Source organism: Nocardia sp. NPDC003726, from assembly GCF_053586955.1.
In genome coordinates this window covers 57,095-113,408 of sequence record NZ_JBSFNF010000009.1, presented here as the reverse complement: position 1 = coordinate 113,408, position 56,314 = coordinate 57,095, and the positions used below count along the sequence as shown (strand labels likewise).

The window sequence follows — 56,314 nt, the reverse complement described above, 5'->3', positions numbered from 1 at the left end:
ATCGCCGCGGTGCGGCTGTTCCAGCGCCCGCAGCACCCACAGCCAGTCGGTGGCGCTTTCGGTCGCGAAGACGCTGACCCCGCCCGCGAGCACGGAGGCGACGCCGACGCGATCCAGCGCGGCGCGCACCACGTCGATCTGCGAGCGGGTGCGCACCAGCACCGCGATGTCGCCGGGCCCGATCTGCCTGCGCGCCGGGTCGCTCACTCGGAGCGAATCCCCCTCGGCGGCAACCATTTCCGCTTTACCGTCCAGCAGAACACCGGATTCCAGCAGGCGCACGATGTCGGCGGCGAGATCGTCGGCGACCTTCGCCCGCATGCGGCCGACGGCGGGGAAGCCGGACTTGTTCAGCGGCCCCGCTCCCGTGCGCGGCAGGCACCGGATCCGCAGCGGCGTGACGAGTTCGCCGGGTCCGGACAACCGCGACCACGGCCTGGTCGGGGCGACCGGATAGACGCGGATCTGCTCGTGCCCCAAGGCCGCCGCGCCGTGCAGGTGGTCCAGCGCGGCGAGCAGCCCCGCGTCGCTGCGCCAGTTGGTGGTGAGTTCTCTGCGGACGTCGGCGTGCGCGACCGCGTCCAGGTAACTGAGCACCTCCGCGCCGCGGAAGGCGTAGATCGCCTGTTTGGGATCGCCGACCAGCACCAAGGTGGCATACCCGTGGAACGACCTGCGCAGGATGTCCCATTGCAGCGGGTCGGTGTCCTGGAACTCGTCCACCAGCGCGACGCGGTAGCGCGCCCGGATCCGCAGGCACGCGCGCGGGCCGTGCTCCGGGTCGGCGAGCACGTCGTGCAGCAGCACCAGCAGGTCGTCGAAGTCGCGCAGCCCGGCCAGCCGCTTGCGGCGCTCGGTCTCCGCGCGGACGGCCTGCGCGAACGCCACCCGCTCGCCCGCCTCGCCGTCGGGCGCCAGCGCCGCGTGCCGGTCGCGCACCGCGGCCAGCGCGAGCGCGCGGGCCTCCTTCACCGAGAACGGCGGTTGCGATCGCGCGTAACGGTGCAGATACAGATCGTCGACGACGGTGCCGACCAGGTCGTCGACGGTTTCCACCAGCCGGGTGCCGGGGTCGTGTTCGCCCGCGAGACCGAGTTCGTCGAGCATGCGCTGGCAGAAGCTGTGCGTGGTGGCGATGGTGCCCGCGTCGAAATCCGACAGGGCGGCCAGCAACCGTCGCCGCCGCGACCGGACCTCGTCTTCGTCGGCCTGCGCGAGATGGCGGACCAGTTCGTCGGCGTGCGCTCGGGCCGCGCCGGGATCGGCCAATCCGGCTGCGACGGCGACGAATCGGTCCCGCGTGCGCTCCCGCAGTTCCTGCGTCGCCGCGCGGCTGAACGTCACCAGCAGCAATTGGGACACCTCGATCCCCGCCTCGGCGACATAGCGCACGGCCAGACCGACGATGGCGTGCGTCTTGCCGGTGCCCGCGCTGGCCTCCAGCACGGTCGTGCCGGTGGGCAGCGGCCCGTACGGTTCGAACGCGTCGGCGTCGAAAGCGCCCGCAGGGAAGGAGGTTTCCTGCACGGTCATGCGTGCCTCCCTCCTGTGCGGCCGGTGGTCCCGCGCTCCGCGGTCGCCCGGGTGTCCGGCCACGCCGGACGGTGCTCCCGAAGCGACTGTCCGAGCCGATATTCTGCCGCGCGCGCCGCCGCGCCCCGGCGACCGACACGCGCCGCGGCGCTGTGTCGCGCGCGTTCGCACCGGAACCCACCCCGGATGCGCTCCGAACGGGCCTGCTCGCGCTCGATCACGGCTGACCCTGGCTTTCCGCGGCCAGCAACGGCGTCCACATGCGCCGGGCCAGCGCGCCGAAGCGGGTGCTCTCGCCGGGTTCCCCCGCCGGGGCGGGCGCGGCCATGAGGTCGTCGAGCCGGGGCGCCGGACCCCAGATGTAGCGCAGATGGCGGTCGGTGTGATCGCCGAAAGGCCCGGGGCCGTTGGGCCCTCCGTTGAATTCGCGTTCCGCCGCCGCGATCGCGTCCTCGGTGTTCGCGCCGCGGAAACGGCGTTCGGCGTAGACCGCGGTGGCGGTGGGCGCGACGGGAAGCGGTTCGGTGAGACCCGCGTCGCGCAACGCGACCAGCTGGCGCAGGATCTCCATGGCGGCGGGCGCGTCGGGTGGGGTGAGCTCGCAGCGCCAGGCGGGACGCCCGAACTGGCCGCGGCCGGTGCTCACCGCCCGCCAGGGGCGGTCCTCGGTGACGGTCAGCGCCAGCAGCGAGACCCACGCCCCGATCCGGTGTTTGGGGGCCAGCCGGGAGAAGGTGGTGCGAACCAGGGTGTCCCCGCGCACCTCGGGCACGGTTCCGGTGAGCCGCCGCCCGTTCCCGAGGTCGACCGCGATGTCCACCGCGCGCGCCGGGCCCGTGTAGTCCGCCTGCGCGGCGCGCACCAACCGGTCCACGGTGTGTTCGACCTCGTCGAGCACGGCGGCGCCGAATCCGAACGGCGGCAGCGTGCCGCGCCGCCACTCCGCCGCCCGAAGCCCGGCCGGGTCGGCGCCGGTGAGGCGGGCCGCGAGCAGGCGTTCGCCCAGCTCCCACTTGGCCAGGCCGTCGAGTTCGATGGGCAGCCGGTCGGCGATGTCCTCGTCGTGCTCCGGGACCCGCAGACCGAGCCGCTGCCACAGGAACGCGCGCACCGGGTGCTCGGCGAACGAGATCAGATCGGCCAGCGCGACGTCCGCCGTCTGCGCGGCGGGCAGCGGCGCGGCCAGGAATGCGGGCCGCGGACGCACCGGTCCGTCGGCCGCGTGCGCGCCGGCCAGTGCCACGGTGTCGAAGCTGAACGGATGTTCGGCCCGGAAGTTGCGGCGATCGAAGGATTGCAGCGGATGCCGCGTCACCACCGCGCGCATCGCCTCGGCGCCGACGTGGGCCCGCAGCGCGTCCAGCAACTCGGCCACCGGAATCGCGGGCGGGCGGTGTGCGCCGCTGACCGGGTCGGCGCCGGTGTGGAAGACCAACAGCGTGTCCCCGGCCGCGAGCACCGCGTCCAGCAGCAGTTGCCGGTCCTCGCTGCGCGGATCGCGTTCGCCGAGCAGCGGTTCGCGGGCGAGCACATCGTCTCCGTCCGCGACGCTCGCGCGCGGGAACATCTCGTCGTCGAGCCCGAGCAGCACCACCACGCGGTGCGGCACCGACCGCATCGGCACCATCGTGCAGACGGTGAGCTCGCCGGTGCGGAAGTTGGCCCGCGTCGGCCGCGCCGCCAGCCGCGAACGCAGCAGCACACCGACGTCGGCCAGCCGCAACGACACATCGCCCGCGTGGTCGGTGGCGGCGGCGAGTTCCTGCCTGGCCTCGGTGCGCACCCACGCCTGCGCCTCGGGCACGTCGGTCAGCAGGTCCAGTGCCCGGCCGAGCACCGCCGCCCATTCGTGCGCGGGCCGGGGGCCGCGCAGGTCGCGCAGGCACACCGCGAGCCGATCGATGAACTCCGCGAAACGCCCGGCCAGATCGACGTCGTTGCTGTCCACGTCGTCCAGAGGCAGCGCAAGATCCAGCCAGTCCTCGGCGGTCTCCCCCGCCGTGACCCCTAGCAGGATCCGGTCCACCGCGCTGTTCAGCGTGTTCTGCGCGAAATCGGCGAGCCCGAAGGCTTGGCGCTGGCGCTGCCCGATGCCCCATCTGGCCCCGGATTCCGCCGCCCACTCGCGCAGTCGCTCGATGTCCTCGTCGTCGAATCCGCACCGGCGCCGGACGGTTTCGGCGGCGGCGAGATCGAGCACCTGGGTCACCGTCACCCGTCCGTCGGCCAGCTCGAGCAGCACCGCGATGACCGCGAGCAGCGGATTGGTCACCCCGCGCCCCCGGTCGGCAAGGCGCACCCGCAGCAGATGCGCCGGGTGCTCCGGATCGCTCTGCGCTTCCGGCGATCCCGGCGTGCGCTGCCCGAAGGCCGCGCGCACCAGCGGCGCGTACGCCTCCACCTCCGGACACATGATCAGCACGTCACGCGGCTGCAACGTCTCGTCGGCCGCGAACAACCCCAGCAGGCATTCCCGCAGCACCTCCACCTGCCGCGCCGGGCCGTGGCACGCGTGCACCTGCACGGTGCCGTCGGCGCGGGCCGCACCCGGCGCGGGCGGCCACCGGTCGTCCCGGATACCGCGTTGCAGCGCGCGCAGCAATGTCGCGGGCGAATCGTCCTCCGTCGCGATGTCGCCGGACGCGGCGCGCGGATGGTAGGTGTCGGAGCCGACGGCGGCGGACGCGGCCAACCGCTGCTGCAACTCCCGGACGTCGCGAGCCAGCCCCGCCGAGAGCGGATGCTCGACCGCCGTGGCGCTGCGATCCTCGGCGCGCGACCGGGCAGCGGGCAGCTCGCTCAGAGCCGACCAGAGGACCGGACTCGGATGCACGAGCCACACGTGGACCTCGCGCCCAGCGGCCAGCGCCGACAGCACCGCGAGCTGGTCGCTGGGCAGCCGGGTCACGCCGAACAGCGACAGCCGCGGCGGCAGCGCGACCAGATCGGGCCGTGCGCGCAGCCGCGCGCAGGCGGCGTCGAGCCGTTCGGCCGGGCTCGGCGTCCCGATCTCGGCGCGCAGCCTACGCCACAGCATCGGCTGCCAGAGCAGGTCGTCGGGAATCGGGGCGCCCGCGCCGTCGGTGTCCCGGCCCGCAGCCCACTCGGTGATCAGGGCGGGACGCTGCGCGGCGTAACTGTCGAACAGCGCGGCGAGCTGAGCGGCGGTCGCATAACGCCGTCCGGCGCGGTGCTCGCCGCCCGCGGCGTCCCGCGCGCCGAGATGCCTGGCGAGTACAGCGCACCACGGCTCGGACAGCGAGGCGTCGATCACCCGCAGCAGCGTCCACACCGCCCGTTCCTGCGCCCACGGATCCTCCGCCTGCGCCACCCCGCTCGCCGCGGCCAGGGCCTCGGCGACGAGCGCCGCGGGAGAGGGGAAGGCGATGTTCGCGCACACGCCGTCGGCCGCGCCGCCCGCGCCGAGTACCCCCGACAGCGTCTGGGCCAGCCAGCGCTCCACGCCTTTCGCCGGCACCGCGACCACCTCGGCGGCGAACGGGTCGTCCTGCGGCGACGCCAGCACCCCGGCGAGCGCGCGGGCAAGGACGTCGGCGCGCTCGGCACGGTGGATGTGCAGCGGCATCTGCGCCCTCTCGATCGCCGGTGTCCGGCAGCACCTGCCTCGGACTTCGTGCACGTTTATACGCGCAGCGACCGACGCGCAACTGCACCGCCCCATCCTGAGGTCAGTGAAATGGACCACACCAGAACGGATTACTCCGCCGTGTCACGCCGGAACCGTCACGGCGATGTGCGACAGTGCTGCACCGGGGAGGAGAGTTTGCACCGGGGCGGAACGAGAGAGCTGCACCGAAAGGCTGGTTCGCGTTCATGGATGCGATGGTGATTCCCCTGGTCCCGAGAGGCGGATTCACGGTCCGCCGGATCGGTGACCGCTGGGAGCTGATCAACTCGCGCCACTACGGTCGCACCGTCGTCCTGCATTCCTGGCCACGGGAACGCCACACCGAGGCCTTCGAGCACTGCTACCGGCTCAACGGACGCACCGTCGAGGAACTGCGCGCGGCCTTCCGCTGACCCGCCTGGCCGGGGGCGATGAGCGAAATCCGCTGCGGCGCAAGGGGCGGAAACGGGCATAGCACACCCCGGATGCGAGCTCAAGACGTGCGTCCGGACTCGTGATGTGCGATCGTGGTCCCTCGTGCGTTACCCGTCCCCCGCCACCCGGGCCGTTCCCCGCGTGGCCGCTTCCGCCTGTGTCCTCGCCGCAGCGGCGATCATCGCCCCGAGCCTGCCCACCGCGCTCCCGATCGCGGGCGCGGCGCCGCTCGCGCACACCCAAGGCTGCCTGCCCGGTTTCGACTGCGATCTGAGCAGCCGCATCGCGAAGGCCGACGCCTACCTCAACAGCCGTCCCGGTGTCACCGGCTACGTCCTGCGCGACCGGGTGTCGGGCGGCGTCTACGCCAACGCCAACGCCGAGAACGCGGTCTGGACCGCCTCCACCATCAAGCTCGCGATCGCCGCGGACCTGCTCAACCGGGCGCGGGTCGGCGCCATCAACCTGACGCCCGAGGACCGCGGCCTGATGGAGGGAATGCTCGCGACCTCGAACGACGGCGCCGCCGACCTGCTGTGGACGAAGTACGCAGGCATCGACCGGATGGCGTTCAACAACGCCTTCCGCGCCAACGGGATGACCTCGCTGGTCCCGCAGCCGACCAACACCGCGCTGTTCCCGGACTGGTCGTTCCAGAAGTGCACCGCCGCCGACCTCGACCGCCTGATGGACCACGTCCTCAACCACATGCACCCCGACGACCGCAACTACCTCGTCGACCGGATGCGCGCGGTGGACTCCAACCAGCACTGGGGCGTCTGGGGCGCGGGCGCGAGCATGCGTCCCGGCCTGAAGAACGGCTGGTCGGCCGAGCAGGGCGGCTGGGTGGTCAACTCGGTGGGCTTCGCGGGACCGGGCGAGCGCTACACCCTGGCCATCATGAGTTCGCTGGGTGACGCGGGCGGCTACACCGAAGGCGCCGAGACCGACACCAAGCTCGCGGAGATCCTGCTCGCGGGCCGCTGACCGCACGGCCGCTCAGGCGGCCGCGCGCCTGCGCAACGTCATCGGCGCACCGTCCCTGGGGAAGGGGATCGTGGTGAATCCCCAGGGCATGCGGTATTTCTCGGGGATCCGCCACTCGTATTCACGCACCAGTGCCGCGGTCACCGTCTTCACCTCGAACGTGCCGAAGTGCATTCCGATGCACTTGTGCGCGCCCGCCCCGAACGGCATCCAGGCGAGGCGGTGCGATTTGTCCTCGCGCCGCTGTTCGCCGAATCGCTCCGGATCGAAGCGCTCTGGGTGGGTCCACAGTTCGGGCAGCAGGTGGTTCACCTGGTAGGCCAGGTCCACCGGGGCGCCGGCCGGAATGTAGTGGCCCGCGATCTCGGTGTCGCGCACGGCACGGCGCGACAGTCCGGGAACCGGCGGCATCAGCCGCAGGCTTTCGCGGACCACCAGGTCCAGGTCGCGCAGCGTTTCCAGGTCCGCGATGGCGGGCGGGGCGTCGCCGAGGCGGGCGTCCATGTCGAGCACTTCGGCGCGCACTCGCTGTTGCCACTCCGGGTGCTTGCCCAGGTAGTAGGCGACGGCCGTCGCGGTCGTCGTGGTGGTGTCGTGCGCCGCCATGATCAGGAAGATCATGTGGTTGACCACGTCCGCGTCCCCGAAGACTCCGCCGTCCTCGCTGCGCGCGTGGCACAACCCGGAGAAGAAGTCAGCCGTCTCGACGCGGCGTTTGTCCGGAAGCATCGCGGTGAAGTAGTCCTCGAGCACTCTCCTGCCGCGCAGCCCGGCGCGCCAGTTGCCGCCAGGCACCGGATGCCGGATGATCGCCAGCCCCGCGTGCGTGCAGTCGACGAACGCGTCGATCAGTTGCCTGCGCCGGGGGCCGACGTCGGCGGCCATGAACGTCTCGCCCGCGATCTCGAGGGTCAATTCCTTGATCGTCGGATACAGCCGCACCGTGCGTTCGGCGTCGCGCTCCGGCGGCACCCAGTGTGCGATGGTGTCGCGTACCACCGGTGTCAGCGCCGCCAAGTGGGCTTCCAGCCGGTCTCTGGTGAACGCCTGCTGCATGATCTTGCGGTGGAATTTGTGCTCGTCGAATTCCAGCAGCAGCAGGCCGCGCCGGAAGAACCGGCCGATGAAATAGTCCCAGCCCTGGCCGAAGTCGCGGCGCCGGTGCCCGAGCACTTCTTCGAGCGCCTCCGGTCCCGCGACCAGCACCCGGTCGACGCCCAGCGAGGTGTTCAGCGAGACGGGTCCGTACCTGCGGTAGCGCTCCATCATCTCCGCTGGGCCCCAGCGCATGTAGTGCAACGCCCGGCCCAGGTAGGGCAGCCCGGCATCGCCGCGCACCGGGACGGTGCCGCTGCCCAGCGGCGGGGTGGCCAGCACCTGGCGCCGTTCCGGCAGCAATCCCAGCGCCCGGTCGATCAGATGGCCGTGCGGTACCTCGATCAGCGCGATGTTCTCCGATTCGGCCTGCACGCTGGGCTTCCGGCCGATCGCACGGTCACCGGCGACCATGGCAATCCTCCCTGAGCGACAGTTACCATCGTAGGCTCCCGACCTCGTCCACCCGGCCGGTTCGCTCGGGTCGATCCTCCCCTACCCGGCCCGGCGGCGGTGCGACTTCGCACCGCAACACGCCAGGAACGGGGATCTCGCCGTGACGGTGCCCGGCGCGGCGGCTACGGTTTAGCTGTCAGGAATCGCCGCCGGGGACGACCCCCAAGGTCCATCGAGGAGCAGGACGATGAGCACTCAGACTGTCGAGAACGGCCGGCACCGGGTGGTGGTGATCGGCTCGGGCTTCGGCGGCCTGTTCGGCACCAAGCACCTCAAGCGCGCCGATGTCGACGTCACGCTGATCTCGAAGACCTCGACCCATCTGTTCCAGCCGCTGCTCTACCAGGTCGCCACCGGCATCCTTTCGGTCGGCGAGATCGCGCCGGCCACCCGGCTGGTGCTGCGCAAGCAGAAGAACGCGCAGGTGCTGCTCGGTGAGGTCACCGACATCGACCTGACCGCCAACACGGTGACCTCCCGCCTGCTCGACCAGGACACGGTCACCCCGTTCGACAGCCTGATCGTCGCGACCGGCGCGCAGCAGTCCTATTTCGGCAACGACCGCTTCGCCACCTACGCGCCGGGCATGAAGACCATCGACGACGCGCTGGAGCTACGCGGCCGCATTCTCGGCGCCTTCGAGCAGGCCGAACTCGCGACCACCCAGGAGGAGCGCGACCGGTTGCTCACCTTCGTCATCGTCGGCGCGGGCCCGACCGGCGTGGAGCTGGCCGGGCAGATCGCCGAGCTGTCCGACCGCACGCTGGAGGGCACCTTCCACAACATCGATCCGCGCGACGCCAGGGTCGTGCTCATCGAGGGCGCGGGCGCGGTGCTCGGCCCCATGGGTCCCAAGCTCGGCGGCAAGGCCCAACGGCGCCTGGAGAAGATGGGCGTGGAGATCCAGCTCAACGCCATGGTGATCGATGTCGACGCGTTCGGCGTCACGGTGAAGGACTCCGACGGCACGGTCCGCCGCATCGAGTCGGCGTGCAAGGTGTGGTCGGCGGGCGTGCAGGCCAGCCCGCTGGGCAAGCTGATCGCCGACCAGTCCGACGGCACCGAGGTCGACCGCGCGGGCCGGGTCGTGGTCGAGCCGGACCTGACCATCAAAGGCCACCCGAACGTCTTCGTGGTCGGCGACCTGATGTCGGTGCCGAACGTACCGGGGCAGGCGCAGGGCGCCATCCAGGGCGCGACCTATGCCGCCCGGCAGATCAAAGCCGGGCTGAAAGGCCAGACGCCGCAGGAGCGCAAGCCGTTCAAGTACTTCAACAAGGGCAGCATGGCCACGATCTCGCGGTTCAGCGCCGTGTGCCAGGTGGGCAAGCTGGAGTTCGGCGGGTTCATCGCGTGGCTGGCCTGGCTGGCGCTGCACCTGTACTACCTGGTCGGCTACCGCAGCCGGATCGTCACCGTGATCCAGTGGTTCGTCACCTTCCTCGGCCGCAGCCGCGGGCAGATGGCCGCCACCGAGCAGTGGGTGTTCGCCCGATTGGCCCTGGAGGCGATCAGCAACGGCGACGACGAAGACGCCGAACAACTCGCCGCCGCCCTCGGCGCGTCCACCAACAGCAGGGTCGCGGTGGACAAGGCGCACACCGACGCGAAAGCGGGCTGATCGCGCCGTCGTCGCGCGTTCGACCAATCCAGGTCGCCCAGCGGATCCGAATGTGAGGCGTCGACGTCTCCTTCGGATGAAAGGTGATCTATGGGCACAGGCAAGCACCGAGCACCCAGGCCGTACCGGGCGAAACTGGGCTCCCTGGTCGCCGTGGGGACGGTTCCTCTCGTGCTGGCGCTGGTGGGAACCGGGACGGCGAACGCCGAGCCCGATCTACCGGTTCCGGTGACCAGGACGGATTCCGAACCGGCCCAGTGGCCCGCGGCCGAGGCGCCGAACGTGCGCCCGTACGAGGGTCTGCGGATCCCCGACGACGTGCTGAGTTCGTTGCAATGGGCACGTCCACTGCCCGATCACCAGTATCTGGCTCCGCTGGTAGGGCTGCACGCGCCGGTTCCGGTGGCCCCCGTGCCGCCGATCGCGCCGCCTTCCGGCAAATTGCGCTTCGGCGACGTGCAGGTCGACGCGCCGGAGTGGCTCTACCGGGAGCAGGCGATCCAGATCAACGACACCGCCGCGATGGCCGAAGCGAATATGGCGACGTTCTTCGATTCGATCGGGATGGAGCGCACGCGATCCGACCGCGTCGCCGGTCAGACCATGGGCGCCGCCGCGATCGGCGCGGCGGCGGGCTTCGTGTTCGCCAGCCCGTTCGCCCTGTTCGGTGCGGCCGTCGGCGGCGGTCTCGCCTTGGCCATCGGTCTGCCGTTCGCGCCGATCGGCCTGGCCGCAGGCCCGATCGGGGCCGCCTACGGTGCGGCGCTGATGGCCGCCCCGCTGTCCGCCATCGGCGCGGGCATCGGCGCGGGACTCGGAGCGGTGCATGCGCTCAGCGCGCCGCCGCGGGCGCTCAGCGCACCGGAACCGGTCGCCCCGGCCCCGGCCGAGACGGCAACGGAGGCCGCGGACACGGCCAACGGCTGACCGGATGACGTTTCCGCGAGGCGAGCCGAAAGGGTGGGAACCCGACGACGCTGTCGAGCTCCCACCCTTTCTTTCTCCAAGCCTCGGTCGAATTACACCTGAATGGAACGAATCCCACATACGGCACGGGAGCGGTCCCGACAGGCCGCCCCGGATGCGAGCGCACCACGGCGGCACTTCCGATCGCCGTTGATCAGCCCTTCACCTCGGCGCGTTCCACGCCCGACACCCGCAGCACCGATCCGGTGCGGGTGAACAAACTGCCGCCCGCTGCCAGCGGCAACCGGCTCTCCCGCAAATCGGCAGTCGCCGCCGTGCATTCGTCCGGGTAGACGAGTTCGCTCTCCAAAGCACGCGGCGCGGACAGCGCGTCATCGGCCGGCGTGCCCGCGCCCAGCGCCAGCCGGTGGCGCAGTAGGGGCATGTCGTCGACGTCGGCGATCAGATCTCCTCGCCACTGCCCGCCGTCCTCGCCCGTGCGTCCGAGCTGAACGCGCTCACGCATCCGCAGCCGGGCTCCGGCATCCAGGCGGATTGTGGTAACCGTCTGGTGCCGAGCGCCGCCCGCGACGATCATCGGCTCGGGATCGAAATCCAGCACTCCCCCGCTGCCGACCTCCAGCTGCCAGCGCCCGGACGACAGCGGCGTCGCCCGGCCGGGTAGCGCCAGCGTGGCCGCGACCGAGCGCACCACCAGTTCGGCGCCCGCCGCGACCACGATCACGATGTCGAGTTCGTCGCCGCCCAGCGGCGTGGCGGCAGTGCCGATGAGGTGGACCGTGCGCGGGCCGGTGCGGCGGGCCGACAACCCGCCGCTCGCGTGGATCTCCGGAAGAACCCCTGGACGAGCGACGATGCGTAACTCGGTGCGCACCGGCGGAACTCAGTGCGCGGCGGCGGATTCGCCGGCGCCCGCCCGGTCCTGCTCGGCGACCTCGCGCAATCGCTCGCGCACCCAGGCCAGCACGGGCGTCGCCGCGGGGTCCTCGGTGAGCGAGACGAGCACCGTCGGCCGGTTCGCACGCACCCGCGCCGCGTCGCGCTCCATCACGCCCAGGTCCGCGCCGACCAGCGCAGCCAGATCCGTCTTGTTGACCACCAGCAGATCCGAGAACGTCACGCCGGGACCGCCTTTGCGCGGCACCTTGTCGCCGCCCGCCACGTCCACCACGAAGATCTGCACGTCGATCAGGCCCGAGGAGAAGGTCGCGGTCAGATTGTCGCCGCCGGATTCCACCAGGATCAGATCCAGCGGCGGATTGGCGGCGACCAGATCATCGATGGCGTCGAGGTTGGCGGTGATGTCGTCCCGGATGGCGGTGTGCGGACACCCGCCGGTCTGCACGGCGGCGATCCGCTCGTCCGGCAGGACCGCGTGCCTGCGCAGGAAGTCGGCGTCCTCTGTGGTGTAGATGTCGTTGGTCAGCACCGCCAGCGACAGCTCGTCGCGCAACTGCCTGCACAGCGCCGCCACCAGCGCGGTCTTGCCCGAACCGACCGGGCCGCCGATGCCGATGCGCAGGGCCTCCCCGGGCGTGCGGGCCCGTTTCGGCCGGTCGTGACCGTGGTCGTGCGGCTCACCGTCGATCAGATGCGGGGGCATGGCGCGGTCTCCTTCTTCCGGGGCGTCAGCTCGCGAACAGGGGCATGTCCCGCTGCCGGTGGCGCTCGGCGAGCACGTCCTGCAGCGGGTCGGACATCGCGGCCAGGCCGGTCACGGCCTCGGCGGCGACGCGGTCGCACAGGCCGGCCAGCCGGACCGTGCACGCGGCGATCGCGGCGGGATCGAGGGCCAGCAGACGCTGGGCCGCGGTGGCGGCGCCGGTGAGGGTCGTGTAGACCACCACACCGGCGATCTCCCCGGGCTGCACCGCGGCGGCCGGGCCGACCATTCCGAAGACCGTGGACAGATGCGGTGTCGTGCCGAGCGGCGACCAATCGTGTCCCGGCCACAGCTGTTTCGCCAGGCGCGCCAGACCGCGCCCCTGGGCGCGGGAGGCCGCCCGCGCCGCTGGCGCGGGCGTGCGCGCATCGGCTTCCGCCTCCGCCCGCGCTGGCTCCAGTTCCCCCGCGCACACCGCCGCCGCGAGCGACGCGGCCACCAGCGCCGAGGTCAGGACGCGGCGGCGCAGATACAGCTCCACCGTCGCGACGTCGCGGACCAGGCCGGAGGCGACGGCTTCTTCCACCCCGCCGGAGTGCACGTGCCCGCCGATCGGCAGCCGCGAGTCGGCGAGCGCGAGCACCGTCGTGAGACCGGCCGGACCGATCGGAGCGGATTCGCGCATCCGTCGATCCTATGTCCCGGTGTGTCGTGCGGAAGTCGTGGTCGTTTCCCGGATGTTCCGGTCAGCGGCGGAAGGCGCGTTCCATGAAACGCTGGGCGCGGCCGCGGGTCAGGTCGGTCCACGCCTGCACGGGGGCCGACCACCACGGTGCGATTTCGCGCGGCTTCGCGGTCACCGCGTGGCAGACCAGGTCGGCTGCCTCGGCCACGGTCAGGCCGGGGACCCGGCTGAAGTCGGTGGGCGCGCTCATCCTGGTGTGCACGAGCGGCAGGTAGATCGAGGTGGCGGTGACACCGTCGCCGGACACCTCGGCCGCGACACTGCGCAACCAGACGTCGAAGGCGGATTTGGACGCTCCGTAGGCGGCCCAGCGCGGCGCGGGCGGCATGCGCACGCCCCACGTGGATACGTTGACGAGGTGGCCTCGTCCGCGGGCGCGCATGGCGGGCAGCAGCGTGAGCAGCAAGCGCACCGGACCGAGGTAGTTGACATCGATGGTGCGGGTGAAATCGTGGAAGCGGTCGTAGGACTCGTCGATCGGGCGGCGGATCGACTTGCCCGCGTTGTTGATCACCACGTCGAGGTGGCCGTGCTCGTCGAGTAGGCGGTGGCCGAGCCGTTCGACCGCGTCCATGTCCGTGAGATCGGTCGGGTAGCTGTGCGCGACGCCGCCCGCGGCGGTGATCTCCGCGGCCAGCCGCTCGAGTTCGCCGCCGGAGCGGGCGACGAGCGCGACGGTCGCGCCCGCACCGGCCAGCTTGCGCGCACTGGCCTTGCCTATGCCGTGCGATGCCCCGGTGACCAGCACGTTCTTTCCGTCGACCGCGGCGCGCAGCGCCTGTTCGCGCGGACGCGACGTGGGATACAGCAGCCGTGTCGCCACCCGTTCGGCGATCGGCCTGCCGCTGTTCGAAGCCGGGGCGTGGTCCACGACTTCGACTGTAGGCGTCGATCACCGTGCCCACCGGCGAGTTCGCCGCATCAGTGCGCGCCGGAGCGGTCCCGCACGAGTTGCGGCAGGTCCTGGCGGGTGAGGTAGGCGGAGATACTCAGCTCGCCGTCGGCGCGCCGGACCAGGAAATCGCTGTAGAGGTCAAGGGCGGGCGCGTCGCCGATGCTCATCGTCCAGTGCGCCGAACTGAGCCAGCAGTGCCCGCCGAGTGCGATGGTGGACTGGGCGGCCAGCGTCGCGCGCGCAGCGGCGAGCCCGCGGGCACGGGCGCGAGCGCCCGCGATGAATTCCGCGCGGGTGACGCACCGGCTCGTCGTGGGCGTGACGACCAGGATCTGCGGATCGAAATAGCCTGGCAGGGCATCGAAGTCGGAGGCGGCAACACTGTCGTCGTAGCGGCGGAGGAAAGTCTGGACCGCTTCGATGCCGGGTGCTGAAGCGCCATCGGCGAGGTAAATGTCATGCGAAAACATGACATTTTATATTATCACGAACGCCGTTCGATTCGTGGGAGGCGCGCCGACGCGCCACTCGAGCATTTCTACTCACGCGCCCGGCGGCGTTCGCGTGGTCGAATGTAGCCGGCGCACAGACTTTCTCACCGCGGCTTCGCCCGGTGCATTCGACGAGGGGGAACGAGGTGTCGACGCCGGACGCACAGGTCTCGATCGCACAGTGGATCGCGCGCGGGATCGCGATCGTGGTGCTGGTTCCGATCCGTCTGCTGTGGGAGGGCATTGCCTTCCTCGGTCGCGCGATCGGAGCGGCGCTCGTCTTCGTCGCACGCTACCTGCTGGTTCCGGCAGCCGAGCTGATCTGGCACTGGGTGCTGCGGCCCGCGTGGATAGTCGCGAAGGATTTCCTGTGGGGCTGGGTGGTGCAGCATCTGCTGTGGGGCTCGGTGCTCACACCGATGCTGTCGCTGCTGCTGGAATACCTGCTGCGACCGCTGCGGCGCGCGGTAGAAATTTTTCTGTGGCGCACAGTGATTCGTCCCGTGGGGGCGTGGTTGCTGCGCTGGGTCGTGTATCCGATCGCATATGCCGTCGCGTGGGTATGCCACCGCACCCTCGAGTGGCTCATCGTCTGGCCGCTGTCGCAGTTGTGGCGTTGGGTGCTGCGCCCGCTCTGGAACGCGGTGCGCGCGACCGCGCGCTACGGGTGGCGCGTGGCGACCCTCGTCGTCGGTGTGCTCGTCGTGCTGCCGTGCCGGGCGCTGTACCGCTACGTGTTGCGCCCGGTGTTCGGCGCTTCGGCCGTCGTCTGGCTCGCCTTGGTGGTGCGTCCGGTCCGCTGGGTGCACGGCGCGGTCGTCCGGCCGATGAACCGCTGGGCAGCCGAGATAGTGACCTCCGTCTTCGGCCACTGATCCCGGCCGCGCGGCTCAACTCGGACGCGGAGCGGCGAAGCGCGCGATCAGCGCCATCGCCGTGAGCACGGTCGCGCCGACGGCCACCGCGACGTGCATGCCGTCGACGAAGGATTCGCGCGCCGCCTCGACCAGCGCCGCGTTCGCGCCCGCGTGCTGAATGGTCTCGCCGAGCGTCGCCGCGTAGTCACCCCCGGACCGGAAGATCAGCGCCGCGAGCGAACCGAGCAGCGCCAGGCCGAGCGCATTGCCGAGTTCGAAGCTGGTCTCCGAGATGCCCACCGCCGACCCGGCCCGCTCCGGCGGCACCGACGACACCGAGACCTCGGACACCAGCGTGAAGGCGAGGCCGTATCCGATGCCTGCGATCGTGGAACCGGCCAGGTACCAGCCGAGTCCGTCGTGCGCGCCCACACCGAGCAGCATCAGGTTGCCCGCGGCGGAGGCGAGCAGCGCGAACACGAACGTCGCGCGGGCGCCGAAACGATGTCCGACTCGGGCGCCGCCCATCGAGCAGACGAAAACCGCGATCGCCATCGGAATGCCGAGCAGCGCCGCCGCCAGCGGCGTGCGCCCGGTCACCGACTGCAGATAGATGCTGGTGAGATAGCTGAGACCGGCCAGCGACATCATGCCGGCGAGACTGGCGCCGATGGCCACCGAGAACTGCGGCCTGGCGAACAGCCGCAGATCGAGCAGAGGGTCGCGCAGCTGTCGCTGCCTGCGCACGAACACGGTCAGGATCACCGCGCCCACCAGCGCGACGACGACCGCTTGCGCATCGATGCCCTCGGTGGCGGCGTGTTTGATCCCGTACACCACCGGCAGGATGCCGCCGATCGACAACGCGACACTCGGCAGATCCAGCGGTTCCCGCACCCCCGCTCGGTGTTCCGGCAACACGAACGGGCCGAAGGCGAGCAGCACCAGCAGCACCGGAAGATTGATGAGAAACACCGAGCCCCACCAGAAGTGGTGCAGCAGCGCGCCGCCGATGATCGGCCCGACGGCCGAGCCGCCCGCGAAGAACGCCGTCCAGATGCCGATCGCGGCGGCCCGCTCCCGCGCGTCCGGGAACAGGCTGGAGATCAGCGCCAGGCTGGACGGCAGCAAGGTCGCACCGCCGATGCCCATCAGCGCCCGCGCCGCGATCAGCACGCCGGCGGTGGGGGCGAACGCGGCGATCACCGACGCGATGCCGAAAACCGCCGCGCCGGTGAGCAAGATGTTGCGCCGACCGATCCGGTCGCCGAGATTGCCCATGGTGATCAGCAGGCCCGCGATCAGGAAGCCGTAGATATCCAGGATCCACAGTTGCTGATCGGCGGAGGGGTCCAGATCGAGGGTCAGCGTCGGCAGCGCGAGGAACAGCACCGAGATGTCCATGGACACCAGCAGCACCGGCAACAGCAGAACCGCGAGCCCCAGCCAAGCGCGTCGCGAGCCCGTCGTGGCCGGTTCGGTCCTGGCCGGCCGCACGTGTGTCATCACCGAACTTCCTCTCCATGGCGCGTACGTCGTACGCATGAGCCCGGGTACAGTGTACGCATGCTGCACCGCGCCGCCATTGTCGACACCGCGATCGAGCTCGCCGACGCCGAGGGCTTGGACGCGCTGTCCATGCGGCGCATCGCCGATCGGCTCGGCGTGGGAGCCATGTCGCTGTATCGCCACGTCGCGAACAAAGACGAATTGCTCGCGCTGATGACCGACGAAGTGGCCCGGCGCAATCCGTATCCGCCCCCCGAGGGGCAGGGGTGGAGCTGGCGCGACCGGGTCCGCATCGCCGCCGAAATCGACTGGGCCCTGTACCGGCAACATCCGTGGGTGCTGCTCACCTTCGCCACACCGCGTTACAGCTTCGGGCCGCAGAGCCTGGCGTGCCTGGCCTGGCTGGTGGAGGGGTTCCTGGAACTCGGCGTGTCCACCCGCGAGGCGACCGGCATGTCCTTCGCCGTGTGGAACTACATCTCCGGCGCGACGCTGCCCGAGATCAGCGCCGAGCTGATGGCGCGCAAAGGCATGGACCCGGCGGGCGAGAACGGGTTGCGGACGCTGCTCGACGGCACGTCCCAGGGACCGGTCCCTTCCGCGCTGGCCGATCTCGCCGGCAGCGGCGTGCGGAACCTGACCCAGGAGGAACTGCTCTACGACGGCCTGGACGCGCTCTGCGACGGTTTCGAGGCCAGGGCGGCGCGGCGCGAGCGGTTGACCTCGACCTGACTTGATGTTGGAACCGGCGCTACGAAACCGGGGTGCTGGAGCCCTGGCCGAGCCGGTTCACCCGACGCTGTCGCCGTTCACGACGGCGTAGGCGAAGCCGTCCCAGCCTTTGGCGCCGACGGTCTGCACCACGGTGGCGTCCAGGCTGGGCTCGGCTTGGAGCAACTCGACGAGTTCGCGACTGGCCTGCGCGTTCGGGTCGTCGGACCGCTCGTCGGCGATCGCGCCGCCGCGCACGACGTTGTCGACAATGATCACCGAGCCCGGCCGGGTCAGCCGCAGCGCCCACAGCACGTAGTTGGAGTTGTTCACCTTGTCCGCGTCGATGAAGACCAAGTCGAACGGCTCCGGATCCTCTTCGGCGAGCACGGGCAGGCTGTCCAGCGCGGCGCCGACCCGGATCTCCACTCGGTCGCCGACGCCCGCCCGGTCCAGATTCGCCCGCGCCACCTCGGCGTGCCGGTCGGCGAACTCGAGCGTGAGCACCCGCCCCTCCGGTCCCACCGCGCGGGCGAGCCAGATGGTGCTGTATCCGCCGAGCGTGCCGATCTCCAGCACCCGTCGCGCGCCCACCGTCCTGGCCAGCAGATGGAGGAACTTTCCCTGGGGCGGTGACACGTCGATCGCGGGCAGGCCCGCGTCCTTGTTCGCCGCCAGCGCCGCGTCGGAGTCGGGATCCGCCACGAGGGTCTGCACTAAGTAGCGGTCCACTTCGGCCCATCCAGGTGTCGTCATATCTGGCAGTCTGCCACCCGATTCCGCCCGCGGACGTGCCTGCCCGAGTAGCGTTCGGCACAGAGAGACGTACATGTTTCGCAGCGCGCCGACGACTGGACGGACGGAAACGACATGACGAATCTTGCGCGGGCCGTCACGGTCATCGCCTGTCTGATCGCCATGGGCGCCACCGCCCCCGCCGGGGCCGAGCCCACCGGCGGGGCCGAATACGTCGCCCTGGGCGATTCCGGGGCGGCCACCACGGGCGTGCGGAACTTCGACATCTCGGCACCGTTCCGATGCCTGCGCTCCACCGCGAACACACCGCAGCTGATCGCCCTGGACCTCGGCTTGCCGATCGACGACCGCACCTGCAACTCCGCCCGTATCGCGGACCTCGCCGCCCCGCAGCAACCGGGCATCCCACCCCAGTTCGACGCCCTCGGCCCCGCCACCAGATTGGTCACGGTGCACATCGGCGCCAATGACGCGCTGATGGCCGAGCACATCGTCGCCTGCCATGTCTACGGCCTCACCGGCGTGGGCGGGTGCGCCGGTCCGGACTGGGCCGCCGACATCGATGCGATCGCGGAGTCCTACGCCACCGCACTGCGACAGATCTCGGCCCGCGCGCCGCGGGCGCTGATCGTCGTCGACGGCTGGCCGCGCTACGTGCGCGACGGCGGCTGTCCGGCGCTGGTCGGTCTTCGCCCGTCCGACGCCGCGCCCATCCAAGCCGCCTTCGACCATCTCAACGCCGTGGTCTCCCGCGTCGCCACCGCGCACGGCGCGATCTATGTGGACACCAGCGCCGCGTCGGAGGGCCGCGACGCGTGCGCGCCCGTCGGCGTCCGCTGGATGGAGCCCGTCCTCGCCACCGAGACGCTTCTGCCCTACCACCTCAACCCGCAGGGCATGCGGGGCATCGCCGACGTGGTCGTCCCAGCGATTCGCGCCGCCGGACTGCCAGGCTGAACGATCCGGCCGCATCGACGCGACCGCCCCGGACGCGAATGGAGGCCGGGGCGGCGCGCGACGCTATTTCGAGAAGTTCTCCGGCGGCTGCCACGGACGGCCGTGCGGGTCGTCCTGACGCTGGGCCGGAGGTTGTTGCGGCGGCTGCTGGGCCGGGAAAGCCTCCTGCGGAGGGATGACCGGCTGGTGCGGCGAAGGCTCGAACCCCTGCGGGGGCGGTGTCGGGGTCAGCCCCTCCACCGGCGTCCGCGCCGTCGCCTCGGCAGCCCGCACGGCGCGCTCGATAGTCGGGTCGGGCGCCGTGTCGAACCAGTCCGCGACATCCGAATCGTCCTCCGGCTTGGCTTCCGCGCCGTCGGAGGCCGGCGGCTCGTACCGGAACACGCCGTCCTCGCCTTGCGTGCCGAAGCTCTTCGCGAACCCCTCCAGCGCCTTGCCGAAGTCGCTGGGCACCAGCCACACCTTGTTGGCGTCGCCGCGCGCGACCATTGGCAACGTCTGCATGTACTGGTAGGCAAGCAATTCCGGTGTCGGCTTGCCGGATTTGATGGCGGCGAAGACCTTTTCGATCGCCTTTGCCTGGCCTTGGGCCTGCAGGTACGCGGCGGCGCGCTCACCCTGCGCCCGCAGGATGCGGCTCTGCCGTTCGCCTTCGGCGGCCAGGATCGCCGACTGCTTGGCGCCCTCGGCGGACAGGATCTGCGCCTGCTTGGAACCCTCGGCCGTCTTGATCGCCGATTCGCGCTGGCCCTCCGCGGTGAGGATCATGGCGCGCTTCTCGCGGTCGGCCTTCATCTGCTTCTCCATCGACTCCTGGATCGACGGAGGCGGATCGATGCTCTTCAGCTCGACCCGCGCCACGCGCAGCCCCCAGCGCCCGGTCGCCTCGTCCAGCACACCGCGCAGCTGGCCGTTGATCGCGTCGCGGGAGGTGAGCGTCTGCTCGAGCGTCATGCCGCCCACGACGTTGCGCAGTGTGGTGACGGTCAGTTGCTCGACGGCGGCGATGTAGTTGCTGATCTCGTACACCGCCGCCTGCGGGCTGGTCACCTGGAAATAGACCACCGTGTCGATGTGCAGGGTGAGGTTGTCCTCGGTGATCACCGGCTGCGGCGGGAACGACACCACCCGCTCCCGCAGATCCACCTTGGCGCGGACGCGATCGGCGAACGGCACGAGGAACGTGAGCTGGCCGGAGACCGTCCGCGAATACCGGCCCAACCGCTCGATCACCGCGGCCTCGGCCTGCGGCACCAGCGCGATCGACTTGAAGACCACCACCACGACCAGCAAGATGAGGACGGCGGCAACGATCAGTACAGCCATCAAGGCCCCTTCCAGACGACGGCGGTCGCGCCGTCGATCTTCATGACGTATACGGTCGTACCCGGTTCATAGACTTCGGTCGTGTCCATCGGCCGCGCGGTCCACACCTCGCCGTTCAGCTTCACCTGACCGGAATGCGCCGCGACCTGCTCGAGCACCAGCGCGGTCTTGCCGGGCAAGGCGTCCACGTTCGTCGGCGTCGGCGGTGGAGTTCCGAAGCGACGCCGGATGATCGGGCGCACGCCGAGCAGCATTACCGCCGAGATCACCGCGAAGACGACGGCGTCGGCGACGACGGAGGTGCCCGCCGCCGCGCTGACACCGGCGGTGCCCAGCGCGGCGACACCGAGCATCAGCAAGGTGAAGTCGCCGGTGAGCATCTCCGCCGCCGCGAGCAGAATGCCCGCGACCAGCCAAAAAATTGCGGCCACACGACCACTGTAGTGCGCGGATCATGATCTCGGGCGCGACCTTCGCGAGTACTGCCGAGGAATTCCGCGCGCGGACCCGCGGTGCCCCTGGTGCGCCGAAAGCCACAGCGGCGGTGCTAGCTTCAGGCAGGTGAGCGGGCGCGACAGGTACGGCGACATCTTCTCCGGACATCTTCGATCGAAGAAGCGGGCGGTGCCCGTGGTCACCGCGGAACGAGACCTGGTCGTCGAGGACGCCGCCACCGGATTCTGCGGCGCGGTGGTCGGATTCGATCGCAGCTACGACGGCGAGTTCGTGAAACTGGAGGACGCCCGCGGCACGGTGCGCCTGTTCGCGCTGCGCGAGGCCGCGTTCCTCATCGACGGCGAGCCGGTGACGCTGGTACGGCCGCGGGCCGCCCCACCGAAGACGCCGAACCGCTCCGCCTCCGGCTCCACCCGGGTCGACGGCCTGCGCGCCCGGGTCGCCCGCGGCAGCCGGATCTGGGTGGAGGGCGTGCACGACGCCGCGCTGGTGGAGCGGGTGTGGGGTCACGACCTCCGGGTCGAGGGAGTGGTCGTCGAGCAGTTGGAAGGGCTGGACAACCTGGCCGCTCGGCTCGCGGACTTCCGACCCGGCCCGGGCAGGCGGGTCGGCGTGCTGGTCGACCACCTGGTGACCGGATCGAAGGAGACCCAGCTGACCACAGGGCTCGGGCCGCACGTGCTGGTCACCGGGCACCCGTTCGTCGACATCTGGCAAGCGGTGCGCCCGGCCACCCTCGGCATCGCCCGGTGGCCGCAGGTGCCCCGCGACGAGGACTGGAAGACCGGCGTCTGCTCGCGCCTGCGCTGGGGTTCCCCGCAGGACGGCTGGCGGAAGGTGTACGAGGCGGTGTCCTCCTTCCGCGATCTGGAGGCGCCGCTCATCGGCGCGGTGGAGCGGCTCATCGATTTCGTCACCGAACCGGACTAACCGCCGATCGCGGGCGTCGCGCCTGCGGTGCCGGAGAGTATCCGCCCGGGCACGTTCCTCGCGGGCGGCGTGGCCCCCGCGGTTTCCGCGCTGCTCACCGATGCCGTCGCGGATGGATGCCCACCGGTAGCGCCCACCCTTTATGCTCGATGATTATGTGCTCTCCAAGTGCGACGCTGACGGTGTGGGCGAGCTCCTGGCTGGCCGGCTGCAGTGCGCCCGACGACGTTTTGGCCGCCTTGCACGCCTGGGCGCCCAAGCACACCATCGCGGCGGGTGATCCGATCACCGGCGGTCGCACCGACCTACCCTGGTCCGCCCACGGCTACCAGCCGGGGAGCGGAGTCATGGCGCTGCTCAAAGTGATTCGCGAGACGATGGCCCAGCCCGGCGCCCAATTGCGGTTGGTGCTGCCCGTCCCCGGCGACGTCAGGGGCATCCCCGCGGGCACGGCGTTCGCCGCCGACGCGATCGAGGCGGGCGAGGGCATGCTGATCGGCGTCCCCGGCGCCGAGGGCACCGGTCTCATCCCGCACTGGGCCGAGGACGACACGCTGCAGTGGACCGTCTACAGCGCGCCCGTCCCCGCGGCGCCCGGCTCCGACATGTCCCTCGGCGAAGCCGAATACGCGATGCGCGAAGCGGTCCGCGACGCCGCCGACGCGCTGATGAAACTGCACACCACGGCGCTCGGCGCGGCCGACTCCGATCCCCGCGAGCTCATCGAAGCCGAACTGGCCGACTACTCCCGGCACGACTATCCCGAGTCGATTCCGTTGCGCGCCAGGCGCATTCTCGACACGGCCGATCATGTCGCCGCCATCCTCACGGTCGCGCAGCGTGAGCCCGCCTCCGCGCCGACCTCCGCCAGCGCGATCGGCGCGCAGGAATCGCTGCTGCGGCCGCTGTGGGACGCGATCCGCGCCGCGCGCCTGGTCGCCGTGCACGCCTCCGCGCGCGGAAGTCGCTGATCTCATGTCTCGGGCGGTCTGACATGCGCTTCCCCCGTCGTCGCCGCGCGGCCGCCCTCACCGCACTGACGGTTCTGCTCGGTCTCACCTTGCCCGCCCCCGCCTCCGCGATCGTCGGCGGCGCCGAGGCGACGACAGCGGAGTACCCGTGGCTGGCGGCCATCGGCACGCCGCTGTTCCTCACCCGCGCTTCCGGGCAGTTCTGCGGCGGCGCGCTCATCGCGCCGGACCGGGTCGTCACGACGGCGCACTGCGTGGCCCTGGCACAGACGCTGGCACAGACGCTCACCGTCACCTTCGGCCGCGACGACCTGCGCGGAAACGACGGGAAAACCGTGCGCGTCAGGGACATTCGCATTCATCCCGGCTTCCGGGCCACCGTTCTGGACATGACGACCGCCTATCACGACGACGTCGCGATCCTCACCCTGGACGAGCCGCAGCCCGGCCCGGCCATCACCGTCGCGGCGCCCGCTTCGGGCACCGCGACCATCCTGGGCTGGGGCGCGACCTCCGAGACCGACGAGGCCAACACTCGATTGCGCGCGGCGAACCTCCCCCTGGCCACCGACGGCGAGTGCGTCACCGCCTATGGTCCCGCCTTCGATCCGTCCACCATGCTCTGCGCAGGCACCCCCACCGCGGACACCGCTCAGTACGACAGCGGCGGACCGCTGCTCGTCGACGGGCATCTCGCCGGACTCACGTCCTGGGGAGTGGGCGCGGCACGCCCCGGCTTCCCCACGGTCTACACCCGCCTGAGCAGTCCGGATTTCTGAGATCCCCGTGCACGCGTCTCACCGCTGCGGCGGGTACGGCGGCTGCTGCGGCGGGTACTGGTGCTGCGGCGGGTACTGCTGATACTGCTGTTGACCCTGCGGTGGATACGGCTGCTGGTACTGGGGCGCCGGATACTGCGGCTGTTGTCCTTGGTAATTCTGCTGCGGAAGATACTGCTGAGGGTACTGCTGTTGCGGATACTGCTGCTGGGGCTGATTCGACTTGTTCCGCTTGCTCAGCCAGATCACGAGCCCGATCACCAGGGCGACGACCCCGATGCACAGCAGCAGACCGCCGATCGAGAAGCCGCCGCTGCCACTGCTACGGCCACGGCGCCTGGCCTCGGTGGCGTCGAGCGCCACGGTCCATACGGTCGCATCGGACCAGGCGTGCGGGTCGAGCACGGCGGCGTTGGTCAGCACGTCGGCATAGGTCATCGAGAGTTACCCCCCAGAGAATCGGATTCGGCGATCGGTCGCAGGCGATGCTATCCGCGACCGCTCGTCCTCAATTCCCAGTAGTGGGACGACGCGTGATCGCACAGCAGCCGACGGCACACGGCGCGCCGTCGCGCGTACAGCCGTAGCCGGGGACCGCACCGAGCCGCCGTGGTTCGGCTCCGCGCAGTTGCTCGGAGATCAACTCGACGACCAGCTTCGCGAAGCGGGGGTCACTCCCCGGCGTCGCGACCCGCGCGAAACCCATACCGAGCTCGGCGGCTTTCTGCGCGGCCTCGTTGTCCAGATCCCAGATCACTTCCAAATGATCGGAGACGAAACCCACCGGACACACGACCACGGCCTCGACCCCCTTGGCCGCGAGATCGTCCAGGTGATCGACGATGTCCGGCTCCAGCCACGGCACCTGCGGCGGACCCGAACGTGACTGCCAGACGAGGTCGTAATCGGTGAAACCGGTTGCGACGGCGCACAATCGGGCCGCGTCGGCGACCTGACGGCTGTAGAGGCGGCCGCCGTCGGCGGGCGGGCCCGCGGCCGCATCGGCCGACACCGGAATGGAATGCGCGGTGAACACCAGTCGCGCCGAGGCGCGCTGCCCGGCGGGGAGCCGATCGCGCGCCGAGCGGATGGCATCGGCGAACGTCTCGATCAGCAGAGGGTGATCGAAGTACTGGCGCAGCTTCAGCAGCTGCGGCGCGCCCGCGCCGAACGCGGCACGCGCCCTGGCGATGTCCTCGTGGTACTGCAGGCAGCCGGAGTAGCCGCCCCACGCCGAAGTCGGAAAGACCAGCGCTGAGCCGACACCGTCGGCGGCCATCCGCGCGACGGTGTCCTCCACCATGGGATGCCAGTTCCGGTTGCCGAAGTACACCGGCAACTCCAGGCCCGCGGCGGCCAGTTCGGCCTCCACCGCCGTGATGATGTCGCGATTGAGCGCGTTGATCGGCGAGACACCGCCGAAGTGCAGATAGTGCTCGGCGACCGCTTCGAGGCGTTCGCGCGGCACTCCCCTGCCCCGGGTGACGTTCTCCAGGAACGGCATGACGTCTTCGGGACGCTCCGGACCGCCGAAGGACAGCAGCAGCAGCGCGTCGGCGGTTCGAACCACGGTGTCTCCCATCCGATCGCTCAGTTGATCGCCATGTTCTCCGGGAACCAGGTGTTGTGGCTGGCTCCGCCGTCGACGTAGATGATGGAGCCGGTGGTGCCGGGCAGCCAGTCCGACAGCAGCGTCACGATCGACTTCGCCACCACCGTGGGGTCGTCGACGTCCCAGCCGATCGGCGACGCGCCGTCCCAGTAGACGTTGAGCTGGTTGAGCTTGGCGGCGTCGTCGGTCGCGGTGCCCGCGATCGCCTTGGCGGCCAGCGTCTTGATCGGGCCCGCGGCGATGAGGTTGGACCGGATCTTCTTCGCCGCGCCCACCTCGCGCGCGACGTACCGGTTCACCGACTCCAGCGCCGCCTTGGCCACGCCCATCCAGTTGTAGAACGGCATCGCGGTGCGCGGATCGAAGTCCATGCCGACGATCGAGCCGCCCTCGTTCATCACCGGCAGCACCGCGCGCGACAGCGACGCGTAGCTCCACGCCGAGATCTCGAACGCCTTGGCGGCGTCCGGGCCGGGACCGTCCAGGAACGGCCGAGCCTCGGGACCCATGAGGGTGCGCGGGGCGAACGCGATCGAGTGCAGCACTCCGTCGATCCCCTGCGGAGCCAGTTCGCGCAGCTTGTCGGCCAAGCCGGCGAGATCCTCTTCACTGGTCACGTCGAGCCCGATGGCCGGCGGGACCTCCTGGGGCAGGCGCTTGGCGATCCGGTCGATCAGTCGCAGCCGCTCCGGAATGCCGGTGATGATCACCTTCGCACCCTGCTCCTGCGCGACGGCCGCGGCGTGGAACGCGATCGACGAATCGGTGATGATGCCCGTGACCAGGATGGTCTTGCCTTCGAGCAGTCCGCCCATGAGTTCTCGGTTCTCCTGAAATTCGATTGTGAGGTTGGCTGCGGGCGGCCTGGAACCGGCCGCGCTACGCGTTCGGTGTGATCAGTGGCCCATGCCCATGCCGCCGTCGACCGGGATGACGGCGCCGGAGACGTAGGCGGAATCCTCGGAGGCCAGGAAGCTGACCACGGCCGCGATGTCCTCGGGCTGGCCGAGCCGCTGCAACGGGATGAACTTCTTGGCCATGTCGCGCATGTCCTCGGGCAGGTCCGCGGTCATGTCGGTCTCGATGAAACCCGGCGCGACCACATTCGCGGTGATCGAACGCGAACCCAGCTCGCGCGTGATCGAGCGGGCCAGACCGATCACGCCGGCCTTGGACGAGGCGTAGTTGATCTGGCCGGCTTGGCCGCTCATGCCGACCACCGAGCCGAGGAAGATCATCCGGCCCCAGCGCGCGCGCAGCATGGCGCGGTTGGCCCGCTTGGCGCACCGGAACGCACCGGTCAGATTGGCGTCGAGCACCCTGGTGAACTGCTCTTCGGTCATCCGCATGAGCAGGGTGTCGTCGGTGATGCCCGCGTTGGCCACGAGCACCTCCACCGCACCCTGGTGCGCCTCCACCTCGGCGAAGGCGGCGTCCACCGACTCGCTGTCGGTCACATCGCATTTCACACCGAACAGACCGTCCGGCACCCCCGACCCACGATGCGTGACGGCCACCTTGTGACCGTCGGCAAGCAGACGCTGCGCGACCGCGAGTCCGATGCCGCGGTTTCCGCCGGTCACCAGGACCGACCGGGATGTGATGTTCGACATGGGGTTCAACCTACCTGGTCGAATCGGCAGGCCACGATCGGGCCGTCACGTTCGTCCGAGCGCCATCAGAGCCCGGCTTCGTTCGTGAAACGCCACAACGCCGGCGCCCGATCGGGGCCCGTTCACGCGGACCGGCCGGTGGTCCAGGAGACCACCGGCCGGTCGGCATTCGATCGATGCGCCGCCTTTCACTCACCTTCGGCGAGCGACGCGAGAGGCACTGCTCAGCAGCTGGGGCACCAAGTCACGGACAGCGCGTCGAACCCCAGATCCGCCACCTGCTTACCCGGCCCCACATAGCGGTACGGTTGTCCGCCGCCACAGTTGGAACCGGAGCTGAACAGCAACTCGACGTTCGTGTTGTTGATCACCGATCTGGTGCTCGGATCTCCCGCGGGTCCGCAGTAGTTCCGGAAGTTCTTCGTGTTGAGCGTGACCACCTTCGCCGTGCCGGAAAATCCCGCGCCGGAGTACTGACACAGACTGCCGGACGGACAGCCCGCCGCCGACGCCTCCGGCAGCGGAGCCGCGACCAAGGCCAGCGCGGCGAACGCGATAGCGGTGACGATTGCAGAAATTCGCATGATTCCGCCCCGAGGAGGGCGGCACTCCCTTACCGCCCGTCCTGGGCACGCTAACACACTTCCACGGCGACGGCTCGCGGTATTCGCCTGCGCGCCTTGGCGTTCGCAGCGCTAAGGCAAACGCTGGCGATACACCAAGCCGATCACCACTCCCGCCGCCACGACCACCAGTCCGAGCAGCAACCACGGGCGGCTGGCGTCGCCTCTGGTCAGCTCGTACCCGATCTGTTGCTCCAAGGTGTCGTAGACCTTGGTCAACTCCTGCAGTGACGACGCGGTGTAGAACTCCCCGTTGGACAGCCGCGCTATCTCGCGCATGGCGTCGTCGTCCACCTCGACGCGCACCTGATCCTTGCTGCCGTCCTCCCGGGGGATCTCGACGACGCCCCAGCGGGTGCCGAAGGAGATGGTCGAGATCGGGACGTTCTTGCTCTTGGCCAGCCGGGCGGCGACGTACTCGTGCCGGGGGTTGTCGACGTCCTTGAAATCCGGAACGGTCTGCTTTCCGTCGGACATCAGCACGATCCTGGCGGGCGGCGGCTCCTGGGCTCCGCCGAGCACCGTGGCGAGCGTCTCGATCGCCTGCAGCGCGGTGAGAATGCCCTCCCCGGTGGCCGTGCGCTCGGCCAGCCGCACATTGTCGATCGCGGCCTTGACCGATTCGTGGTTCGTCGTGGGCGAGACCATCACCGAGGCGGTGCCGGCGAAGGTGACGAAGCCGATGTTCACGCCCTCGGGCAGTCCGTCGACGAACTCCTTGCCCGCTTTCTTGGCGACCTGGATGCGGCTCGGGGCCACGTCGGTCGCCTCCATCGACAGCGACACGTCCATCACCAGCATGACGGTCGCGCGGTTGCGCGGGACCTTCTTGACCGCGGTCGGCCCGGCGGCGGCGACGGTGAGGAACGCCAGGCCGACCAGCAGCAGCGCGACGGCCACGTGCCGGAACGGGCCCGGCCGCGACGGAGCGACCTTCTCCAGCAGCTCCATGTTGGTGAACTGCAGCATGTGCTTGCGCCGGTTGCGCTGCACCAGGACGTAGCCGAGCGCGATCAACGCGATGACGACGAGGAATCCGAGCCAGATCTGCGCGGTGAAATGCGAAATACTCACTGACGTGGCACCCGCCCGGTCGGGGCGCCCAGACTGTGGCGCCGGGTGGACACGAACCGGACCACGTCGGCGATCCAGTCCCGATCGGTTCGCAGGGTGAGCACCGGAGCGCCACAGCTGCGCAGGGCCTGTTCGACCTGCTCACGGTGGCGCTGCGCGGCAGCCGCGAAATCGGCGCGCAGGGTGGGGGTCACGCTGAACTCGCGGGTGCGCCCGGTCTCCGGGTCGTGCAGCACGACGTCGCCGATGTCGGGCAACGCCAGGTCGCGAGGGTCGAGCACCTCGACCGCGAGCAGATCGTGCCTGGCCGAGATCGCGCGCAACGAACGCTGCCAATCGATGTCACCCAGGAAATCGCTGATGATCACCGCCAGTCCGCGCTTGCGCTGCGGGCGGCGCAACGATTCGATGCCGCCGCGCAGGTCGCCGCGCACACCGTCGCGGGCGTGCGGGGTGGTCGCGATGCTGCGCAGCAGCGACTGCGCGTGGACGCGCCCGCCGCGCGCCGGGATGCGGGTCAACCGTTCGCCGGTGGCGACGACCGCCCCGATCCGGTTGCCGCCGCCACTGGTCAGATGGGTGATTGCGGCCGCGGCGGCGATGGCGAGGTCACGCTTCTGGCAGGCTGCGGTGCCGAAGTCCAGGCTGGCCGACAGATCGACCACCATCCAGGTCTCCAGCTCGCGGTCGGCGATCATCTGCCGCACGTGCGGATGGGTGGTGCGGGCGGTGACCGACCAATCCATCTGGCGCACGTCGTCACCCGGCTGGTAGGCGCGCGCCTCACCCGGCTCGGAGCCGGGGCCGGGGATGAGCCCGAGGTGATCGCCGTGCAGCACGCCGTCGAGCCTGCGGCGCACGGTGAGTTCGAGGGTCTTGAGCGCGACCGTGAGCCTGGGGTCGGTCAACTCCCCCGCGTGGAAGGACGGCGGTGCGTGGGACGGCGACGTCGGCACTGGCGCGACCCGATCCGATGCCGAGGTCACTTCGGCGGAACGGTGCCCGCGGGCTGCGACTGCTGCCCGTTGGGCGGCTGGGGCACGGCCTGCTGCGGCGACGGCGGCTGGGGCGCCTGCTGCGGGCCGCCCTGCGGCGGCGCGGCGGGCACGCCGGGCGCGACCGCCTGCGGGGCGACCTGCGGCAGGCCGACGGTCTGCAGGACGCGCTTGATGACGTCTTCCGGGCTGATCTCGTCGGCGAGCGCGTCGTAGGACAGCACCAGGCGATGGCGCAGCACGTCCGGGATCACCTCGACGACGTCCTGCGGCACCACGTAGTCGCGGCCGCGGATCAGCGCGACCGCGCGGGCGGCGGCGATGATGCCGAGGCTGGCGCGCGGCGAGGCGCCGTAGGAGATCCAGCTGGCCACGTCCTGCATGCCGAAATCGGCCGGCTTGCGGGTCGCCGCGATCACGCGGACCACGTAGTCGACCAGGGCGTGGTGCACGAAGGTGTTGGCCGCGACCTTCTGCAGGCGGATCAGATCCTCCGGCTGCAGGATCCGGCTCGCCTCCGGCGGCGTGACGCCCATCCGGTAGATGATCTCGCGCTCTTCCTCCACGGAGGGGTAGTCGACGACGACCTTGAACAGGAAGCGGTCGCGCTGCGCCTCCGGCAGCGGGTACACGCCCTCGCTCTCGATCGGGTTCTGCGTCGCCATGACCAGGAACGGATCCGGCATCGGGTAGGTCTTGCCGCCGATCGACACGTGCCGCTCGGCCATCACCTCGAGCAACGCCGACTGCACCTTGGCCGGCGCGCGGTTGATCTCGTCGGCGAGCACGAAGTTGGCGACGACCGGGCCGAGCTCGGTGTCGAACTCCTCGCGGCCCTGCCGGTAGATACGGGTACCGATGAGGTCGGTCGGCACCAGGTCGGGCGTGAACTGCACGCGGGCGAACGAGCCGCCGACCACCTTGGCGAAGGTCTCCACGGCAAGGGTCTTGGCGATGCCGGGCACACCTTCGAGCAGGACGTGTCCACGTGCGAGCACGCCCACGAGCAGTCGCTCGACCAGGCGATCCTGGCCCACGATCACCCGCTTGACCTCGTAGATCGCCTTCTCCAGGGTCTGGACGTCACGCTCGAGGGTGCTGGGCGTGGAGACCGGCGCATCCTTCGCCGAGTTCGCTCCGCTCACACCGTCCGTCGAAGTCACCAACATCCCCGCTTTCGCCTTGGTCCTGTGCGTGCTGCCACAACTATTCCAGGTAATCACCGCCTGTGCCGCAACCGGACCCGACAGAATGGGAATTCCGCGGTGCCACGGCCGGGCCGAGCACCCGGAATGTCCGGATCAAGAGACGATGCGCACCGCGAACGGCATGATGCCGCCCTCGCGGACGGGGGACACCTTCACCACGTCGCCGGACTCCGGCGCCTCCACCATCTTTCCGTCGCCGAGATACAGCGCCACGTGCTGACTGCCGTTCGGCCCCCAGAACAGCATGTCGCCGCGCTCGCGATCGCCGACCGGCACGCGGGTGCCCGCGTTGTACTGGTAGCCGCTGTAGTGCGGCAGCGATACCCCGATGCCTGCGAACGCGTAGACCATCAGCCCCGAGCAGTCGAAGCCGACTTTGTCGAAGTCCCCGTAACTGTCGGCGACGCCGCCGTCCCGGATGCCTCGCGTCGGCCCGTCCTCGTCGCCGCCACCCCAGGCGTAGGTGACGCCGAGCTGGGACATGGCGCGATCGACCACGATCTCGATCGCCGACGAACCGCCGACATCGGGTGATTTCGGTCGAGGCGCGCTCCGCCGCGGCGGCGGGGAATCGTCCAGTTGGGTGTGCGGGCGCTTGCCCGCGCCGAGTTCGGCCGCGCGATCCTGGGCGGCCCGGTCGGCGGCCGCGCGGGCGGCGGCTGCCGCGGCGGCGGCCCGGACCGCGGCCTCCTCGGCTCTGCGCAACGCGTCCCAGGCGAGGAAGGCCTCGCGCTGATCCTGCAGGCCCGCCACGTTCCGCCGCGCCTGATCCAGGCGGCCCTGCGCGTCCTGGCGCTGCCGCAGCAGGTCGTCGCGCTGGGCGGTCTGCCGGTCGAGTTCGGCCTTGGCGGCGGCGACCGCGTGCTCGGCGTCGGCCTTGCGCGCGGCGGCGACCGCGGCGGCCGCGTCGGCGTCCGACTTCGCCCGCCGCGCGGTGGAGTTCTTGTTGCCTTGGTCGATCTGCGCGCGCCGCAGGCTGTCCAGCACCTGCTGGCGGTTCTTCGACACCAGCGCGAGGAGCTGGGCCCGGTCCAGGGCGACCGCGGGGGTGGCCGCGGCGAGGTAGGTGACCATCGAGTCCGAGCCAGGGTTGGTATAGACCTGCGTGGCGAACTGATCGAAGTTGTGCCGCGCCTGGCCCACCTTCGCCGCGGCGTCGGCCAAGGCGATCTGGGTGTCCACCACCACGGCCGCGGCCGCGTCGGCGGCGTCGCGCGCGTCCTGCAGGTCGACCAGAGCCTTGTTCACGTCCTCCCGGCGCTGCGCGACGGCGTCGTCGAGTTCCCCCAGCTGGTGATCGACCGCGGCGACCTGGTTGATCAGGGACCCGACCTCGGCGACCCCGGCGTCGACCTGCGCTCCGGCCTGCGCGATCTGGCCGTCGCTGGGATTTGGCGGAGGAGGCGGGACAGCCACTACCGGCCCAGCCGTGACCGCTACAGCCACCGAGATCAGCAAACCAACAGCGACCGATAGTCGGCGCCGAGCGATCAGCCCGCCGTCGTTGCGCATCGCACCTCCAAGGGACCGGATACCGGCAATCCTCAAGGCATCAGGCGAACCATGCCGCACTTTGGTCGACAGATGGCCTCTGAAGACACATATTCCCCATCAGGGACGAATCGAACCGTATGACACTTACGTCACTCTCGCCCCCATTTCCTTCATTGCCCGAAATTTGCCAAACTTTGAACTATCTTTCGTAGGCAAAACCAGACCAACCGCTCGGAAAAGTAGCGCTGCGGATGCTGACGCCCCGCTCAACCCCCATATATGACCTCGGGGGTCTTCGCATCCAGCGAAGGCCACAGACCGCTCGGACAGTCGCGTCAGGAAATCCGCCCGGCGATGAACGACACGCCGTTCCGGCGCGCGAGACCTCGAAAACCGACCGGGCCGAGCCCCCGGGCACAGTCGGCGCCGCGTGGCGCTAGTGGGCGCGAGCCTCCAGCGAGCGTTGTTCGGCGGCTCCCCGATCGCTAGCCACCCGCTCCGGCTCCGCGTCGTTCGTCTCCCGCCGCGCCTTGACCCAGTACAGTCCGGCGATGACCGCCACCGTCCCGGCCAGCAGCACGCAGGTGATCGCGGTCCAGGACATCGACTCCGGGGTCTCCAAGCGACTGGCGAAGATGCTCGCGGCTTCCCCGCTCTTGCCCTGCGTGCCCTTGGCGGCGTCCTCGGCCCACTCCAGCCGCACGCGGCTGATCGTGTCGCTGTAGGTGCCCACCCAGTCGTCGCTGAGGACGACCACGGTGCCGTGCTGCGTCTTGCCCACTTCGGTGGCCAGGTCCCGTAGGCTCGAGTCGTGTCCTGGATTGCCGGGGACGACCACGATGCTCAGCGGGACTCCGTGCGATCGCGCCTCCGCGGCGATGGCGGCCAGTTCGGTCTTGTCCTTACCCGTCAGCGTCGCTACGTGATCGTCGGCCAGATCGGCGGTGAGCTTGCGCACGGTGTCGGTGGTGACATTGGGCGGCAATTCGGCGGCCATAGGGGTGAAAACCGAGTTGAGCGGGGCGGTCATCTTCCATCCGGTCTGTCGAGCCGCATCGGCAACCGAAGCGACGGGCATCCAACACTGCAGGGCGAGCAAGATCCCCCTTGCTGGCTCGAATGCACAGTACGCGACGGAGTGTCGCATCCCGCGCGCACGGCACGCCGAACCGCCCCCAGGTGTTTCACAGGACAAGCGTACTGTTAAGGTCGTAGCCGCGAGGAACCGGCGCTCGAGCGGCGCCGGAGCACCTCCGAAGACTCGGCCGCCGGCACAGCCCCGCCGGTGGCCGCCCTCACAGACGAGTGGAGCTGACGTGACGACAAGTATCGATACTTTCGGCGCCAAGGGCACCCTCGAGGTGGGAAGCAACTCCTACGAGATCTTCCGCCTCTCCGCCGTGCCCGGCACCGAGAAACTCCCCTACGCACTGAAGGTCCTCGCGGAGAACCTCCTCCGCACCGAGGACGGCGCCAACATCACCGCCGATCACATCCGCGCCATCGCGAACTGGGATCCGACGGCGCAGCCGAACACCGAGATCCAGTTCACGCCCGCCCGCGTCATCATGCAGGACTTCACCGGCGTGCCGTGCATCGTCGACCTCGCCACCATGCGCGAGGCCGTGGCCACCCTCGGCGGCGACCCGGACAAGGTGAACCCGCTCGCGCCCGCCGAGATGGTCATCGACCACTCCGTCATCATCGACGTCTTCGGCCGCGCCGACGCTTTCGAGCGCAACGTCGACATCGAATACCAGCGCAACGGTGAGCGCTACCAGTTCCTGCGCTGGGGCCAGACCGCGTTCGACGACTTCAAGGTCGTTCCGCCGAGCACCGGCATCGTGCACCAGGTCAACATCGAGCACCTGGCCCGCGTCGTCATGGTCCGCAACGGCCAGGCCTACCCCGACACCTGCGTCGGCACCGACTCGCACACCACCATGGTCAACGGCCTCGGCGTCCTCGGCTGGGGCGTCGGCGGCATCGAGGCCGAGGCGGCAATGCTCGGCCAGCCCGTCTCGATGCTGATCCCGCGCGTCGTCGGCTTCAAGCTGACCGGTGAGATCCAGCCGGGCGTGACCGCCACCGACGTGGTGCTCACCGTCACCGACATGCTGCGCAAGCACGGCGTGGTCGGCAAGTTCGTCGAGTTCTACGGCAAGGGCGTCGCCGAGGTGCCGCTGGCCAACCGCGCCACCCTGGGCAACATGAGCCCCGAATTCGGTTCCACCGCGGCGATCTTCCCGATCGACGACGTGACCGTCGACTACCTGCGCCTGACCGGCCGCTCCGACGAGCAGGTCGCGCTGGTCGAGGCGTACGCCAAGGAGCAGGGCCTCTGGCACGATCCCGACACCGAGCCCGCCTACTCCGAGTACCTCGAGCTGGATCTGAGCACCGTGGTGCCGTCCATCGCGGGCCCGAAGCGCCCGCAGGACCGCATCCTGCTGTCGGAGTCGAAGATCGCCTTCCGCAAGGACATCCACAACTACACCAACGACGCGGAGAGCGGCCCCGCCGCCGACACCCCGCACAGCAAGCTGGACGAGGCCGTCGAGGAGTCCTTCCCGGCCAGCGACCCGGCTGTGCTGTCCTTCGCCGACGACGGCGCCGAGTCGGTTGCGTCGGCCGCCAACGGCGCCGAGGGCCGTCCGTCCAAGCCGGTGCGGGTGCGCAGCGAGGAGTACGGCGACTTCGTGCTCGACCACGGCGCCGTCGTGGTCGCCTCGATCACCTCCTGCACCAACACCTCCAACCCGTCGGTCATGCTCGGCGCCGCCCTGCTGGCCCGTAACGCGGTGGAGAAGGGCCTGACCCGCAAGCCGTGGGTGAAGACCTCCATGGCGCCGGGCTCGCAGGTCGTCAACGGCTACTACGAGAAGGCCGGCCTGTGGCCGTACCTGGACAAGCTGGGCTTCAACCTGGTCGCGTTCGGTTGCGCCACCTGCATCGGCAACACCGGCCCGCTGCCGGAGGAGATCTCCAAGGCGGTCAACGACAACGATCTCACCGTCACCGCGGTGCTGTCGGGCAACCGTAACTTCGAAGGCCGCATCTCCCCCGACGTGAAGATGAACTACCTGGCCTCGCCGCCGCTGGTCATCGCGTACGCGCTCGCGGGAACCATGGACTTCGACTTCGAGAACGACCCGCTGGGCAAGGACACGGAGGGCAACGACGTCTTCCTGAAGGACATCTGGCCCTCGCCGCAGGAGATCCAGGACACCATCGACCGGGTCATCAGCCGCGACATGTTCCTCGAGGACTACAAGGACGTGTTCCGGGGCGACGAGCGCTGGCGCAGCCTGCCCACCCCGGAGGGCAAGACCTTCGAGTGGGACGCCGAGTCGACCTACGTGCGCAAGCCCCCGTACTTCGACGGCATGCCGCAGACGCCGGAGCCGGTCACCGACATCAAGGGCGCCAGGGTGCTGGCGCTGCTGGGCGACTCGGTCACCACCGACCACATCTCCCCGGCGGGCAACATCAAGCCGGGCACCCCGGCCGCGCAGTACCTGGAGGCCAACGGCGTCGAGCGCAAGGACTACAACTCCTACGGCTCGCGGCGCGGCAACCACGAGGTGATGATCCGCGGCACCTTCGCCAACATCCGGCTGCGCAACCAGTTGCTCGACGACGTCTCGGGCGGTTACACCCGCGACTTCACCCAGCCCGGTGGTCCGCAGGCGTTCATCTACGACGCCTCGCAGAACTACCAGGCCGCGGGCATCCCGCTGGTCGTGCTCGGCGGCAAGGAGTACGGTTCTGGCTCCTCGCGCGACTGGGCCGCCAAGGGCACCAGCCTGCTGGGCGTGAAGGCGGTCATCACCGAGTCGTTCGAGCGCATCCACCGCTCCAACCTCATCGGCATGGGCGTCATCCCGCTGCAGTTCCCGGCGGGCGAGTCGGCCGCGTCGCTGAAGCTGGACGGCACCGAGACCTTCGACATCGAGGGCATCACCCAGCTGAACGAGGGTGTCACCCCCAAGACCCTGAAGGTCACCGCCACCAAGGAGAACGGTGACAAGATCACCTTCGACGCGGTGGTTCGCATCGACACCCCCGGTGAGGCCGACTACTACCGCAACGGCGGCATCCTGCAGTACGTGCTGCGCAATATGATCCGGGCCTGATTGCTCCGCCTTCGGCGGCGCGTGTTCGTAGGACTCGCTCCCGGAGGAGTCGCGATCGCGCGGGCGGCGACGGCTCCATGAGCGCCAGTGCTCCGGATCCGTTGTCGCCGGCGCTCGGATCACGCTCGCCTCGCTCGTACTGTGAGAACCCCCGCATCGGTGGACCGCCGATGCGGGGGTCCGTGTTTCCCCGCTGGAGGATTCCGTGCCCAAGGTCAGTGACGATCACCTCGCCGCCCGGCGCAGCCAGATCCTCGACGGAGCGCGCCGCTGCTTCGCCGAGTACGGCTACGACGGCGCCACCGTGCGTCGGCTCGAGGAGGAGATCGGGCTGTCCAGGGGCGCCATCTTCCACCACTTCCGCGACAAGGACGCGTTGTTCTTCGCCCTCGCCCAGGAGGACGCCGAACGCATGGCCGACGTCGCGGCCAATCAGGGCATCGTGCAGGTGATGCGCGACATGCTCGCCCACCCCGAGCAGTTCAACTGGCTCGGAACGCGTTTGGAGATCGCGCGGCGGCTGCGCACCGATCCCGAGTTCCGGGCCGGATGGACCCAGCGTTCGGCCGAACTCACCGCCGCGACCCTGGCCCGCCTGGAACGCCGCAAGGCCGCGGGCGCGCTGCGCGACGACGTGCCGACCGACGTGCTGCTCGGCTACCTCGACCTCGTGCTCGACGGTTTGATCGCCCGCATCGCCTCCGGCCACACCAACGAGAACCTGTCCGCTGTCCTGGATCTGGTCGAAGCCTCCGTCCGCCGCAAGCAGTGACGGCGGCTCCGGCTAGTACGTCGCGTTGAGGTACTCCGCGGCGTGGGTGGTCCACAGGACGTTCGTGCCCGGCATGTTTCGTCCGGAATAGAGCACGTGCTGGCCGTCGGGCCACGGCGTCAGATAGCCGACGACACCGCGCACGGCGGTCGTGTAGCGCCCGAGGTTCGCGATCGGGTCGCGCAGCAGGATTTCGAGCAGTTCGGCGAAGATCAGCGGCGCGACATCGCCGATCCGGGCGCCTTCCACGAAGGAGAACGGCGAGATGCCCACGTCGATGATGCGCAACGGCGAATCCGCCGGGGACGCGGTGATGATGTCGCCCGGGTTGGCGTACTCACGGACGTCGACCGAGGCCGGCCACGCTCCGCGCTGCCCGTGCAGGCCGAACGTATTCGCCGGGCAGAGGTTCGCGACCGACTGCCCGGCTCGGCGCAGCGGATTGGCGATGTTCACCACGAAGGCGATCTCCAGCGGCGAGCCGTCGGTGTTCTGGTACTTTCCCGACCGCACGCCCTCCAGGATCCGGCTGGCGCAGATGCCGCCGAGCGAATAGCTCAGCAGGCCGCAGACATTCGGCGAGTCCTGGATCGCCCGCACGCCTGCGGCGATGCCGAGCCGCACCGACGTCTCCAGCGAAGAACCCCAGACCTCCGGCACGGGGCCGACGGAAGCGGGCCAATCCGGTTCGAAGCAGCTGAACTTGCCGGTGTCGAGTAGTTTGGCGACCTCGTGCAGCATGCCCGCGGGCGTTCCGTCGGAGTTGCGCGGCTCCCCGGTGCCGCGGAGAGTGATGATGTCGATCATCGTGGCCTCCTTGCCCACCGCACCGACCCCTTCGGCACGGAATCTCAAGGTAGAGCAGGGACGCCGTCTCGGCACGAGTATCGGGCTACCTCATCGCGGCACGAGTTCTCGCATGTAAAGCGCGATTCGACGAGCCGAAGGGTGCGTGAGCTACCGCGGCTACGCGTCCGGCTCCATGCTGCTGAGCAGGATGCGCGCGAGCCGGTCCAGTTCCTGTCGTTCCCCCGCGGTGAGCACCGACAGCATCCGCGTCTCGTTGGCGGTGTGCTCGGTGACCACGGTGTCGACCAGTTCCCGCCCCGCGTCGGTGAGCCCGACGCGCACCGCCCTGCGGTCCTGCGGGTCCGCGACGCGCCGCACCAGTCCCGCCGACTCGAGCCGGTCCAGCCGTCCGGTCATGCCCGCCCGCGACAGCATCAGCGTGTCGGCGAGCACCGACGGATTCAGCTCGAACGGCGCGCCCGAACGGCGTAGCGCGGCAAGCACGTCGAACTCGCCGCGCTGCAGGCCGTGCTTGCCGAACACCGCCTCGATCTCCCGCTGAGCCACCAGCAACAGCCTGCCCAGACGTCCGGCCACGGCCATCGCCTCCAGATCGAGGTCGGGTCGTTCCCGCTTCCACTGCGCCACGATCGCGTCCACGGCGTCCGTTTTCCGCTCGGTCATGGACAGGATCTTATTCGCCAGGATATAGTTCGGTGTCGAATTATCAATCACCGAATCAATTGGAGGCTCCGATGACCATTCCCGCCCCGCGCAAGGACGCCGCGATCCGTCAGCCACAGGACGCGGAGACCCTGCGCACCACGTCGGTCACCATGCGCCTGCTGATCGACGCCGAGGAGGCGGGCGGCGGGCTGAGCACGCTGGAGGTGGCGATGGATCGCGGAGCGGACGGCGCGGCGCCGCACTATCACACGCTTTCCGACGAGCTGTTCTATGTCGCGGAAGGCGAACTGGAACTGCTCGCCGGTGACCGCATCGTCACCGTCGGCGCGGGCGGTTCGATCGTGGTCCCGAAATTCATGCCGCACGCCTTCGGCGCCGCACCGGACAGCACCGCGCGAATCCTCATCGCGCTCACGCCCGGTGTGCAGCGCTTCGAGTACTTCCGGCTGCTGGAACGAATCGCCGCGGGCGAATCCCCGCTGACCGATCTGGCCGCCGCGCAGGACGAGTTCGACAATCACTTCGTGGACGCCCCCGCTTGGTGGGCGCAGCGCAACGCGCACCGGAACTGAACTCGGCGCGCGATTCCCGCTCGCCCGCAGCCGATTTCGAGCGAGTCGGGCCCAACATAAGGCGGCGCTGACACGACGCGCGCCCATGCGGTGGCCACGCGCCGGGTGCGCCGATGGGGACGAAAGCACAGATGCACAGCCGCCAATACCGGGCTATGAGCAGCGTCGGCGCATCACCGGAGATCAGCTGTGCGGTTGCTCTGTAAGTATTTCCACGCTACCGGAAAACTTTCGGAACTCGGCCGGTATAGATCGGAATTCCGTTTGCCACGGGCCGCGAAATATCGCGATCCGAGCCGATCGCAGCACATATCGCGATATGATCGCTCACACGCTTGGGGGTCGTGGCAAATCGTGAGCAGATCGGAGAAACGGCTATGACCGACGCAATCCACCTTCCTGGGACGACGCCGAAGGCCGACCGCGTTCCTCCGCTCCAGGGCCTGCTGGTCGCGGAATCGGACCGGCAGATCAGCGTGCGCGTCGCCGAGGGAACGTGGACCTTCAGTCGGTCCGATGTGCTGCGGGTGGTCGATTCCGCCGCGCCGCACGCCGATCAGGACGGGCGTCCGGTGCTGGTGGACATTCGGGCGGGCGCCACCGCCGATTTCACTCGCAGGCTGCGGATCGACCTGGTCGATCGGCCGATGACCATCCCGGAGTCGCCGTCGGAGGCCCTCGGCGACGAGCAGTTGCGTCAGCTCACCGAAACCTGGGCCGACCGCCTGCAACTCGTCGACTGCCCGAGTGCGGGCGGGGCGACGTTCACCTACTGCCAGACCAAGTCGATGAACGGCAGCGACGACGGCATCAACTGCGACAGCCTCGACTGAGCGGCAGGCGGATGACCGCACGCCTGCGCGGTTCGGTCCTGATCGTGTCCGAATCCGATGATCTACACGCCACCGCGATGGCGGCGACGCTGCGAGAACATCACGGGCTCGCTCCGATCCACCTCGACCTTCGCGATTTCCCCCGGGAGTCCGGCAGCTTCCGGCTGGACCGCCTCGGCACCACACGCTCGCTGTCGCACCTGATCGGCCTCGACGACGTGCGGTCGGTGTGGTGGCGGCGCCCGCACCACGCGCAGGTGCCCGCGGGGGTCCGCGCCTCGGACAATGATTTTCGCCAGGCCGAGTGCGACGGATTCATCCAGGGGCTGCTGTGGTCCATCCCCGCCTTCTGGGTCAACGACCCGGGCGCCGACCGCACCGCGGCACGCAAGATCGTCCAGCTGGAGACGGCGCTGCGGGCCGGGTTCGCGGTGCCGGAGACGTTGATCACCAACGATCCCGAGGAGGCGCGCAGCTTCGTCGAATCCAGGCCGGGCCCGGTGGTTTACAAGCGCACCGGCACCAGCAGGGCGGAATTCGCCGAGACCAGGATCATCGGCAGGAACGATTTCGGCAGGCTTGCCGCGATCCGTTCGGCGCCGACCACCTTCCAGGACTACGTCGACGCCACCTGCGATCTGCGCGTGGTCTGGGTGGACGGGGTCGAATGGACCGTGCGCATCGACTCGCAGGCCGGCGTCGGCAAGGTCGACTCCCGCCTGGACACGTCGGTCGACTTCACACGCGATCACCTGCCCGCGTCGGTGAGCAAGTCACTGGCCACGCTGATGGGCGCGCTCGGATTGTCCTTCGGCGTGCTCGACATTCGGCTCGGGCGCGACGGCGAGTACTACTTCCTCGAGGTCAACCCGCAGGGCCAGTTCGCCTACTTGGAGATCAAGACCGGGCTGCCGATCTTCCGCAGCCTGGCCAACCTGCTGGTGGACGGCGACGGCACGGTCGAGGGCTACTGAGCCCGGCCCCAGGGCCGCGGCGCGACCGAGGACCGGAACGCCGCGCCGCGGCGCACGGTGGCGGACTGCGCATCCGACCGCACCGGGACAGCAGCCGCCGAACCTCCGTCGACGGACGGGATTCACCGCCTGCGAAGACCCATGAGTTCGCCGAGAGCATTCCATCGGTCCGCGACCTCGGCGGGCAACTGCGCGCCGATCCGTCCGGCCCGACAGCACCCGGTTCGGCGCGACGACCAGCGGCGACGAGGTGCCCGGATTGCGTTGCGGCGTGGCTCGATCGGCCGGTGGACGTGCGCCCGGCAACCCGGGCATCGACGCCGCCGTGCGGCTCGGCGAGGTAGGTGTCCGGTGCACGGCCGTCGACGTCGATCCGGTCGAGCGCTCGCCCGGGCGGCCGCGTAGCCGCCCGGCGTCACACCGTTACGCGCTATTGGCTCTTGCGGCGATTGGCTCCGCCCCGGCTGCGGAGCTGCACGTGTGACTCCACCAGCACGTTGTGGATGAAGCCGTAGGAGCGGCCGGTGGACCGCGCCAGTGACCGGATGCTCGCACCCGCCTCGTATTGCTTCTTCAGCTGGGTTTGTAGGCGGTCGCGTGACTTCCCGGTGACGCGTGTGCCCTTACCCAATGTGGCCTTGCTTTGTGGCCTGTCGCTCATGGCTTCCTCCGAGTCGCCGAGCAGCGTCTTTCCAGGCTAAGCACTCAGCAGGCCGTGATCAACGGGTACCTGTGATGAATCTCACGCGAGCTGAATAAGTTCCAGGTATTCGGCCGACCAATGGTCTTCCGTCCCGTCCGGGAGCAAGATCACGCGTTCCGGAGACAACGCCTCCGCTGCGCCCGGATCGTGCGTCACCAGCACCACCGCGCCCGCATAGGTGCGCAGGGCGTCGAGCACCTGTTCCCGCGACACCGGGTCCAGATTGTTCGTCGGCTCGTCCAGCAGCAACACGTTCGCCGCCGAGGAGACCAGTCCGGCCAGCGCGAGCCGGGTCTTCTCACCGCCCGACAGCGTGCCCGCGGGCTGGTCGAGCTGCGGACCGGAGAACATGAACGCGCCAAGCAGGCCGCGCAGATCCTGCTCACCCGCGTCCGGCGCGGCGTGGCGGATGTTCTCCCACACGGTGGCGTTGTCGTCGAGGGTGTCGTGCTCCTGGGCGAAGTAGCCGATCTTCAGACCGTGCCCGGGCACCAGACCGCCCGCCGTCGGCTGCTCGACTCCGGCCAGCAGACGCAGCAGCGTCGTCTTGCCCGCGCCGTTGAGCCCGAGCACCACCACCCGGCTACCGCGGTCGATCGCGAGGTCGACGCCGGTGAAGATCTCCAGCGAGCCGTAGACCTTGGTCAGGTTCTCCGCCATCAGCGGCGTCTTGCCGCAGGCCGCCGGCTCGGGGAACTTGATCCGGGCGACCTTGTCGGCGACGCGCACGTCGTCGAGTTCGGCCAGCAGGCGATCGGCGCGCTTGGCCATGTTCTGTGCCGCAGTGGCTTTCGTGGCCTTGGCGCCGAGCTTGGCCGCCTGGGCGCGCAGCGCGCTCGCCTTCTTCTCGGCGTTCGCGCGTTCCCTGCGCCTGCGCTGCTCGTCGGTGGCGCGCGCGTCCAGGTACTTCTTCCAGCCCATGTTGTAGACGTCGGCCTCGCCGCGCACCGCGTCCAGGAACCACACCTTGTTCACCACGTCGGCGAGCAGATCCACGTCGTGGCTGATGACGATCAGACCGCCGTCGTGGTTCTGCAGGAAACCACGCAGCCAGGTGATGGAGTCGGCGTCGAGGTGGTTGGTCGGCTCGTCCAGCAGCAGGATGGTGTCGGAGCGCCCGCCGCTGCCGTCGGAAGCGGCGAACAGGATGCGCGCCAACTCGATTCGGCGCCGCTGACCACCGGAGAGCGTGCGCAACGGCTGGCCGAGCACCCGGTCGGGCAGGCCGAGGCTGTGGCAGATGCGCGCGGCCTCGCTCTCGGCGACGTAACCGCCCAGCGCCGAGAAACGTTCTTCGAGGCGGCCGTACTTGCGCACCGCCTTCTCCCGCTCCTTGTCGTCGGCGACCTCGGCCATCAGCGCCTGCTGCTTCTCCATCTCCCGGATCAGCGTGTCCAGGCCGCGCGCGGACAGCACCCGGTCGCGAGCCAGCACGTCCAGGTTGCCCTCGCGCGGATCCTGCGGTAGATAGCCGATGTCGCTGGAGCGCAGGATCTTGCCCGCGTACGGCTCGCCCTCGCCGGCGAGGATGCGCAACGTGGTGGTCTTCCCCGCGCCGTTGCGCCCGACCAACCCGATCCGGTCGCCCGCCTGCACCCGCAGCGCCGGTCCGGGAGCGGACAGCAGGGTGCGGACTCCGGCCCGGACCTCCAGGTCGGTCGCGGTGATCACAAACTTCTCCTCGGGGGATCGTGGTGCTGGACGCGTGCTCGATTGTGCGAGCCGACGCGCACGAGAACCACCGATTTTACCCGGGACGGCGACCGCGCCCGCATACCAGCACCCGCATGTGACGGCGGTAACGGCCGACGCGATCGCCTGCGCTACCGTGCGATGCCATGAGTACCGATCTATTGGGCAAGAGCGCTCTGGTCACGGGGGCCAGCCGTGGCATCGGCAAGGCGGTCGCGGCGGAGTTGCTCGGCCGCGGCGCGAACGTGCTGATCACCGCGCGGAAGAAGGATCCGCTGGAGGAAGCCGCCGCGGAGCTGCGCGAGCTGGGCCACCAGGGGCAGGTCGTCGCCTTGGCGGGCAACTCGGGCGTCGCCGAGGATCGGGCCGCCGCGGTCGAGCGCGCGGTCGCGGAGTTCGGTTCGCTGGACGTCCTGATCAACAACACCGGCATCAACCCGGTCTTCGGCTCCCTGATGGACGCCGACCTCGACGCCGTGCGCAAGATCTTCGACGTGAACGTGGTCGCGGCCCTCGGCTACATCCAGGAGGCGTACAAGGCGTGGATGCGCGACCACGGCGGCGCCGTGGTCAACGTGGCCAGCGTCGCGGGCATCCGCTCGACCGGCGTGATCGCCGCCTACGGCGCGTCCAAGTCCGCGCTGATCCATCTCACCGGCGAGCTCGCCTGGCAGCTCGGTCCGAAGATCCGGGTGAACGCGGTGGCGCCCGGCGTGATCAAGACGAAGTTCGCCGACGCGCTGTACTCGGCCGACGAGGAGCGCGCGGCGAGCGTGTACCCGATGAAGCGGCTGGGCAGCCCGGAGGACGTGGCGCGCCTGATCGGATTCCTGGTCTCCGACGAGGCGGCGTGGATCACCGGCGAGACGGTCCGGGTGGACGGCGGGCTGCTGTCCACGGGCGGGATCTGACCGCACACGAGGTCGCCTGCGCTAGCGGAACGCCAGCGCGCCGAGCGTGTCGGCGTGCCGGTAGCGCAGGTATTTCTCGACGGTGGCGGCATCGACCGCGGCGGTGGCCGTTGCCAGCGTCACCACCACGAATTCCTTCTCGGTGCCGTCCTTCCACTTGCCGTTGGCGTAACCCTTGATGTAGCTACCGGGGCGCAGCCTCAGGTCCGCGTCGGTGAACCGGTCCTTCGCCGCGGCGGCCCGGCCCTTGTCGGCCATGCCCAGCACGAACTGGGTGAGCATGAGCGCGCCGCCCTCGGCTCGATACACCAGCTCCGCCGCGTAGACGCAGCCGAGATCGGTGAGCTTGCCCGCCGCCTCGACGGGATGGCAGTCGGCGTGGTCGCGGCCGTCGACCCACTCGGCGTGCAGTTCCACGCGGTCGAACCGGAAGTCCCAGTCCTTGGCGTATTCGGTGTAACTCAACCTGCCCGGCGCAGGGCGCGCACCACGCGAGGAAGGGCTCGCGGGTCGCGTGCTGGTGACGCCGCCGGCGCGCGTGGTCGCTTCGGCGGACGTGACCGCCGCTTGCGCGTGCCCCTGCTCGCGGGGCGACAGCGCCACGCCGACACCGACCGCGACCAGCACCGCGACGACGGCGACCACCAGTGCGACGATCAGGCCCGTGGGGGACCTGGGCGGCGGCGGCAGCGGCGGCGCCTCCCACGCCTGCATCGGATACGCGCTCGGCGGGGACATGGTTCCCCAATCCGGCGCGTACCGCGCTTCCTCCGGTTTTCCGTGCGCCGGGCCACCGCCGAAGCCGGAGCCGGACGGATAGGTCATCGCGGTCGCCCTCCCACCTCTCCCAGCAGCCGTCCCACCCCGTGTGGGCCTCCCCGAAGCCGCCCGAGCGACCCTACCCGATCGAGCCTTCTCGGGCGCCGCGAGATCAGAGCCGGACCGGCTGACGCCAGTCCTCGCGCCCGGCGACCGCCGTGGCGGCAGGAGCCTCTTCGATCCCGAACCGCTCGTGCAGCCTGCGCAGCGGTCCGGGCGCGTACCAGTTCCAGTGGCCGAGCAACTCCATCGCCGCGGGCAGCAGGAAACCGCGCACCAGGGTCGCGTCCACCAGCACGGCGAGTGGAAGCCCGATGCCGAACGCCTTCATGAAGGTGATGTCCGAGGCGAGGAAGCCGAGGAAGACCAGCGAGATCAGCACGGCGGCTGCGGTGACGATCCGGCCGATCCGCTCCAGCCCGGAAGTCACGGCCAGCGCGTTCGACTTGGTGCGCCGGTACTCCTCGCGGATGCGGGCCAGCAGGAACACCTGGTAGTCCATGGCGAGCCCGAACGCGACGCCGAACAGCATGACCGGGACGGTCGGCGGGAGGTCACCGGTGACCGTGAAGCCGAGCAGCCCGGACAGGTGCCCGTCCTGGAAGATCCACACCAGCGCGCCGAAGGTCGCGGTGAGGCTCAGGAAGCTGAGCACGACGGCCAGCAGCGGCAGCACGACGCTCCCGGTGAGCAGGAACAGGACCACCACCATGATCAGCACGACGAACGCCAGCGCATAGGGCAGCGCCGAGACGACCGAGCCGATCGCGTCCGCGTTGGCCGCCGCCACGCCGCCGACCAGCACCGGTGAGGCGGCGGGCGTCGCACGCACGTCGTCGGCGATCCGGTCGAGCACCGTGGGGTCGGTGGTGTCGGGGACCACCGTCAGGTAGGCGGCGTTCGCGGCGCGGAAACGGTCGTTCGCCGCGGTGGGCGGGGCGAGCAGACCGCCGTGGCTGTAGCTGCCGGTGGCGGTGTCGACCCGGCGGACGTCATCGATCTCCGACAGTTCCCTGGCGTAGGCGTCCAATCCGGCCGCGCTGTAGGCGCTTTCGGGCAGCACCGCGAACAGCCCGTTCTGTTCGGTGGCGGCGAAGTCACGCTGGATGGTCTCGGTGACCTGGCGGTTGTTCATCGACTCCGGCAGCGACCGCTCGTCGGGGAAGCCGAGTTTCACACCGAGGAACGGCGCGCCCAGCACGAGCAGCAGGGCGGTCACCGCCAGGCCGATCGGCACCGGCCGCATCATCACGAACCGCGCCAGACGGTGCCAGGCGCCCTCACCGGGCGCGGGACGGGCCGCGCGCAGGAACCACCACAACTGACCGTTGTCGATCTTGGTGCCGAGCAGGAACAGGATCGCGGGCAGCACGGTCAGCGACACCGTCGCGGCGATCACCGCGACGGCCAGACCGGCGTATCCCATCGACCGCACGGCCAGCAGCGGGAAGAACAGCAGGCCCGACAGCGCGACGGCGACGGTGACGGCGGAGAACAGGACGGTCCGGCCCGCCGAGCGCATGGTCGCGGTGACCGCGGCGGCGGGCTGCCGACCGGCGACCAGTTCGTCACGGTAGCGGCTGATGATGAGCAGGCTGTAGTCGATCGCCAGGCCGAGGCCGAGCAGGGTGGCTACGTTGGTCGCGGTGGCCGCCAGATCGGTGACGCTCGCGATCAGCCACAGCGCGCCCATGGTGATCATCACCGTGATCATGGCGACCACCAGCGGCAGGCTGGCCGCGACCAGACCGCCGAACACCAGCAACAGCGCGATCAGCGTGATCGGGAACGCGATGGACTCGCCGAGCACGACGTCTTTCTCGCTCTGCTGCACGGTTTCGTGCAGCAGCATCGCGTAGCCGCCGACCCGCACCTCCAGCGGGCCGTGGGACCCGCCGAACCGGTCGGCGAGATCGCCGACCCGCTTGTCGACCTCCGCCTCCTCGCCGAGGATGCTGGCCACGATCAGGCCCTTGGTGCCGTCGGTGCTGCGCAGCGCGGGCGATTTGTCGGTCCAGTACGACGTCACGCCCGCGACGCCGGATTCCGACTTCAGCTCGGCGACCAGATTCGTCGCCGCGGTGGCCGCGGCGTCGTCGTCCACCGACCGGCGAGTCTGCACCAGCAGCACGAAATTCGGGGTGGCCTGGCCGAAGGTGTCGCGCAGCACCGCGGTCGCCCGGCTCGATTCGCTGTCGGGGTCGATGTACCCGCCGCCCTGCACTTTGTCGAACAGCGTCGCGCTCAGTGTGCCCATCGCCAGCGCGAGGACCGCGAACACGGCCAGGATCCACCGGCTGCGCCGCCTGGTCAGTTCGAACACTGCGTCTACCCCTAACTCGTTCCGGTCGTGCCGCTTTCGCGCTCGGGCTCCAGCGGTCGCCGGTCGGCAACCTGCCCGGCGCGCCATCCGCGGCGCGCCGGTGCGCCGACACCCGACACCCGACACCGGAGCCGGATGCGTGCGCCAGCGCCCCGGCATCCTAGCAACGCGGGACAAACTCCGGTGAGCCCGAACACATTCCGTCGGCGCGCCGAGTGCGGACGCCCGCCTGCGCGCGACTCCACTTCCGGCTGGGGAACCCGGCGACCCGGCCGGTCCTGCGGGCAGGATCGGATTCGATGCCGTGGCTGCGCGACGGTCCAGCGAACAGATGAGAGGCTCGAACCCATGCATCGCAACGCGCTCCCACGGCTCCGGGCGAACGCGGCGTGAAGCCGGACCTGGTCGTCTGCGGTCTCGGCCCGGCCGGACGCGCGCTCGCCCACCGCGCCGTGCTGCGCGGGCTCACGGTCATCGCGGTCGATCCCGCGCCGGAGCGCCGGTGGACGGCCACCTACGCGATGTGGGCCGACGAACTGCCGGGTTGGCTGCCGCCTCAGGTCGTCGGGGCGACGGTTTCCCGGCCGATGGCCTGGGGAACGCGCGCGCACCGATTGGATCGCCCGTACGTCGTGCTGGACACCGCACGATTGCAGACCTCGCTGCACCTGGGCGATGCGAACGTGGTCTCCGATCGCGCGATCCAGGTCGGCCCCGGCCACGTGACGTTGGCATCCGGCACGAAGATCACCGGTGGCCGGGTGATCGACGCGCGCGGGCTCACCCGCTCACCCGCCCGTGCCGAGCAGACCGCCTACGGCGTCATCGTGGACGTGCGGCGCTGCGCCGGGCTCGACCCGCTGTTCATGGACTGGCGTCCGGACAACGGCGCCGCCCCCGGCGACCCGCCCTCGTTCCTCTACGCCGTTCCGCTGGACGGCGAGCGGATGCTGCTCGAGGAGACCTGCCTGGCGGGCCGCCCAGCGTTGACGGGTGCGCACCTGCGCACCCGCTTGCGAGCGCGGCTGCACGCCAGGAACGTCCCGCTCGCCGGTGACGAGCCCGTGGAGCACGTTCGCTTTCCGGTGCAGGGCGGCCGTCCTGGGCCGCGCAGGTTCGGGGCGGCGGGCGGGTTCCTGCATCCGGCGACCGGGTACAGCGTCGGCGCCGCGCTGGCTGCCGCCGACGCCGTGGCCGCGGGCCAGGACGTGTGGCCCGCCACGGCACGCATCGTCCATCGGTTGCGCGGCGCCGGGCTGCGCGCGCTGCTGGCGTTGCCGCCGGGCGATCTCCCGCTGTTCTTCGACACGTTCTTCGCGCTGCCCCCGGACGCGCAACGCGCGTATCTGTCGGGACGCACCGACCTCGCGGGCACGGTGACGGCGATGAGCGCGCTGTTCGCGGCGCTGCCCGGACCGCTGCGCCGCCGTGTCGCGGCCGCGACACTCGGTGTCGCGGTTCCCTCGCGAGGTCGGCGGGCTTCGGCCATGATGGGAGGATGAGATCGATCTGGAAGGGCTCGATCGCATTCGGGCTGGTGAACGTTCCGGTGAAGGTGTACACCGCCACCGAGGACCACGACATCCGGTTCCATCAGGTGCACGCCAAGGATGGAGGCCGGATCAAATACGACCGCGTCTGCACCGTGTGCGGCGAATCGGTCCAGTTCACCGAGATCGACAAGGCCTACGAGTCGCCGGACGGCGACAAAGTGGTGCTCAGCGACGAGGACTTCGCGAAACTTCCCGTAGCGGAGAAACACGAGATCCCGGTGCTCCAGTTCGTGCCGTCGGAGCAGATCGACCCGATCCTGTTCGAGAAGAGCTACTACCTGGAGCCGGACTCCAGCACGCCCAAGGCCTACGTCCTGCTGGCCAGGACGCTGGAGAAGATCGAACGCACCGCCCTGGTGTACTTCACGCTGCGGCAGAAGACCAGGCTGGCCGCACTGCGGGTGCGCGAGGGCATTCTGGTGGTCCAGACGCTGCTGTGGCCGGACGAGGTCCGCTCGGTGGAGTTCGAATCCCTCGACGGTGTCGCCGAGCCACGGCCGCAGGAGATCAAGATGGCCGAGACGCTCGTCGAGGCCATGTCCGACGACTTCGATCCGGAACAGTTCACCGACGAGTACCAGATCGAACTCAAACGCGTGCTCGACGAGGCGATCGCCAGCGGCACCGGCAAAGTGCCCGAACAGCCGGAACTCGCGCCCAGCGGGATGGATGCCGAGGTGGTCGATCTGGTCGCCGCACTGCAGCGCAGCCTGGAGGCCAGTGGCCGCCGGACCGCGGGCGGCGACGGGGGCGAGCCGAAGAAGACCGCGAAGAAGGCCGCGGCCAAGAGCGCTGCGAGCAAGAGCGCAGCCGCCAAGAGCAGCGTGTCGAAGACCGGTGCGGCCAAGAGCGCGGCGAAGAAGACGCCCGCGAAGAAGGCGGCCAAGAAGGCGCCGGCTCGCAAGGGCGCCTGATCGCGCTCGATGCGCCGGAATCAGTCCCGCGCCGCGCGCCGCCTGCCCTCTTCGAAGAACTCCAGCAGGGCTGCGACGGTGTGCACCGCGGTGCGGGGCCGCAGCGCGCCGAACGGCGCGTTCCAGAAGTCGCCGCCGCGCGGAGTCCACGGCCCGATGTAGGCGTAGGGCCCGGGATGGGCGTCGTCCCCGGGCGAAACGCCGTAGTTCACCTCGTCGACGGTGCTCGCCAGATCGAAATGCTCCGGCCACAGCACGGGCGTCGTACCGGGCGCCAGACAGCGCAACGCCTTGTCCCCCAGGGCGAACCAGTCCTCGATCAACCCGGCCGCCGAGGGATCCACTTCGATCACCGCATCCGGATCCACTCCGATGGTGCCGGAGTAGACGTCCTTCGGCGCCACCGGTTCGAAGCCCGCGGCCTCGGCGACCTCGCGATAGGTCCCCGCCAGCCGGGTCTTCCCTTCCGGCCAGACCAGTTCGTCCCCGGCAACCGACACCGGCCACCGCACGCCACCGAAACCTCCCGGCACGACTCCCAGCCGGATGGTGCCGAACTCCCGGTACTGCGGCCCGGCGATCAACAATTCGGCGGCCGCGTGCAATCCGAGTCGCGAGCGCCGATACGTCATCTCGTCCACCCACGCATCATCTCCGCTGCCGATGCTCCTGCGCACAGGTTCGGCGGCAGAGCTGCCGCGGGTGCTCGGGTCAGCCCGACCGGGCGGGGATGCCCTCACTGGAGCCGAAGCTCGCTTCCTCGCCGCTGACGAGCCCCAGCAGCGCGAGCGGCCGTGGCGTCACCGCGATGGTCAGGTAGGAGACCGTGATCGCCCAGCGGTTCACCGCTCTCGGCACGGCGAAGGTGTGGTAGGCGCGCGTCACCGCCTTGGCGGGCAGGCCGGACAGGCGGATGCCCAGGGGATTGGCGACCGCGAAGCGTGGCCCGAGGTCGACGACCAGCCCCATGTCGCGGTGCTTGTAGTCGGCGGCCGCGCCGATGCCGAGACTCGCCGCGACGTTCCTGGCGAGCGTCTTGCCCTGCCGCATGGCGTGCTGCGCCGTGGGCGGGGTGATCCGGCCCGGCTTGGTGAGGTCGGGCACCGCGGCCGCGTCGCCGCCCGCGAAGACGTCCGGATGGCCGGGCACGGTCAGTTTCGCGTCGACGACCAGGCGGCCCTTCTCCAGCGGCAGGCCGAGCGTGCCGAGCACCGGTGCGCCGGTCACACCCGTGACCCACGCGACGGTGTGGGTCGGCACCACGGTGCCGTCGGTGAGCACGACCGAATTCTCGTCGAGCTTCGTCAGCGAGGTCTCCAGCCGGATCTCGATGCCGCGTTTGCGCAGCACCTTCAGCACCTTGTCGCTGAGCCGCTCCCCCACTTCCGGCATCACCCGTGGCGCCATGTCGAGCAGGAGGAAACGCACTTCCGCGGGATCGAATCCGCGCCGCGCGGCGTAGGCGTCGGCGAGGGCGCGCAGCTGCGCGACGAGTTCGGTCCCCGCGTAGGAGGCCCCCACGACCACCACCGTGCGCCGCGCCCGGCGTACCTCCGGGTCCGGCTCGTCGTCGGCGAGTTCGAGCTGCCGGAGCAGCTGCTCGCGCAGGTACAGCGCCTCGGCGACGGTCTTGAGCCCGCGAGCGTGCTCGGCCAGGCCGGGTATGTCGAACAACCGGGTGACCGACCCGGGGGTGAGCACCAGCCGATCCCAGGACAACTCCCGCGGCGGGTAATGCTCACCGGAAACCGTGATCGTCTTGTTCCGCAGATCGACCGACCGAGCGTTCGCGACCACCAACCGCACCCGCGGCAGCGAATCGGCCAGCGAAATGGCGACGAATCGTGGGTCGATCAGGCCACCGGCCACATCCGGCAGCAGCGGCGTATAGAGCATGTAGTCGTTGGGCGTCACGAGCACGATTTCCACGTCCCGGTCCGCCTTGGCCACGATGCGGCAGAGCTTCTGGGCGCAGGTGAATCCCGCGAACCCGCTACCGACGATCACGACCCTTTCCGGGCGCGCGGTGTTCCCCTCCGGCACGGATACCTCCTCGGTGTCGACTCCCGGACGCGATTCCCGCCCTCGCACATCCGAAACCGCACCCTGGCCGCCGGAGTCTGCGCGCCGCGACCGGCCCGTGGTTTGGCATGCCGAGGGAGTGGTAGTGCGTCGGTGTCCGCTGCTCGAATCGACGATTTCGCGAAAGGAGCACAGCATGGGCCAGGTGAACCCCATTCAGGTGCAGAAGTACCTGTCCGGCATCGACTATCCGTGCGACCGCGACGGCATTGTCACCAAAGCCCGGGACAACGGCGCCGACAAGGACATTCTCAACGCGCTCGAGGCGATCCCCGACCGGACCTACGACGGTCCCAACGCGGTCAGCCAAGCCGTCTCCTGAACGGCCGCGACCACGGGCCGGACGGCTCAGGCCGTATCGGACCCGTGGTCGCTTCCGGTGGAATCGCGGCCGACATGGAAGCGCCGGTGATACCACTGGGCTGCTTCGGCGAGGACGCCGGAGGTCAGACGAGCCAGCGGCCGGATGTCGGTCAGCAGAGGTTCGTGATCGGGTCCGAATCCGGCGACCCGGCCGGTCAGCAGCCAGGCGTAGCGGTCGTGTTCCGCCCCCAGATCCGCGTATTGGTGGATGCGGCGGGCGATCCAGTCCACCGCGGCGCGCGTCCACCATTCCTCGGGTTCTATCGTGCTGACCGACAGGCCCGGCATCTCGTGATCGGCCTCGTAGTCGCGGCTGCCTCCGGCCTGTCGATCGTGTTCGGGGCCGCGCGAGTAACGCAGGTACACGGTCTCCTCGGTGCGCTCGATGAACTCGGTGACCTCCGACAGCCGCCGCAGGATCGGCAGTTCGTCCGCACCGAGTCGCCGCCCGTGCGCCGCCGTGCCGGCATGGCGCGCGTCGGGCGATCGTCGCCGTTCGTTCGCGTCCACGGTCTCGGATTTCGCGCCACTCATGCGGTCCGGATGCCCCGCTCCCACGCGCTGTAACAGTGGATCGGCCGGGATCTCGCGCCGGGCCTGGCCACGTCCCGCCCTGGGGTAGCCACGGGGATGCTCCGCGCGGTTCGCGCGGTCGCTTTTTCCCAGCGTTCGAACGATCGCGTGGCGGGTGTATGAACCCGGCGCGACCGGGTAGGCGACTGGTGTACGAAGTTCGTCCCTGTACTCGGCGAGGGCCGAAGCCGCTGGTCGGCACGCTGTCGGCGGCGGTCGCCACCCAGCCCGGCACTCAGAAGGAGGAACGCTGTGGACGCATTGACATTTCTGCGCACCGACCACGAAGGCGTACTCGGCATGCTCGAGTCCCTCGAACGTGGCCGCGGCGGCGGCGAGGCGGAGGTCCGCGCGCGCGGTGATCTGGTGACCACGCTGGTGATCGCGGAATCGCAGCACGAGGCGATCGAGGAGCAGTTCTTCTGGCCCGAGGTCCGCCGCACGATACCGGACGGCGACCAGCTCGCCGATCGGGCGATCGACCAGGAGGACGGGGCCAAGAAGTTGCTCCAGCAGTTGAAGAACTCCCAGGCGGGCAGCCCCGAGTTCGAGCGAGCGCTGACGGAGTTCATCCCGGCGGCGCGCGCCCACATCGAGTTCGAGCAGTCCGAGGTCTGGCCCGCGTTCCGGGAGGCGATACCGGCGGAGACGTCGAACGAACTGGGGCGCAAGATGGCCGCGGCCAAGGCCATGGCGCCGACCAGGCCGCATCCCGGCACGCCGTCGACCCCCGGCTACCTGAAGAGCGTGGGCATGGTCGCCGCGGTCGTGGACAAGATCCGCGACATGCTCACCGGCAGGCGCTCGCACTATCCGCCGACCGCGCCACCGGCCTGACCGTCCCGGACCACCGGGCGGGCTGGCGACACAACCGCTCATTTCCGGAATCGGGCTTCCAGTTCGGCGAGCCGGCTGGCCCGAAAGGTCTTGCGCCCTCGAGCTATCCGGCGCCCGACGTGCAGGCCGTCAGCCGGACCTGCCCCGGCCGGGGGATGGCGCTGCCGAGATCGGGGAACGGCGGAGCGCTGGGGCCGAGGGTATCGATGGCCCGGCGTTCGGCTTCGGCACGGGTGGCGCCCCACGCCGATCCGTGCCTGCCGTCGGCGCCGCGCGCGACGGACCCGCAGGCGTTCCAGAACTGCACGACCGTCCGGCAGTCGGGGGCGCCGCAGTGGGCGCGCGCCGCGGAGTCGGCGGCGGCGGCGCTCGTGTAGTCCACCGCCGAGGTGACAACGCCCGTGCTGGACGAAAGCGCCAGCGCGCCATAGTAGGTCGCCGCCCCCGCCTCACCCGCGGGAGCGCCGACGATCGCGCAGGTGGCGGCGGAGACCGCCGCAAGCCCGAGTGCGGCCTTGTGCGGCACCGACATCTGATGATCCTCCCCGTTCCGACCGATTCGAAGCTCAGATCATGGTCCGGCCCGTGCCGCTTTGTCGAAGTGCGGACTTCCCACTATCGGCGGGTGCGCCACATCGAATCCGGCGCGACGGTTCGCTTCCGAGCATCCGTCCTCGGCGAGCGCGGAGCATCGGCCGTGCGCCAGGGCTGGACCAGAGCGGTGCAGAAGCGTCACCGACTGTCGCCCCGACCGCACTGCCGGGAATGCCCGCGGCGGATACGACTCAGCCGCCGGGCACCTTGTTCCAGGCGCTACCGGCGGCTGCTCTCCGTTTCGGCTATTACACCGTGAAGCCGAGGGCGCGCAGCTGCTCGCGGCCGTCCTCGGTGATCTTGTCCGGACCCCACGGCGGCATCCACACCCAGTTGATCTTCAGGTCCTCCACCAGGCCGCTGCGCACCAGCGCGTTGCGGGACTGGTCCTCGATGACGTCGGTCAGCGGGCAGGCCGCCGAGGTCAGCGTCATGTCGAGGACCGCGATGTTGTCCTCCTCGACGCGCAACCCGTAGACCAAGCCGAGATCGACGACGTTGATGCCGAGTTCCGGGTCGACGACGTCACGCATCGCCTCTTCGATGTCCTCGAGCAGCTTGATGTCCTCGGCGGACAGCTCGGGCACGTCGGCGGCCGGTTCGGCCTGCTCGGTGGTCGGTGTGTCGGTCATGACGCCTTCCCGTTTCCCTCGGACGGTTCAGTTCTCTTCCGCGGCGGGCGCGGGCTGCTCGGGGCCGATCCGCAGGACCGCGTCCTTGAACGCCATCCACCCGAGCAGCGCGCACTTCACTCGCGCTGGGTACTTCGACACTCCCGCCAAGGCGACGCCGTCGCCGATCACGTCCTCGTCGCCCTCGATGGTGCCGCGGCTGGAGATCATCTCGCTGTAGGAGTCCACCACCTTCAGCGCCTGCTGCACCGGGAGCCCGATCACCTGGTCGGTGAGGATGGAGGTGGCGGCCTGGCTGATCGAGCAGCCCTGCCCGTCGTAGGAGACGTCGGTGACGTCACCGTTGCCGTCGAGCTGCACGCGCAGGGTCACCTCGTCGCCGCAGGTCGGGTTGACGTGGTGCACCTCGGCCCCGAACGGCTCGCGCAGGCCCCGATTGTGCGGATGCTTGTAGTGGTCCAGGATCACTTCCTGGTACATCTGCTCCATGCGCATGACTTATGCAACTCCGAAGAAGCTCTGAGCCTTCCGCACCGCGGCGACCAGCGCGTCCACCTCGGCGAGAGTGTTGTAGACCGCGAACGACGCCCGCGCGGTGGCGGCGACGCCGAAACGCCGGTGCAGCGGCCACGCGCAGTGGTGGCCCACCCGGATGGCGACGCCCTCGTCGTCCAGGATCTGCCCGACGTCGTGGGCGTGGATGCCGTCCACCACGAACGCCACCGCGCCGCCGCGATCGATGTTCTCGGTGGGCCCGATGATGCGCACGCCGTCGATCCCGGCCAGCCCTTCCAGCGCCGCGCCGACCAGCGTGTGCTCGTGCGCCGCGACCGCGTCCATGCCGATCTCTTCCAGATACCGCACGGCCGCGCCCAATCCGATCACCTGCGAGGTCATCGGCACACCGGCCTCGAAGCGCTGCGGCGGCGGGGCGTAGGTGCTGTGGTCCATGAAGACCGTCTCGATCATCGACCCGCCGGTGATGAACGGCGGCAGCTCCTCCAGCAGCGAGCGGCGGCCGAAAAGCACGCCGACGCCGGAGGGACCGAGCATCTTGTGCCCGGAGAACGCGGCGAAATCGACGCCGAGCGCACGGAAGTCGACCGGCATGTGCGGCACCGACTGGCAGGCGTCGAGCACGACCAGCGCGCCCACCGCCTTCGCCCGGCGGACCAGTTCCTCGACCGGGGCCACGGCGCCGGTGACGTTGGACTGGTGGGTGAACGCGACCACCTTGGTGGCGGGCGACAGTTCCAGCGAGTCCAGGT

55 protein-coding genes (2 of these 55 cut by a window edge) are annotated in these 56,314 nt (G+C 69.9%); 20 read left to right on the top strand and 35 right to left on the bottom strand.

Translation table 11 applies throughout. The features are described 5' to 3' along the window. On the bottom strand, window positions 1-1,533 hold the 5' end (the start) of the coding sequence (locus ACWDMM_RS14670) for a UvrD-helicase domain-containing protein (protein WP_449937783.1). The gene continues 1,857 nt to the left of window position 1, outside the view; 1,533 of the gene's 3,390 nt are visible here — the first part of the coding sequence; the start codon lies at window positions 1,531-1,533; its stop codon lies off the left edge, out of view. A 217-nt stretch (window positions 1,534-1,750) separates the two neighbouring features. Further along, window positions 1,751-5,119 carry an exodeoxyribonuclease V subunit gamma gene (gene recC, locus ACWDMM_RS14665; RefSeq protein ID WP_195080150.1) on the bottom strand — a complete coding sequence of 1,123 codons (3,369 nt, stop codon included), beginning with the start codon at window positions 5,117-5,119 and terminating at the stop codon, window positions 1,751-1,753. A gap of 257 nt (window positions 5,120-5,376) precedes the next feature. Between recC and ACWDMM_RS14660 the strand changes: the two genes are divergently transcribed. Together ACWDMM_RS14660 and ACWDMM_RS14655 are read left to right on the top strand one after the other, a co-directional pair. Further along, complete coding sequence (locus ACWDMM_RS14660; protein ID WP_228827007.1) at window positions 5,377-5,574, top strand: hypothetical protein; 198 nt, start codon at window positions 5,377-5,379, stop codon at window positions 5,572-5,574. Between the two features lie 124 nt (window positions 5,575-5,698). Next, the gene (locus ACWDMM_RS14655) at window positions 5,699-6,583 is read left to right on the top strand and encodes a serine hydrolase (protein WP_323123988.1); all 885 of its coding nucleotides are present in this window, start codon (window positions 5,699-5,701) and stop codon (window positions 6,581-6,583) included. Between the two features lie 12 nt (window positions 6,584-6,595). Here ACWDMM_RS14655 and ACWDMM_RS14650 read toward each other — a convergent pair whose 3' ends face one another. Beyond that, complete coding sequence (locus ACWDMM_RS14650; RefSeq protein ID WP_195080151.1) at window positions 6,596-8,092, bottom strand: cytochrome P450; 1,497 nt, start codon at window positions 8,090-8,092, stop codon at window positions 6,596-6,598. Between the two features lie 229 nt (window positions 8,093-8,321). Here ACWDMM_RS14650 and ACWDMM_RS14645 point away from each other — a divergent pair, with 229 nt between their 5' ends. Together ACWDMM_RS14645 and ACWDMM_RS14640 are read left to right on the top strand one after the other, a co-directional pair. After that, on the top strand, window positions 8,322-9,755 hold the full coding sequence (locus tag ACWDMM_RS14645; RefSeq protein ID WP_449937779.1) for an NAD(P)/FAD-dependent oxidoreductase: 1,434 nt from the start codon (window positions 8,322-8,324) through the stop codon (window positions 9,753-9,755). Window positions 9,756-9,845: 90 nt separating this feature from the next. Next, window positions 9,846-10,682, top strand: a complete 837-nt coding sequence (locus tag ACWDMM_RS14640; RefSeq protein WP_449937777.1) for a hypothetical protein — start codon at window positions 9,846-9,848, stop codon at window positions 10,680-10,682. 193 nt (window positions 10,683-10,875) lie between these two features. On the opposite strand, the gene ACWDMM_RS14635 is transcribed toward ACWDMM_RS14640, so the two are convergent. From ACWDMM_RS14635 to ACWDMM_RS14615, 5 genes are all read right to left on the bottom strand, one after another. Then, entirely contained in the window at window positions 10,876-11,556 is a 681-nt protein-coding gene (locus tag ACWDMM_RS14635; RefSeq protein ID WP_195080153.1) for an urease accessory protein UreD, read from the bottom strand. 9 nt (window positions 11,557-11,565) lie between these two features. After that, a complete protein-coding gene (ureG, locus tag ACWDMM_RS14630) occupies window positions 11,566-12,285 on the bottom strand; it encodes an urease accessory protein UreG (protein ID WP_195080154.1) in 720 nt (239 codons plus the stop codon). Window positions 12,286-12,310: 25 nt separating this feature from the next. After that, the gene (locus ACWDMM_RS14625; protein WP_357207188.1) at window positions 12,311-12,970 is read right to left on the bottom strand and encodes an urease accessory protein UreF; all 660 of its coding nucleotides are present in this window, start codon (window positions 12,968-12,970) and stop codon (window positions 12,311-12,313) included. 61 nt (window positions 12,971-13,031) lie between these two features. Beyond that, complete coding sequence (locus ACWDMM_RS14620; protein WP_449937774.1) at window positions 13,032-13,901, bottom strand: SDR family NAD(P)-dependent oxidoreductase; 870 nt, start codon at window positions 13,899-13,901, stop codon at window positions 13,032-13,034. 50 nt (window positions 13,902-13,951) lie between these two features. Then, window positions 13,952-14,395, bottom strand: a complete 444-nt coding sequence (locus ACWDMM_RS14615; protein WP_449937772.1) for a DUF4440 domain-containing protein — start codon at window positions 14,393-14,395, stop codon at window positions 13,952-13,954. Window positions 14,396-14,562: 167 nt separating this feature from the next. On the opposite strand from ACWDMM_RS14615, the gene ACWDMM_RS14610 reads away from it, so the two are divergent. Then, window positions 14,563-15,291, top strand: a complete 729-nt coding sequence (locus tag ACWDMM_RS14610) for a hypothetical protein (RefSeq protein WP_195080157.1) — start codon at window positions 14,563-14,565, stop codon at window positions 15,289-15,291. Between the two features lie 15 nt (window positions 15,292-15,306). Here ACWDMM_RS14610 and ACWDMM_RS14605 read toward each other — a convergent pair whose 3' ends face one another. Then, window positions 15,307-16,779: an MFS transporter gene (locus ACWDMM_RS14605; RefSeq protein WP_357207186.1), complete on the bottom strand. Its 1,473-nt coding sequence runs from the start codon at window positions 16,777-16,779 to the stop codon at window positions 15,307-15,309. Between the two features lie 60 nt (window positions 16,780-16,839). On the opposite strand from ACWDMM_RS14605, the gene ACWDMM_RS14600 reads away from it, so the two are divergent. After that, window positions 16,840-17,514 (top strand): TetR/AcrR family transcriptional regulator, encoded by a 675-nt coding sequence (locus tag ACWDMM_RS14600; protein WP_357207184.1) that lies wholly within the window; start codon window positions 16,840-16,842, stop codon window positions 17,512-17,514. A 57-nt stretch (window positions 17,515-17,571) separates the two neighbouring features. On the opposite strand, the gene ACWDMM_RS14595 is transcribed toward ACWDMM_RS14600, so the two are convergent. Further along, complete coding sequence (locus ACWDMM_RS14595; protein ID WP_449937767.1) at window positions 17,572-18,249, bottom strand: O-methyltransferase; 678 nt, start codon at window positions 18,247-18,249, stop codon at window positions 17,572-17,574. Window positions 18,250-18,363: 114 nt separating this feature from the next. Here ACWDMM_RS14595 and ACWDMM_RS14590 point away from each other — a divergent pair, with 114 nt between their 5' ends. After that, the gene (locus ACWDMM_RS14590) at window positions 18,364-19,206 is read left to right on the top strand and encodes an SGNH/GDSL hydrolase family protein (RefSeq protein ID WP_195080161.1); all 843 of its coding nucleotides are present in this window, start codon (window positions 18,364-18,366) and stop codon (window positions 19,204-19,206) included. Window positions 19,207-19,269: 63 nt separating this feature from the next. On the opposite strand, the gene ACWDMM_RS14585 is transcribed toward ACWDMM_RS14590, so the two are convergent. Then, window positions 19,270-20,532 (bottom strand): SPFH domain-containing protein, encoded by a 1,263-nt coding sequence (locus ACWDMM_RS14585; RefSeq protein WP_357105613.1) that lies wholly within the window; start codon window positions 20,530-20,532, stop codon window positions 19,270-19,272. Continuing rightward, a complete protein-coding gene (locus tag ACWDMM_RS14580) occupies window positions 20,532-20,963 on the bottom strand; it encodes an NfeD family protein (RefSeq protein ID WP_195080163.1) in 432 nt (143 codons plus the stop codon). Before ACWDMM_RS14580 ends, ACWDMM_RS14585 begins: the two co-directional genes overlap by 1 nt. A 130-nt stretch (window positions 20,964-21,093) precedes the next feature. Here ACWDMM_RS14580 and ACWDMM_RS14575 point away from each other — a divergent pair, with 130 nt between their 5' ends. The 3 genes from ACWDMM_RS14575 to ACWDMM_RS14565 all read left to right on the top strand — a co-directional run bounded on the left by ACWDMM_RS14575 (window position 21,094) and on the right by ACWDMM_RS14565 (window position 23,668). Further along, complete coding sequence (locus ACWDMM_RS14575; protein WP_449937762.1) at window positions 21,094-21,918, top strand: DUF3097 domain-containing protein; 825 nt, start codon at window positions 21,094-21,096, stop codon at window positions 21,916-21,918. 155 nt (window positions 21,919-22,073) lie between these two features. Then, entirely contained in the window at window positions 22,074-22,889 is an 816-nt protein-coding gene (locus ACWDMM_RS14570; RefSeq protein WP_195080165.1) for a hypothetical protein, read from the top strand. Between the two features lie 23 nt (window positions 22,890-22,912). After that, the gene (locus ACWDMM_RS14565) at window positions 22,913-23,668 is read left to right on the top strand and encodes a S1 family peptidase (protein ID WP_357105607.1); all 756 of its coding nucleotides are present in this window, start codon (window positions 22,913-22,915) and stop codon (window positions 23,666-23,668) included. Between the two features lie 18 nt (window positions 23,669-23,686). Here ACWDMM_RS14565 and ACWDMM_RS14560 read toward each other — a convergent pair whose 3' ends face one another. The 10 genes from ACWDMM_RS14560 to ACWDMM_RS14515 all read right to left on the bottom strand — a co-directional run bounded on the left by ACWDMM_RS14560 (window position 23,687) and on the right by ACWDMM_RS14515 (window position 33,317). After that, a complete protein-coding gene (locus ACWDMM_RS14560) occupies window positions 23,687-24,106 on the bottom strand; it encodes a hypothetical protein (RefSeq protein ID WP_195080167.1) in 420 nt (139 codons plus the stop codon). Between the two features lie 70 nt (window positions 24,107-24,176). Continuing rightward, window positions 24,177-25,238: a ferrochelatase gene (locus ACWDMM_RS14555; RefSeq protein ID WP_323123986.1), complete on the bottom strand. Its 1,062-nt coding sequence runs from the start codon at window positions 25,236-25,238 to the stop codon at window positions 24,177-24,179. A 20-nt stretch (window positions 25,239-25,258) separates the two neighbouring features. Beyond that, complete coding sequence (gene inhA / locus ACWDMM_RS14550; protein ID WP_195080169.1) at window positions 25,259-26,095, bottom strand: NADH-dependent enoyl-ACP reductase InhA; 837 nt, start codon at window positions 26,093-26,095, stop codon at window positions 25,259-25,261. Window positions 26,096-26,176: 81 nt separating this feature from the next. Further along, window positions 26,177-26,893 carry a 3-oxoacyl-ACP reductase FabG1 gene (gene fabG1 / locus ACWDMM_RS14545; RefSeq protein ID WP_195080170.1) on the bottom strand — a complete coding sequence of 239 codons (717 nt, stop codon included), beginning with the start codon at window positions 26,891-26,893 and terminating at the stop codon, window positions 26,177-26,179. Between the two features lie 224 nt (window positions 26,894-27,117). Continuing rightward, window positions 27,118-27,477 carry a peptidase inhibitor family I36 protein gene (locus tag ACWDMM_RS14540; RefSeq protein WP_195080171.1) on the bottom strand — a complete coding sequence of 120 codons (360 nt, stop codon included), beginning with the start codon at window positions 27,475-27,477 and terminating at the stop codon, window positions 27,118-27,120. A 111-nt stretch (window positions 27,478-27,588) separates the two neighbouring features. Beyond that, window positions 27,589-28,590 carry a VWA domain-containing protein gene (locus tag ACWDMM_RS14535; RefSeq protein ID WP_357105601.1) on the bottom strand — a complete coding sequence of 334 codons (1,002 nt, stop codon included), beginning with the start codon at window positions 28,588-28,590 and terminating at the stop codon, window positions 27,589-27,591. Next, on the bottom strand, window positions 28,587-29,546 hold the full coding sequence (locus tag ACWDMM_RS14530; RefSeq protein WP_195080173.1) for a DUF58 domain-containing protein: 960 nt from the start codon (window positions 29,544-29,546) through the stop codon (window positions 28,587-28,589). The genes ACWDMM_RS14535 and ACWDMM_RS14530 overlap by 4 nt, the downstream gene beginning before the upstream one ends. Before the next feature lie 26 nt (window positions 29,547-29,572). Further along, on the bottom strand, window positions 29,573-30,754 hold the full coding sequence (gene moxR1, locus ACWDMM_RS14525; protein WP_357207176.1) for a chaperone MoxR1: 1,182 nt from the start codon (window positions 30,752-30,754) through the stop codon (window positions 29,573-29,575). Between the two features lie 132 nt (window positions 30,755-30,886). Next, a complete protein-coding gene (locus ACWDMM_RS14520) occupies window positions 30,887-32,305 on the bottom strand; it encodes an NlpC/P60 family protein (protein WP_397068612.1) in 1,419 nt (472 codons plus the stop codon). 418 nt (window positions 32,306-32,723) lie between these two features. Beyond that, a complete protein-coding gene (locus ACWDMM_RS14515; protein ID WP_449937753.1) occupies window positions 32,724-33,317 on the bottom strand; it encodes an Rv1476 family membrane protein in 594 nt (197 codons plus the stop codon). A 286-nt stretch (window positions 33,318-33,603) separates the two neighbouring features. Between ACWDMM_RS14515 and ACWDMM_RS14510 the strand changes: the two genes are divergently transcribed. Then, a complete protein-coding gene (locus ACWDMM_RS14510; protein WP_195080177.1) occupies window positions 33,604-36,423 on the top strand; it encodes an aconitate hydratase in 2,820 nt (939 codons plus the stop codon). A 205-nt stretch (window positions 36,424-36,628) separates the two neighbouring features. Then, window positions 36,629-37,195 (top strand): TetR/AcrR family transcriptional regulator, encoded by a 567-nt coding sequence (locus tag ACWDMM_RS14505; RefSeq protein ID WP_067801764.1) that lies wholly within the window; start codon window positions 36,629-36,631, stop codon window positions 37,193-37,195. Between the two features lie 12 nt (window positions 37,196-37,207). Here the strand turns inward: ACWDMM_RS14505 and ACWDMM_RS14500 are convergent, their stop codons facing one another. Both ACWDMM_RS14500 and ACWDMM_RS14495 read right to left on the bottom strand, forming a co-directional pair. Beyond that, a complete protein-coding gene (locus ACWDMM_RS14500; protein ID WP_195080178.1) occupies window positions 37,208-38,002 on the bottom strand; it encodes a hypothetical protein in 795 nt (264 codons plus the stop codon). 159 nt (window positions 38,003-38,161) lie between these two features. Further along, on the bottom strand, window positions 38,162-38,668 hold the full coding sequence (locus ACWDMM_RS14495; protein WP_195080179.1) for a MarR family winged helix-turn-helix transcriptional regulator: 507 nt from the start codon (window positions 38,666-38,668) through the stop codon (window positions 38,162-38,164). Between the two features lie 71 nt (window positions 38,669-38,739). Between ACWDMM_RS14495 and ACWDMM_RS14490 the strand changes: the two genes are divergently transcribed. The 3 genes from ACWDMM_RS14490 to ACWDMM_RS14480 all read left to right on the top strand — a co-directional run bounded on the left by ACWDMM_RS14490 (window position 38,740) and on the right by ACWDMM_RS14480 (window position 41,050). After that, window positions 38,740-39,243, top strand: coding sequence for a cupin domain-containing protein (locus tag ACWDMM_RS14490; protein WP_195080180.1), 504 nt, complete (start codon window positions 38,740-38,742; stop codon window positions 39,241-39,243). Window positions 39,244-39,620: 377 nt separating this feature from the next. Then, a complete protein-coding gene (locus ACWDMM_RS14485) occupies window positions 39,621-40,076 on the top strand; it encodes a hypothetical protein (RefSeq protein ID WP_195080181.1) in 456 nt (151 codons plus the stop codon). A 44-nt stretch (window positions 40,077-40,120) separates the two neighbouring features. After that, the gene (locus tag ACWDMM_RS14480) at window positions 40,121-41,050 is read left to right on the top strand and encodes a hypothetical protein (protein ID WP_323123984.1); all 930 of its coding nucleotides are present in this window, start codon (window positions 40,121-40,123) and stop codon (window positions 41,048-41,050) included. Window positions 41,051-41,480: 430 nt separating this feature from the next. Here ACWDMM_RS14480 and ACWDMM_RS14475 read toward each other — a convergent pair whose 3' ends face one another. Continuing rightward, entirely contained in the window at window positions 41,481-41,711 is a 231-nt protein-coding gene (locus ACWDMM_RS14475) for a helix-turn-helix domain-containing protein (protein ID WP_039798685.1), read from the bottom strand. An 81-nt stretch (window positions 41,712-41,792) separates the two neighbouring features. Then, a complete protein-coding gene (locus ACWDMM_RS14470) occupies window positions 41,793-43,424 on the bottom strand; it encodes an ABC-F family ATP-binding cassette domain-containing protein (RefSeq protein ID WP_067801780.1) in 1,632 nt (543 codons plus the stop codon). A 167-nt stretch (window positions 43,425-43,591) separates the two neighbouring features. On the opposite strand from ACWDMM_RS14470, the gene ACWDMM_RS14465 reads away from it, so the two are divergent. Continuing rightward, window positions 43,592-44,356, top strand: a complete 765-nt coding sequence (locus ACWDMM_RS14465) for an SDR family oxidoreductase (RefSeq protein WP_195080183.1) — start codon at window positions 43,592-43,594, stop codon at window positions 44,354-44,356. Window positions 44,357-44,377: 21 nt separating this feature from the next. Here the strand turns inward: ACWDMM_RS14465 and ACWDMM_RS14460 are convergent, their stop codons facing one another. Further along, complete coding sequence (locus tag ACWDMM_RS14460) at window positions 44,378-45,181, bottom strand: hypothetical protein (RefSeq protein ID WP_357207169.1); 804 nt, start codon at window positions 45,179-45,181, stop codon at window positions 44,378-44,380. 106 nt (window positions 45,182-45,287) lie between these two features. Then, window positions 45,288-47,498 carry an MMPL family transporter gene (locus ACWDMM_RS14455; RefSeq protein WP_357207167.1) on the bottom strand — a complete coding sequence of 737 codons (2,211 nt, stop codon included), beginning with the start codon at window positions 47,496-47,498 and terminating at the stop codon, window positions 45,288-45,290. Between the two features lie 389 nt (window positions 47,499-47,887). Between ACWDMM_RS14455 and ACWDMM_RS14450 the strand changes: the two genes are divergently transcribed. Together ACWDMM_RS14450 and ku are read left to right on the top strand one after the other, a co-directional pair. Then, complete coding sequence (locus ACWDMM_RS14450) at window positions 47,888-49,000, top strand: lycopene cyclase family protein (protein WP_323123983.1); 1,113 nt, start codon at window positions 47,888-47,890, stop codon at window positions 48,998-49,000. After that, complete coding sequence (ku, locus tag ACWDMM_RS14445) at window positions 48,997-49,965, top strand: non-homologous end joining protein Ku (protein WP_195080186.1); 969 nt, start codon at window positions 48,997-48,999, stop codon at window positions 49,963-49,965. Before ACWDMM_RS14450 ends, ku begins: the two co-directional genes overlap by 4 nt. 20 nt (window positions 49,966-49,985) lie before the next feature. Here ku and ACWDMM_RS14440 read toward each other — a convergent pair whose 3' ends face one another. Continuing rightward, window positions 49,986-50,597, bottom strand: a complete 612-nt coding sequence (locus ACWDMM_RS14440; RefSeq protein ID WP_357105991.1) for a hypothetical protein — start codon at window positions 50,595-50,597, stop codon at window positions 49,986-49,988. Window positions 50,598-50,676: 79 nt separating this feature from the next. Then, window positions 50,677-52,008 carry an NAD(P)/FAD-dependent oxidoreductase gene (locus ACWDMM_RS14435; RefSeq protein ID WP_323123982.1) on the bottom strand — a complete coding sequence of 444 codons (1,332 nt, stop codon included), beginning with the start codon at window positions 52,006-52,008 and terminating at the stop codon, window positions 50,677-50,679. 175 nt (window positions 52,009-52,183) lie between these two features. Between ACWDMM_RS14435 and ACWDMM_RS14430 the strand changes: the two genes are divergently transcribed. Continuing rightward, window positions 52,184-52,369, top strand: coding sequence for a DUF2795 domain-containing protein (locus ACWDMM_RS14430; protein WP_195080187.1), 186 nt, complete (start codon window positions 52,184-52,186; stop codon window positions 52,367-52,369). A 26-nt stretch (window positions 52,370-52,395) separates the two neighbouring features. Here the strand turns inward: ACWDMM_RS14430 and ACWDMM_RS14425 are convergent, their stop codons facing one another. After that, complete coding sequence (locus tag ACWDMM_RS14425; protein ID WP_323123981.1) at window positions 52,396-52,944, bottom strand: DUF6098 family protein; 549 nt, start codon at window positions 52,942-52,944, stop codon at window positions 52,396-52,398. Between the two features lie 291 nt (window positions 52,945-53,235). On the opposite strand from ACWDMM_RS14425, the gene ACWDMM_RS14420 reads away from it, so the two are divergent. Next, window positions 53,236-53,820, top strand: a complete 585-nt coding sequence (locus ACWDMM_RS14420; protein WP_195080188.1) for a hemerythrin domain-containing protein — start codon at window positions 53,236-53,238, stop codon at window positions 53,818-53,820. Between the two features lie 103 nt (window positions 53,821-53,923). On the opposite strand, the gene ACWDMM_RS14415 is transcribed toward ACWDMM_RS14420, so the two are convergent. The 4 genes from ACWDMM_RS14415 to ACWDMM_RS14400 all read right to left on the bottom strand — a co-directional run. Continuing rightward, complete coding sequence (locus ACWDMM_RS14415) at window positions 53,924-54,352, bottom strand: DUF4189 domain-containing protein (RefSeq protein ID WP_195080189.1); 429 nt, start codon at window positions 54,350-54,352, stop codon at window positions 53,924-53,926. A gap of 310 nt (window positions 54,353-54,662) precedes the next feature. Further along, window positions 54,663-55,001, bottom strand: a complete 339-nt coding sequence (locus ACWDMM_RS14410; protein ID WP_084486224.1) for a metal-sulfur cluster assembly factor — start codon at window positions 54,999-55,001, stop codon at window positions 54,663-54,665. 72 nt (window positions 55,002-55,073) lie between these two features. Next, the gene (gene sufU, locus ACWDMM_RS14405; protein WP_195080190.1) at window positions 55,074-55,541 is read right to left on the bottom strand and encodes a Fe-S cluster assembly sulfur transfer protein SufU; all 468 of its coding nucleotides are present in this window, start codon (window positions 55,539-55,541) and stop codon (window positions 55,074-55,076) included. 3 nt (window positions 55,542-55,544) lie between these two features. Next, window positions 55,545-56,314 carry the 3' portion of a cysteine desulfurase gene (locus ACWDMM_RS14400; RefSeq protein WP_195080191.1) on the bottom strand. 484 nt of this gene lie beyond the right edge of the window, so 770 of the gene's 1,254 nt are visible here — the last part of the coding sequence; the start codon falls outside the window, past its right edge; its stop codon occupies window positions 55,545-55,547.

Excerpts from the sequence above, each read along its gene's own strand:
- moxR1 (WP_357207176.1), bottom strand. The coding sequence starts at position 30,754 with ATGTTGGTGACTTCGACGGACGGTGTGAGCGGAGCGAACTCGGCGAAG.
- ACWDMM_RS14415 (WP_195080189.1), bottom strand. The coding sequence starts at position 54,352 with ATGTCGGTGCCGCACAAGGCCGCACTCGGGCTTGCGGCGGTCTCCGCC.
- ACWDMM_RS14490 (WP_195080180.1), top strand. The coding sequence starts at position 38,740 with ATGACCATTCCCGCCCCGCGCAAGGACGCCGCGATCCGTCAGCCACAG.
- ACWDMM_RS14425 (WP_323123981.1), bottom strand. The coding sequence starts at position 52,944 with ATGAGTGGCGCGAAATCCGAGACCGTGGACGCGAACGAACGGCGACGA.
- ACWDMM_RS14540 (WP_195080171.1), bottom strand. The coding sequence starts at position 27,477 with ATGCGAATTTCTGCAATCGTCACCGCTATCGCGTTCGCCGCGCTGGCC.
- ACWDMM_RS14460 (WP_357207169.1), bottom strand. The coding sequence starts at position 45,181 with ATGACCTATCCGTCCGGCTCCGGCTTCGGCGGTGGCCCGGCGCACGGA.
- ACWDMM_RS14560 (WP_195080167.1), bottom strand. The coding sequence starts at position 24,106 with ATGACCTATGCCGACGTGCTGACCAACGCCGCCGTGCTCGACCCGCAC.
- ACWDMM_RS14485 (WP_195080181.1), top strand. The coding sequence starts at position 39,621 with ATGACCGACGCAATCCACCTTCCTGGGACGACGCCGAAGGCCGACCGC.
- ACWDMM_RS14565 (WP_357105607.1), top strand. The coding sequence starts at position 22,913 with ATGCGCTTCCCCCGTCGTCGCCGCGCGGCCGCCCTCACCGCACTGACG.
- ACWDMM_RS14600 (WP_357207184.1), top strand. The coding sequence starts at position 16,840 with ATGCTGCACCGCGCCGCCATTGTCGACACCGCGATCGAGCTCGCCGAC.
- ACWDMM_RS14500 (WP_195080178.1), bottom strand. The coding sequence starts at position 38,002 with ATGATCGACATCATCACTCTCCGCGGCACCGGGGAGCCGCGCAACTCC.
- ACWDMM_RS14590 (WP_195080161.1), top strand. The coding sequence starts at position 18,364 with ATGACGAATCTTGCGCGGGCCGTCACGGTCATCGCCTGTCTGATCGCC.
- ACWDMM_RS14570 (WP_195080165.1), top strand. The coding sequence starts at position 22,074 with ATGTGCTCTCCAAGTGCGACGCTGACGGTGTGGGCGAGCTCCTGGCTG.
- inhA (WP_195080169.1), bottom strand. The coding sequence starts at position 26,095 with ATGGGCGGACTGCTCGAAGGCAAGACCATCCTGGTCACGGGCATCATC.
- ACWDMM_RS14640 (WP_449937777.1), top strand. The coding sequence starts at position 9,846 with ATGGGCACAGGCAAGCACCGAGCACCCAGGCCGTACCGGGCGAAACTG.
- ACWDMM_RS14515 (WP_449937753.1), bottom strand. The coding sequence starts at position 33,317 with ATGACCGCCCCGCTCAACTCGGTTTTCACCCCTATGGCCGCCGAATTG.
- ACWDMM_RS14430 (WP_195080187.1), top strand. The coding sequence starts at position 52,184 with ATGGGCCAGGTGAACCCCATTCAGGTGCAGAAGTACCTGTCCGGCATC.
- recC (WP_195080150.1), bottom strand. The coding sequence starts at position 5,119 with ATGCCGCTGCACATCCACCGTGCCGAGCGCGCCGACGTCCTTGCCCGC.
- ku (WP_195080186.1), top strand. The coding sequence starts at position 48,997 with ATGAGATCGATCTGGAAGGGCTCGATCGCATTCGGGCTGGTGAACGTT.
- ACWDMM_RS14625 (WP_357207188.1), bottom strand. The coding sequence starts at position 12,970 with ATGCGCGAATCCGCTCCGATCGGTCCGGCCGGTCTCACGACGGTGCTC.
- ACWDMM_RS14595 (WP_449937767.1), bottom strand. The coding sequence starts at position 18,249 with ATGACGACACCTGGATGGGCCGAAGTGGACCGCTACTTAGTGCAGACC.
- fabG1 (WP_195080170.1), bottom strand. The coding sequence starts at position 26,893 with ATGTCGAACATCACATCCCGGTCGGTCCTGGTGACCGGCGGAAACCGC.
- ACWDMM_RS14660 (WP_228827007.1), top strand. The coding sequence starts at position 5,377 with ATGGTGATTCCCCTGGTCCCGAGAGGCGGATTCACGGTCCGCCGGATC.
- ACWDMM_RS14520 (WP_397068612.1), bottom strand. The coding sequence starts at position 32,305 with ATGCGCAACGACGGCGGGCTGATCGCTCGGCGCCGACTATCGGTCGCT.
- ACWDMM_RS14475 (WP_039798685.1), bottom strand. The coding sequence starts at position 41,711 with ATGAGCGACAGGCCACAAAGCAAGGCCACATTGGGTAAGGGCACACGC.
- ACWDMM_RS14495 (WP_195080179.1), bottom strand. The coding sequence starts at position 38,668 with ATGACCGAGCGGAAAACGGACGCCGTGGACGCGATCGTGGCGCAGTGG.
- ACWDMM_RS14605 (WP_357207186.1), bottom strand. The coding sequence starts at position 16,779 with ATGACACACGTGCGGCCGGCCAGGACCGAACCGGCCACGACGGGCTCG.
- ACWDMM_RS14440 (WP_357105991.1), bottom strand. The coding sequence starts at position 50,597 with ATGACGTATCGGCGCTCGCGACTCGGATTGCACGCGGCCGCCGAATTG.
- ACWDMM_RS14645 (WP_449937779.1), top strand. The coding sequence starts at position 8,322 with ATGAGCACTCAGACTGTCGAGAACGGCCGGCACCGGGTGGTGGTGATC.
- ACWDMM_RS14650 (WP_195080151.1), bottom strand. The coding sequence starts at position 8,092 with ATGGTCGCCGGTGACCGTGCGATCGGCCGGAAGCCCAGCGTGCAGGCC.
- ACWDMM_RS14585 (WP_357105613.1), bottom strand. The coding sequence starts at position 20,532 with ATGGCTGTACTGATCGTTGCCGCCGTCCTCATCTTGCTGGTCGTGGTG.
- ACWDMM_RS14465 (WP_195080183.1), top strand. The coding sequence starts at position 43,592 with ATGAGTACCGATCTATTGGGCAAGAGCGCTCTGGTCACGGGGGCCAGC.
- sufU (WP_195080190.1), bottom strand. The coding sequence starts at position 55,541 with ATGCGCATGGAGCAGATGTACCAGGAAGTGATCCTGGACCACTACAAG.
- ACWDMM_RS14615 (WP_449937772.1), bottom strand. The coding sequence starts at position 14,395 with ATGTTTTCGCATGACATTTACCTCGCCGATGGCGCTTCAGCACCCGGC.
- ureG (WP_195080154.1), bottom strand. The coding sequence starts at position 12,285 with ATGCCCCCGCATCTGATCGACGGTGAGCCGCACGACCACGGTCACGAC.